This is a genomic window from Kribbella sp. NPDC059898 (assembly GCF_042730855.1).
In the GTDB taxonomy this organism is placed as follows: domain Bacteria; phylum Actinomycetota; class Actinomycetes; order Propionibacteriales; family Kribbellaceae; genus Kribbella.
In genome coordinates this window covers 1-47,829 of the sequence record NZ_JBHWKR010000031.1, presented here as the reverse complement: position 1 = coordinate 47,829, position 47,829 = coordinate 1, and the positions used below count along the sequence as shown (strand labels likewise).

At 69.5% G+C, this 47,829-nt stretch carries 44 protein-coding genes; 10 read left to right on the top strand and 34 right to left on the bottom strand.

Going from position 1 to position 47,829, the window contains the following annotated elements; genetic code table 11:
- Nucleotides 1–111 precede the first annotated feature (111 nt).
- From ACFV9C_RS44260 to ACFV9C_RS44250, 3 genes are all read right to left on the bottom strand, one after another.
- Nucleotides 112–696, bottom strand: a complete 585-nt coding sequence (locus tag ACFV9C_RS44260; RefSeq protein ID WP_380204072.1) for a hypothetical protein — start codon at nt 694–696, stop codon at nt 112–114.
- 195 nt (nt 697–891) lie between these two features.
- Entirely contained in the window at nt 892–2,964 is a 2,073-nt protein-coding gene (locus ACFV9C_RS44255) for a M64 family metallopeptidase (RefSeq protein ID WP_380204070.1), read from the bottom strand.
- A 77-nt stretch (nt 2,965–3,041) separates the two neighbouring features.
- Entirely contained in the window at nt 3,042–3,512 is a 471-nt protein-coding gene (locus ACFV9C_RS44250; RefSeq protein WP_380204068.1) for a hypothetical protein, read from the bottom strand.
- Nucleotides 3,513–3,532: 20 nt separating this feature from the next.
- Between ACFV9C_RS44250 and ACFV9C_RS44245 the strand changes: the two genes are divergently transcribed.
- A complete protein-coding gene (locus tag ACFV9C_RS44245; protein ID WP_380204066.1) occupies nt 3,533–4,282 on the top strand; it encodes a class I SAM-dependent methyltransferase in 750 nt (249 codons plus the stop codon).
- Here ACFV9C_RS44245 and ACFV9C_RS44240 read toward each other — a convergent pair.
- Genes ACFV9C_RS44240 through ACFV9C_RS44230 form a run of 3 tightly spaced genes read right to left on the bottom strand, consistent with a single transcriptional unit; the run spans nt 4,254 to nt 5,890 of the window.
- Complete coding sequence (locus ACFV9C_RS44240) at nt 4,254–4,607, bottom strand: GntR family transcriptional regulator (RefSeq protein ID WP_380204064.1); 354 nt, start codon at nt 4,605–4,607, stop codon at nt 4,254–4,256. The genes ACFV9C_RS44245 and ACFV9C_RS44240 overlap by 29 nt on opposite strands.
- A 12-nt stretch (nt 4,608–4,619) precedes the next feature.
- The gene (locus ACFV9C_RS44235) at nt 4,620–5,012 is read right to left on the bottom strand and encodes a GntR family transcriptional regulator (RefSeq protein ID WP_380204062.1); all 393 of its coding nucleotides are present in this window, start codon (nt 5,010–5,012) and stop codon (nt 4,620–4,622) included.
- Nucleotides 5,009–5,890 (bottom strand): hypothetical protein, encoded by an 882-nt coding sequence (locus ACFV9C_RS44230; protein ID WP_380204060.1) that lies wholly within the window; start codon nt 5,888–5,890, stop codon nt 5,009–5,011. The genes ACFV9C_RS44235 and ACFV9C_RS44230 overlap by 4 nt, the downstream gene beginning before the upstream one ends.
- Nucleotides 5,891–6,031: 141 nt before the next feature.
- On the opposite strand from ACFV9C_RS44230, the gene ACFV9C_RS44225 reads away from it, so the two are divergent.
- Nucleotides 6,032–6,697 carry a class I SAM-dependent methyltransferase gene (locus ACFV9C_RS44225; RefSeq protein WP_380204058.1) on the top strand — a complete coding sequence of 222 codons (666 nt, stop codon included), beginning with the start codon at nt 6,032–6,034 and terminating at the stop codon, nt 6,695–6,697.
- On the opposite strand, the gene ACFV9C_RS44220 is transcribed toward ACFV9C_RS44225, so the two are convergent.
- Nucleotides 6,690–7,256, bottom strand: coding sequence for a TetR/AcrR family transcriptional regulator (locus tag ACFV9C_RS44220; RefSeq protein ID WP_380204056.1), 567 nt, complete (start codon nt 7,254–7,256; stop codon nt 6,690–6,692). The two genes, ACFV9C_RS44225 and ACFV9C_RS44220, sit on opposite strands and share 8 nt — an antisense overlap.
- Nucleotides 7,257–7,295: 39 nt before the next feature.
- Between ACFV9C_RS44220 and ACFV9C_RS44215 the strand changes: the two genes are divergently transcribed.
- The gene (locus ACFV9C_RS44215; protein WP_380204054.1) at nt 7,296–7,685 is read left to right on the top strand and encodes a nuclear transport factor 2 family protein; all 390 of its coding nucleotides are present in this window, start codon (nt 7,296–7,298) and stop codon (nt 7,683–7,685) included.
- Here ACFV9C_RS44215 and ACFV9C_RS44210 read toward each other — a convergent pair.
- The 4 genes from ACFV9C_RS44210 to ACFV9C_RS44195 form a co-directional block, all read right to left on the bottom strand.
- On the bottom strand, nt 7,682–8,620 hold the full coding sequence (locus ACFV9C_RS44210; RefSeq protein ID WP_380204052.1) for a glycoside hydrolase family 19 protein: 939 nt from the start codon (nt 8,618–8,620) through the stop codon (nt 7,682–7,684). The two genes, ACFV9C_RS44215 and ACFV9C_RS44210, sit on opposite strands and share 4 nt — an antisense overlap.
- A 93-nt stretch (nt 8,621–8,713) precedes the next feature.
- On the bottom strand, nt 8,714–10,483 hold the full coding sequence (gene aspS / locus ACFV9C_RS44205; protein ID WP_380204049.1) for an aspartate--tRNA ligase: 1,770 nt from the start codon (nt 10,481–10,483) through the stop codon (nt 8,714–8,716).
- Nucleotides 10,480–11,808 carry a histidine--tRNA ligase gene (gene hisS / locus ACFV9C_RS44200; RefSeq protein WP_380204047.1) on the bottom strand — a complete coding sequence of 443 codons (1,329 nt, stop codon included), beginning with the start codon at nt 11,806–11,808 and terminating at the stop codon, nt 10,480–10,482. Before hisS ends, aspS begins: the two co-directional genes overlap by 4 nt.
- Nucleotides 11,805–12,494 carry an MBL fold metallo-hydrolase gene (locus ACFV9C_RS44195; protein WP_380204045.1) on the bottom strand — a complete coding sequence of 230 codons (690 nt, stop codon included), beginning with the start codon at nt 12,492–12,494 and terminating at the stop codon, nt 11,805–11,807. Before ACFV9C_RS44195 ends, hisS begins: the two co-directional genes overlap by 4 nt.
- A 236-nt stretch (nt 12,495–12,730) precedes the next feature.
- On the opposite strand from ACFV9C_RS44195, the gene ACFV9C_RS44190 reads away from it, so the two are divergent.
- Nucleotides 12,731–13,957: a DUF349 domain-containing protein gene (locus ACFV9C_RS44190; RefSeq protein WP_380204043.1), complete on the top strand. Its 1,227-nt coding sequence runs from the start codon at nt 12,731–12,733 to the stop codon at nt 13,955–13,957.
- Between the two features lie 40 nt (nt 13,958–13,997).
- On the opposite strand, the gene ACFV9C_RS44185 is transcribed toward ACFV9C_RS44190, so the two are convergent.
- Nucleotides 13,998–17,849 (bottom strand): hypothetical protein, encoded by a 3,852-nt coding sequence (locus ACFV9C_RS44185; RefSeq protein ID WP_380204041.1) that lies wholly within the window; start codon nt 17,847–17,849, stop codon nt 13,998–14,000.
- 128 nt (nt 17,850–17,977) lie between these two features.
- Between ACFV9C_RS44185 and ACFV9C_RS44180 the strand changes: the two genes are divergently transcribed.
- The gene (locus ACFV9C_RS44180; protein WP_380204039.1) at nt 17,978–18,841 is read left to right on the top strand and encodes a hypothetical protein; all 864 of its coding nucleotides are present in this window, start codon (nt 17,978–17,980) and stop codon (nt 18,839–18,841) included.
- Nucleotides 18,842–18,967: 126 nt separating this feature from the next.
- Nucleotides 18,968–20,197 (top strand): IS30 family transposase, encoded by a 1,230-nt coding sequence (locus ACFV9C_RS44175; RefSeq protein ID WP_380204037.1) that lies wholly within the window; start codon nt 18,968–18,970, stop codon nt 20,195–20,197.
- A 52-nt stretch (nt 20,198–20,249) separates the two neighbouring features.
- On the opposite strand, the gene ACFV9C_RS44170 is transcribed toward ACFV9C_RS44175, so the two are convergent.
- The 3 genes from ACFV9C_RS44170 to ACFV9C_RS44160 all read right to left on the bottom strand — a co-directional run bounded on the left by ACFV9C_RS44170 (nt 20,250) and on the right by ACFV9C_RS44160 (nt 22,197).
- The gene (locus tag ACFV9C_RS44170; protein ID WP_380204035.1) at nt 20,250–20,774 is read right to left on the bottom strand and encodes a GrpB family protein; all 525 of its coding nucleotides are present in this window, start codon (nt 20,772–20,774) and stop codon (nt 20,250–20,252) included.
- A 66-nt stretch (nt 20,775–20,840) separates the two neighbouring features.
- Nucleotides 20,841–21,611: a hypothetical protein gene (locus ACFV9C_RS44165; protein WP_380204033.1), complete on the bottom strand. Its 771-nt coding sequence runs from the start codon at nt 21,609–21,611 to the stop codon at nt 20,841–20,843.
- A gap of 1 nt (nt 21,612) precedes the next feature.
- Nucleotides 21,613–22,197, bottom strand: coding sequence for a papain-like cysteine protease family protein (locus tag ACFV9C_RS44160; protein WP_380204031.1), 585 nt, complete (start codon nt 22,195–22,197; stop codon nt 21,613–21,615).
- Nucleotides 22,198–22,373: 176 nt separating this feature from the next.
- Here ACFV9C_RS44160 and ACFV9C_RS44155 point away from each other — a divergent pair, with 176 nt between their 5' ends.
- Complete coding sequence (locus ACFV9C_RS44155; protein WP_380204029.1) at nt 22,374–23,276, top strand: hypothetical protein; 903 nt, start codon at nt 22,374–22,376, stop codon at nt 23,274–23,276.
- Here ACFV9C_RS44155 and ACFV9C_RS44150 read toward each other — a convergent pair.
- From ACFV9C_RS44150 to ACFV9C_RS44095, 12 genes are all read right to left on the bottom strand, one after another.
- On the bottom strand, nt 23,273–24,214 hold the full coding sequence (locus tag ACFV9C_RS44150) for a hypothetical protein (protein ID WP_380204027.1): 942 nt from the start codon (nt 24,212–24,214) through the stop codon (nt 23,273–23,275). The genes ACFV9C_RS44155 and ACFV9C_RS44150 overlap by 4 nt on opposite strands.
- Nucleotides 24,215–24,255: 41 nt before the next feature.
- Entirely contained in the window at nt 24,256–26,619 is a 2,364-nt protein-coding gene (locus ACFV9C_RS44145; RefSeq protein ID WP_380204025.1) for a RelA/SpoT family protein, read from the bottom strand.
- A 144-nt stretch (nt 26,620–26,763) separates the two neighbouring features.
- Nucleotides 26,764–27,303, bottom strand: a complete 540-nt coding sequence (locus ACFV9C_RS44140; RefSeq protein ID WP_380204074.1) for an adenine phosphoribosyltransferase — start codon at nt 27,301–27,303, stop codon at nt 26,764–26,766.
- Nucleotides 27,303–28,490, bottom strand: coding sequence for a protein translocase subunit SecF (gene secF / locus ACFV9C_RS44135; protein ID WP_380204023.1), 1,188 nt, complete (start codon nt 28,488–28,490; stop codon nt 27,303–27,305). Before secF ends, ACFV9C_RS44140 begins: the two co-directional genes overlap by 1 nt.
- Nucleotides 28,490–30,238: a protein translocase subunit SecD gene (gene secD / locus ACFV9C_RS44130; protein ID WP_380204021.1), complete on the bottom strand. Its 1,749-nt coding sequence runs from the start codon at nt 30,236–30,238 to the stop codon at nt 28,490–28,492. The genes secF and secD overlap by 1 nt, the downstream gene beginning before the upstream one ends.
- 95 nt (nt 30,239–30,333) lie before the next feature.
- Entirely contained in the window at nt 30,334–30,786 is a 453-nt protein-coding gene (yajC, locus tag ACFV9C_RS44125; protein ID WP_380204019.1) for a preprotein translocase subunit YajC, read from the bottom strand.
- 227 nt (nt 30,787–31,013) lie between these two features.
- Nucleotides 31,014–32,066: a Holliday junction branch migration DNA helicase RuvB gene (ruvB, locus tag ACFV9C_RS44120; RefSeq protein ID WP_380204017.1), complete on the bottom strand. Its 1,053-nt coding sequence runs from the start codon at nt 32,064–32,066 to the stop codon at nt 31,014–31,016.
- A gap of 3 nt (nt 32,067–32,069) precedes the next feature.
- Nucleotides 32,070–32,672 carry a Holliday junction branch migration protein RuvA gene (ruvA, locus tag ACFV9C_RS44115; protein ID WP_380204015.1) on the bottom strand — a complete coding sequence of 201 codons (603 nt, stop codon included), beginning with the start codon at nt 32,670–32,672 and terminating at the stop codon, nt 32,070–32,072.
- 22 nt (nt 32,673–32,694) lie between these two features.
- The gene (gene ruvC, locus ACFV9C_RS44110) at nt 32,695–33,291 is read right to left on the bottom strand and encodes a crossover junction endodeoxyribonuclease RuvC (RefSeq protein ID WP_380204013.1); all 597 of its coding nucleotides are present in this window, start codon (nt 33,289–33,291) and stop codon (nt 32,695–32,697) included.
- Nucleotides 33,292–33,363: 72 nt separating this feature from the next.
- The gene (eis, locus tag ACFV9C_RS44105) at nt 33,364–34,521 is read right to left on the bottom strand and encodes an enhanced intracellular survival protein Eis (RefSeq protein ID WP_380204011.1); all 1,158 of its coding nucleotides are present in this window, start codon (nt 34,519–34,521) and stop codon (nt 33,364–33,366) included.
- Between the two features lie 10 nt (nt 34,522–34,531).
- Nucleotides 34,532–34,993, bottom strand: a complete 462-nt coding sequence (locus ACFV9C_RS44100) for a hotdog fold domain-containing protein (protein WP_380204009.1) — start codon at nt 34,991–34,993, stop codon at nt 34,532–34,534.
- Nucleotides 34,994–35,002: 9 nt separating this feature from the next.
- Complete coding sequence (locus ACFV9C_RS44095; RefSeq protein ID WP_380204007.1) at nt 35,003–36,025, bottom strand: helix-turn-helix domain-containing protein; 1,023 nt, start codon at nt 36,023–36,025, stop codon at nt 35,003–35,005.
- 148 nt (nt 36,026–36,173) lie between these two features.
- Between ACFV9C_RS44095 and ACFV9C_RS44090 the strand changes: the two genes are divergently transcribed.
- On the top strand, nt 36,174–39,935 hold the full coding sequence (locus ACFV9C_RS44090; protein WP_380204005.1) for a S8 family peptidase: 3,762 nt from the start codon (nt 36,174–36,176) through the stop codon (nt 39,933–39,935).
- Between the two features lie 52 nt (nt 39,936–39,987).
- On the opposite strand, the gene ACFV9C_RS44085 is transcribed toward ACFV9C_RS44090, so the two are convergent.
- Nucleotides 39,988–40,149 carry a hypothetical protein gene (locus ACFV9C_RS44085; RefSeq protein ID WP_380204003.1) on the bottom strand — a complete coding sequence of 54 codons (162 nt, stop codon included), beginning with the start codon at nt 40,147–40,149 and terminating at the stop codon, nt 39,988–39,990.
- Nucleotides 40,150–40,677: 528 nt separating this feature from the next.
- Here ACFV9C_RS44085 and ACFV9C_RS44080 point away from each other — a divergent pair.
- Entirely contained in the window at nt 40,678–41,181 is a 504-nt protein-coding gene (locus ACFV9C_RS44080) for a hypothetical protein (protein ID WP_380204001.1), read from the top strand.
- A gap of 55 nt (nt 41,182–41,236) precedes the next feature.
- On the top strand, nt 41,237–42,016 hold the full coding sequence (locus ACFV9C_RS44075; RefSeq protein WP_380203999.1) for a hypothetical protein: 780 nt from the start codon (nt 41,237–41,239) through the stop codon (nt 42,014–42,016).
- 10 nt (nt 42,017–42,026) lie between these two features.
- Here the strand turns inward: ACFV9C_RS44075 and ACFV9C_RS44070 are convergent, their stop codons facing one another.
- From ACFV9C_RS44070 to ngcE, 6 genes are read right to left on the bottom strand one after another with little or no spacing between them, the layout of a single operon-like run.
- Nucleotides 42,027–42,788 (bottom strand): YebC/PmpR family DNA-binding transcriptional regulator, encoded by a 762-nt coding sequence (locus tag ACFV9C_RS44070; protein ID WP_380203997.1) that lies wholly within the window; start codon nt 42,786–42,788, stop codon nt 42,027–42,029.
- Between the two features lie 32 nt (nt 42,789–42,820).
- On the bottom strand, nt 42,821–43,414 hold the full coding sequence (gene pdxT / locus ACFV9C_RS44065; protein WP_380203995.1) for a pyridoxal 5'-phosphate synthase glutaminase subunit PdxT: 594 nt from the start codon (nt 43,412–43,414) through the stop codon (nt 42,821–42,823).
- The gene (locus ACFV9C_RS44060; protein ID WP_380203993.1) at nt 43,411–43,962 is read right to left on the bottom strand and encodes a DUF6891 domain-containing protein; all 552 of its coding nucleotides are present in this window, start codon (nt 43,960–43,962) and stop codon (nt 43,411–43,413) included. The genes pdxT and ACFV9C_RS44060 overlap by 4 nt, the downstream gene beginning before the upstream one ends.
- A gap of 23 nt (nt 43,963–43,985) precedes the next feature.
- A complete protein-coding gene (locus ACFV9C_RS44055; protein ID WP_380203991.1) occupies nt 43,986–44,867 on the bottom strand; it encodes a carbohydrate ABC transporter permease in 882 nt (293 codons plus the stop codon).
- Nucleotides 44,864–45,856 (bottom strand): carbohydrate ABC transporter permease, encoded by a 993-nt coding sequence (locus tag ACFV9C_RS44050; protein ID WP_380203989.1) that lies wholly within the window; start codon nt 45,854–45,856, stop codon nt 44,864–44,866. The genes ACFV9C_RS44055 and ACFV9C_RS44050 overlap by 4 nt, the downstream gene beginning before the upstream one ends.
- A 2-nt stretch (nt 45,857–45,858) precedes the next feature.
- Nucleotides 45,859–47,274 (bottom strand): N-acetylglucosamine/diacetylchitobiose ABC transporter substrate-binding protein, encoded by a 1,416-nt coding sequence (gene ngcE / locus ACFV9C_RS44045; RefSeq protein WP_380203987.1) that lies wholly within the window; start codon nt 47,272–47,274, stop codon nt 45,859–45,861.
- Between the last annotated feature and the right edge of the window lie 555 nt (nt 47,275–47,829).

The following is a 47,829-nucleotide window of genomic DNA, read 5'->3' as shown; positions in this document are numbered from 1 at the left end:
CCCCGGGGGGGTTTCTCTCTGGTCCGTTGGTCTGGTGGCCCGCGGCCCGGCCCCCCGGGGGGGTGCGGGGGCCCCCGGGTGGGCCTGGCGCGCCCCCACCACCGGGTGGTCCTAGTCGCCCTGGCCGGTGCGGGCGCCGCGGGCTTCGATGGACTCGGGGAGGGCGGATTCGGGGAGGCCGACGAGTTCGGCGACCGGGGTCAGGCGGCCTTCGAACTGGGCGGCCAGCGGGGCGGCCCCGACGTGCGTCGTGGTGGTCGGTTCGTCGATCCGGTGCAGGCGGACGTGGATGCCCGCGCGGGTGTCCGGGGTGATGTCGGACGCGGGAACGCGGGCGGTGAACTCGTAGATCTCCCGTGGCGTGACGTGGTGGCCCTCGGGGCCGTCGGGGAGCGGGAACGAGCGTTGCGTGTTCGGGTCCGCGACCGTGCCGGCGTGCAGCAGCCGGTCCTGGTACGTGACCTCGTACGCGTCCGCGCCGTGGAACGTCGTCGACTGGGCCAGCGGGCCGTCGACGAGGTGGCTGTCGACGACCGTGAGGCGATCGCCGCGGACCCGGATCCGGAGCCGGACGTACTGCTCGGCCGGAGCGCCGGTACGGCGGGTGCGCGCGGCCTGCTGGTCCGGGTACCCGCCCGCCGGCTGCTGCTCCGCCGACTCGCGGCTCGCCGCCTCCCGGTTGAACGCGGGCTTCACCGAACGACTCACATCCGGGCCGCCGCTGCTGCCCGCGGCCGGCTGTTTCGGATCCGGCTTCGTGGGTCCGGCGTGTGGTGGTACCGCGGCGTGCCTCCGCCGGGTTTCGCCGGCCGGAGTCTTCGTGGGCCGGCGGTCGCGCGTTGCCGGCCGTTCCGTCTGTGTGCCTTTGGCGTGTTTCATCGTCGGCCTCCCTTACCAGTTCCGGCCGTGGCGGTAGTTGTGGATCCAGCGGTAGTAGATGCGGTCGAGGACGATCCCGCGGCGCCCGTTGATGACGCCGAACCAGTCGGTGTTGTGGACGTACAGCTGCGGCTTTCCGCTGCGCCCGGTCATCCGGGCCGGTTCGAACCGGTCGACCGCGCCGAGGTTCCACTCCCCCACCCAGTCGCCGACATAGTCGGTCTTCAGGTCGGCCCCCGAGCTGAGCATCCGGCCGAGGTACTCCGTGGCCCAGTCCTGGTCGTTCCACACCCACAGGTCGCAGCGTCCCGTTCCGTCGATGTCGGCCGCGAAGAACTGGTCGTGCCGCCCGAGCCCGTCCCAGCCCGGTACGTCGCCGTCGTAGCGGTGCACGTAGGCGAGCCCGGACCCGGTGGACCGGAACATGCCGAGGTACGCCATCGACCAGTCGAGGCCGTTGAACACGAACACGTCGCACTTGCCGTCGCCGTCGAAGTCGCCGAGGACCAGCTGGTCGTGCTGCGCGAGTCCGCCCCAGCCCGGGATGTCGCCGTCGTACCGGTGGATCATCGAGTACCCGGAGGCGCTCGCGGAGAACAGGCCGACGTACGCCATCGACCAGTCGTCGCCGTTGAAGATCACCAGGTCGTCGCTGCCGTTGCCGGTCAGGTCGCCGACGAAGAACTCGTCGTGCCGGGCCAGCCCGCCCCAGCCGGGGATGTCGCCGTCATAGCGCTGGCTGACCCAGAACCCGTTGCCGTTCGAGCGCAGCAGGCCGACGTACGGCATCGACCAGTCGTCGGTGTTCACCACGACGAGGTCGTCGCGGCCGTCGCCGTTCAGGTCGGCGACCAGGAACCGGTCATGTGCGGCGAAGCCGCCCCAGCCGCGGATGTCGCCGTCGTACCGCGCGACCAGCCGGAGGCCGCCGGCGCCGTCGGACTTGAGCAGGCCGAGGTACGGCATCACCCAGTCGACGCCGTTGAAGATCGCCACCTCGTCGGTGCCGTCGCCGTCGAAGTCGCCGACGTACACCTGGTCGTGCGGCATGAACTGCCACGACCCCGGGACCCGTTCGACGGCGCTGAAGCTGTGCTCGAGCGCCGTACCGTCGGCGCGGAACAGCTGGATCGACGTGCCGTGGTGCAGCAGCAGGTCGCTGCGGCCGGTGCCGTAGAAGCGGCCGGCGTACGCGTTCCGGAACGTGTGCTCGGTCTCGTGGTCGCGGGCGGTCTTGATCGACGTGTAGCAGACCGGGCAGTACGGCGGCGTGTTCGTGTTCATCCGGCAGTTCTCGACCGGGCGGTAGATGCCGGTGTTCTTGGTGCCGCCGCCCTCGAACAGGCCGACGTCGGTGTTGCTGTTCCAGTCGGCCGGGCGCGGGCCGTTGTTGTAGTTCGCGGCGGACCCGGTGCCGGTCGGCAGCGGGGTGCTCGGCGCGATCAGGTTCGCCCACTTGGTGGTCGCCCGGTCGGTGATCGTGGTCAGGTTGATCCAGCCCTGCTCCGGGCCGGTGTACGCGCCGCCGGCCGAGTACTCGTCCGCGAAGCCGCCGATCCCGTGGCCGAACTCGTGCGCGATGACGGTCCAGTTCACGCCCATCGGTACGTGCGCCCGGCCGCCGCCTCCGCAGCCGCCGTAGTTCGGGTTGTTCAGTACGACGAGCAGCTCGTTCCAGTCCGGCACCCACTTGTTCAGCGCGGCCTGGATCCGCGCCTCGGTGTCCGTCCCGTACTCGAGCCAGCAGTGCGCCCACGACCCGCTGAAGATCATCCCGAGCGCGGTGTCGCGGATCGTCTGCGCGGCGATCGTGTCGTCCGACGGATCGGTCGGCGTCCCGTGCTCGTCGTACGTCCGGGTGCTGACGCCGGAGTCGACGGACTCCAGGTTCACCCGGTAGATGTTGTACGCCGACGCGTCCTCGCTGTAGTAGTCGTGCCCGAAGACGCCGTCGATGAGCGTCGTCTGCACCCAGCTGTTGTACGCGACCTGGTCCACCGCGGTGAACCCGTCCCCCAGCACCGCGATGTTCCGCTTCACCCCAGGCGGCCCTGCCTTCCGCAGCACAGTCATGCTGTCAGCCATCACTCCCCCTAACCCAGCGGCGCCCCCAACGAACACCCCCTACTTGGCCGGAGTGTTCGTCGAGGGCCGCTGATACGTCAGGGTTTGCGCCGGGGGAAGCGGGAGCGGAACGTACCGTCGTACTCGAGGTGCATGTAGCCGGACGAGTGCACCCCGACGGCGAAGAACCCGGCCAGCACGAAGACGATCCCGGCGATCGTCGAGATATGCCAGAACGCGGCGGCGATCCCGACGAACGCCGCGGCCTGCGCGACCGCCTTCGCGAACGAGACGAGCCGCGAGCTGGTCACCCGGTGGCGGTACTCCTCCTGCAGGTTCAGCACCAGCAGGGCGGCGAGCAGCGGGATCGCGACGGCGAACGCGACCACGCAGATCGTGGCGGTCAGGTCGAGCGGTTTCGCGGTCAGGAACGGCTGCACCACCACGAGCCCGGCGGCGCCGAGACCGCCGTACGTCAGGTTGGACTGCCGGATCCACTCCTGCTGCGCGGCCGGATCCGAGGTCGCGTCCACGACCTCGGCCTTAATCCGCTCGATCTCGTCGTCCATGGCGAGCAATAGTAGGGCCGGTGAGGTATTACTACGCCGAGCATCAGACCGCCTACCGACAGCTCCTGCAGGACGGGCTCACACAGTGGAACGACCTGTTCGGGGAGAGCTGGACGTTCGAGGAGTTCCCCAACCGCGCGTTCCTGGAGCGGGTGCTCGGTCGGCTGGTGCCGGGTGGCGACGTGCTGGAGTACGGGTGCGGGACCGGGCCGGCGGCCTGTTTTCTGGCGGGGCGAGGCTTTCGGGTGGATGCGGTCGACCTCATCCCGGAGGCGATCGTGGTGGCGCGGCGGCTCGCGGCGGAGCGGGGCGTGGAGGTGAACTTCGGCGTACGGGACATGTGCGCGATGCCGCCCGGAAGCAAGCGGTACGACGTGGTCCTCGACAGCTACTGCCTTCAGTCGATCGTCACGGACGCCGACCGCTCGAACGTCCTGCGGGCGGTCCGCGAACGCCTGAAGCCCAACGGGTACTACGTGTTGTCGACGGCGATGTACGACCCGGCCCGGGTCTACGACGGCGAGTTCCGGTACGACGCTCGTACCGGCATCTGCTACCAGGAGACGCCGGAGCAGTCGCCGGACGCGATCCAGCTCGACGGGACCTGGTACCTCCCGCACCGGCGCCACCTGCGCGCCGACGCCCTCCGCCGGGAACTGGAGAACGCCGGCCTGTCCGTCGTCGAGCAGGACGGCGGCAACGTCATCGCAACAGGATCCCGCTCGGTGGGCTGCGCGTCAGCTACCAGGCGCGCTGAAGGATCTCGGTAGCCTCCGCGAGCGACATGCCCGCCTCGTGGGCGGCGGCAGCCAGCTGGGCGGCCGCGGTGTGTGTGGCGGCGTCGTCGATCCGGCTGCGGAACGCCAGTACGAACGTGCCGTTGCGCCCCCGCGTCTCCACCAGCTCGTCGGCCTCCAGCTCCTTGTACGCCCGGGCAATCGTGTTCACAGCGAGTCCGAGGTCCAGCGACAGCTGGCGTACCGTCGGCAGCCGGGTCCCGCGAGCGAGCTCCCCGGCGCGGATCAGCGCCTCGAGCTGCGAGCGCACCTGCTCGTACGGCGGCGTCAGTCCGACCGGGTCGACCGTGATCTCCATCGGACCAGCATCTCAGCCGAACTCCTGCGTACGCGGTGCACGGTCCCCACTTCCCCAGGTCCGTTGCAGCAGCTCGGTCGCCTGGGCGAAGTTCAGCCCGGCCCGGCGGGAGGCTCGGGCGAACATCGTGGCGGCCGCGCGAGCCTCCTCGTCGTCGACCCGGATCCGCGTCGCCAGCACGAACGTGCCGTTCCGGCCGCGGGTCTCCACGAGGCGCTCGGCCTCCAGCTCCTTGTACGCCCGCGCGACCGTGTTCGCCGCGAGCCCGAGGTCGCCGGCGAGCTGCCGTACGGTCGGCAGCCGGGTGCCCTGGACCAGCTCGCCCGCCCGGATCAGCCCGTCGATCCGTTCCTTCACCTGCTCGTACGGCGGTTTCGCCGAGCCGGGGTCGACCGTGATGATCATCCGGCGATCCGCTGCACCCGGCCGAGCCCACGACGGCTGGCGGCCACCACCCCACGCGCAAACAGCATCGCCGCGGCCACCAGGAACAGCACCGGGGCGAGGCGCTGGACGAAGTGCGGCGCGTCCGGCGGCCAGTCGAACGACATCGGGAACGCCGCGCCGAGCAGCCAGCAGATCGTCAGCACCGACGCCCCTAGGTCCCGCAACGTCGACGCACGCAACGCCTCCTGCCAGAGCAGTTCGGCCTTGTCCCCCGCCGGCTGGTTCACCTGTAAGGCCCGGCGCTGCAGCAGCAACCCGAGAGCCCAGGACGGTACGGCGACGAGCCCGCTGACGACGAGGATCCAGCCGCGCGCCGGGTGCTCCGCCGTACCGAGGACCACGACGCCCATCCCGATCCCAACCAGCGGCAGCACCAGACAGCTGTACTGGATCGCGATCTCCAGCGGGCTCAGGTAATCCGCGAGCCGACGCGGCCGGAGCGCCGCCGCCCGCTGCCCGCCGCCGGCCGAGCGCACGATGCGGTAGTTGTAGGCCAGCGTCGCGAGACCACCCGCCCCGGCCACGGCCGCCGCCGCGAACAGCCAGCTGAGCAGCCGCTTGTCGAAGACGTCGCCGCTCGCGAACCCGAAGTGCAGCCCGTTGTGCACCAGCAGAACCACGCCGCCCGCCACCAGCGTCCCGGCCAGCATCCCGGTCAGCAGGATTGTCTGCCGCCGCCGTTGCCATTTCACCGCGGCCTCGACCAGCCGCGACTCAGCGGGCAGCCCGGCCCGCTCGATCAGCCGCTCCACCTCGAGCCGCGCCGACCTGTCCCGCAGCATCAACAGCACGACCTCGACGGCGACCATCACTCCGACCGTCCACAACAGCTCCATCTGAACCACGCCCCGTTCGCCTATTTGTACCAAATGTATTGATACAAACCAGCAGAGTCAAGCGATCGTTTGCACCCTGTGCACTTTCGGCCCGTGCCGAAAGACTGGCGGCGGCGTGGGCGCGATCGGACCGTGGCGCGTATGAGAGTCGGACAGGGCGGTACCGGGCCGGGCGCGCACACGCGGGACGGCAGTGCGGTCGAGCTGTACGAGGTCACGCCGGCGCACGGCGAGGACGAGCTGATCGACGGCGCGATCGCGCCGCACAGCAGTATTCTCGAGCTGGGGTGCGGGACCGGGCGGATCACCCGTCCGCTGCTCGCCCGCGGCCATCAGGTGGTCGCGGTGGACGAGTCGCCGGAGATGATCGCGCGCGTCACCGGGACCGAGACGATCCGCTCCACGATCGACGAACTGCGCCTGGACCGGCGGTTCGACGTGGTGCTGATGATGTCGTTCCTGATCAACGTCGCCGACGACGCCGAACGCCTCCGCCTGCTGCGGACGTGCGCGCACCACGTCCGCCCCGGCGGGTCGGTCGTCCTGCAGCAGGAGATCGCCCGGCACGCCCCCGCCGTACTCGAGAACGAACGCCGCAAGCTGGTGATCGCCGACGTCGAGGAACTCCCCGGCGGCGCGCAGGCCGCGACACTCACCCACATCGTCAACGGCCGCTCCTGGTCGCAGCGGATCGTCACCAAGTACCTGTCCGAGGACGAACTGTCCGCCCAGCTGGCCGAGGTCGGCCTGCAACTCAGCGGCTACCTCACGCCTGATCGCATGTGGGTCAGAGCAGAACTCAGCTGAGGCACAGCCGCACCACGGACTCCTCGAACGCGGCGCCGGCCGCAGCCGCGGTCATCCGGCCGGCCGCCAGCTCGCCGGCCGCGGCATGACCGATCGCGAGTACCGCCGTGACGAGCCAGTCGACGGATGCCGCCGGCGCGAGCAGCTGGGCGTCGGCGGCGCGTTGCAGCACCTGCCGGAGTCCGCCGGTGATCGGCTCGTGTGCGGCCGGGTCCGCGCCGCCGTCCCGATGCGCGAACAGCGCCGGGTTCAGCAGCGCGGGATTCGCCTCGATCACCCGCCACGACCTGGCCGCCCATTCGGCGATTCCCGCCCGCGGCTCGTCCGGTAGCGGCGTACCGCTCAGGTGTGACGCCACCTCGTGCGTCATGCGCTCGACGATGTGGTCGAACAGGTCGCTTCGGCGGTCGAAGTGCGCGTACAACGTCTGCCGACTGACCCCGGCGCGCGCGGCGATGTCGGCCAGCGAAGGGTCCTGGCCGGCGGCCAGCAACTCCTCCGCCGCGCGGACGATGCCCGCAGCGTTCGCCTGAGCGTCCTCGCGCTTTTTCCTCGACATGCTTGTCAAGGTTAGCGGATCGGGATTACCTTGACACACATGTCAAAGATAATCCCGATCCGTACCGAGGCCGATCTCGTCGGCTACCTGACCAGGTATCCCGTCGAGGTGGCCTTCGGTGCCGAACCGCCCGAGGACGTGTTCGACCGCTACCACTGCGCGGACTTCCTGATGGTCAACGACGGGGTCTCGCTCGACCGGCAGCGCTTGATCGCCCACGTACGCCCGGCCCGCAAGCGCGCGACGGCCGTCGAGGTCGACGTTCACGACGCGGTCGTCGGCGAGGGCGTCGCGGCGGCGCGCTACACGCTCACCGCGACCATGCGCAAGGGCGGCCCGATCGTGACCGAGATCCGCGCCTTCAGCACCCTCGCCGACGACGGTCGACTGCTGCGCACCGAGCAGTTCACGGACATCGGTGAGCGCTAACCCAGCCCGCCGCCTTGCTTGGCGAGGGAGTCGAACTGGGTCCGGCTGAGCTTGCTGGTGTCACCCTTCAGCGCGGCCGGGCGGGTGCAGATGACGCCGGACGGGACCGAGCCGGTCAGGTACCGGAGCGCGTTCTTGAACGAGTCGCAGCGCCGCTGGTCCTCGGCGCCGGCCGGATACCCGATCGCGGCGTTCACCCGGCCCATGTCCAGGTTGTCGGCGTACGGATTGATGCTGCGGGCAACGGTCCAGTACCAGCGCGCGATCGGCGCGCTCCACTGCAGCGACAGCGCGAGGTCCGGGTTGCCGAGCAGATCGATGCCGAGGTACTGGCCGGCCGGGCCGTAGTTGAAGTCGCCGGTCAGCTGGATGTATCCGCGGCCGCCGTACAGCCGGGTGTCGCCGATCTCGCGGATGTTGTACTCCAGCCGCGACTCGTGCACCAGCGTCGCCAGGAAAGCGGCCTTCCGGTACGGCGTGTTGATCTGCGCGTCCTTCATCGCCTGATTGAGCGACGGCAGACCGGTCTCGACGATCGACGGGTTCGCGATCCGGGTGCCGAACATCGCCTGCACGTCGGCGAGCGTGATGTCGTCACCGGTCGGCGGCTCCGAGGTGCCGCACTCGGGGACACCGGGCAACTTGTCCTCCGGGACCGCGATGTACACGACCGTGACGTACCCGCCGAGCGCGGGTACGTGGGCCCACCACTCGCTGGTCCCGTCGGAGTTGCTGACCCGGTCGCCGTGCTTCTGGCAGTCGACGTCGATCGACGTCGGGCCACCGAGCGTGCGGACCACGGCGGAGGACAGATAGGCGTCGGCACGGACGTTGACGCCGCTGCCGTACGTCTGGAAACCGGTCGCGTGCGCCGGGACGACCGCGGCGACGCTGAGACCGAGACCTGCAAGGAGAGAAACAAGAAGACGACGCATGAGCACTCCTGGGGCGAGGAGGGGGCGGACGTCGTGAAAACCTAACTAAGCGTCTTCACGACACCGCCAGTTTCCTCCCAAACCCCGGATTGCTCAACCCTTGTCGGGTTTCGCGTCCACCCCCGCTTCCTTGCGCTGCTCCGGCGTGATCGGGGCCGGGGCCGCGGTCAGCGGGTCGAAACCGCCGCCGGACTTCGGGAACGCGATCACGTCCCGGATCGACTCGGTCCCGGCCAGCAGGGCGGTGATCCGGTCCCAGCCGAACGCGATCCCGCCGTGCGGCGGCGCGCCGAACTTGAACGCGTCGAGCAGGAACCCGAACTTCTCCGAGGCCTCCTCGTCGGTCAGGCCCATCACCTTGAACACCCGCTTCTGCACGTCCTCGCGATGGATACGGATCGAGCCGCCGCCGATTTCGTTGCCGTTGCAGACGATGTCGTACGCGTACGCCAGCGCCGAGCCCGGGTCGGTGTCGAACGTCTCCAGCGAGTCCGGCTTCGGCGACGTGAACGCGTGGTGGACGGCGGTCCAGGCGCCGGACCCGACCGCGACGTCACCGGCGGCGGTCGCCTCGTCGGCCGGCTCGAACAGCGGCGCGTCGACGACCCACACGAACGACCAGGCCGACTCGTCGATCAGACCGCCGCGGCGGCCGATCTCCAGCCGGGCCGCGCCGAGCAGCGCCCGCGACGACTTCACCGGACCCGCGGCGAAGAAGATGCAGTCGCCCGGCTTCGCGCCGACGTGGTCGGCGATCCCCGCGCGCTCCTCGTCGGACAGGTTCTTCGCGACCGGACCGGCCAGCTCGCCGTCCTGACCGACCAGCACGTACGCGAGACCCTTGGCGCCGCGCTGCTTGGCCCACTCCTGCCACGCGTCCAGCTGCTTGCGCGGCTGGTCGGCGCCACCTGGCATCACGACGGCACCGACGTACGGCGCCTGGAACACCCGGAACGGCGTGTTCTTGAAGTACTCCGTGCACTCGACGAGCTCGAGGCCCATCCGCAGATCCGGCTTGTCGGAGCCGAACCGCGCCATCGCCTCGCCGTACGTCATCCGCGGGATCGGCGTCTGCACGTCGTACCCGACCAGCTTCCAGAGCGCGGCCAGGATCTCCTCGGCGAGCGCGATGACGTCGTCCTGGTCGACGAAGCTCATCTCGATGTCGAGCTGGGTGAACTCGGGCTGCCGGTCGGCGCGGAAGTCCTCGTCGCGGTAGCAGCGGGCGATCTGGTAGTACCGCTCCATCCCGGCCACCATCAGGAGCTGCTTGAACAGCTGCGGCGACTGCGGCAGCGCGTACCACGAACCCGGCTGCAGGCGGGCCGGCACCAGGAAGTCGCGCGCACCTTCGGGCGTCGACTTGGTCAGCGTCGGCGTCTCGATCTCGACGAAGTCATGGTCGGCCAGCACGGCGCGGGCGGCCTGGTTCACCTTGCTGCGCAGGCGGATCGCCGTACCGGGGCCCTGGCGGCGCAGGTCGAGGTACCGGTACTTGAGCCGGATCTCCTCGTTCACCGGGGTCGCGTGGTGCTCCTCGACCGGGAACGGCAGCGGGGCCGCCTCGTTCAGCACCTCGACCTCGGTGGCGATCACCTCGATCTCGCCGGTCGGCAGGTTCGGGTTCGCGTTGCCCTCGGGCCGCGGCGACACCTCGCCGACGATCTTCAGGCAGTACTCAGACCGCAGGCCGTGCGCGGCCTCCTCGTCCCGGATGACGACCTGGACCGTGCCGGACGAGTCGCGCAGGTCGATGAACGCCACGCCGCCGTGATCGCGCCGCCGCGCCACCCAGCCCGCGAGAATCACGGTCTCGCCGGCGTCGGCTGCGCGCAGCGAACCTGCGGAACGGTTACGGATCACGACTTCTCCTCTTCGATGATGCTTGGACGTAGATCTTCGACCGGCGGGGCCCAGGCGGCGGCATCGGCCGGCACCTGCTCGCCGCTCCGGATGTCCTTCACTTCGGGCCCGTTCTCGGTACTGAACCAGACGAACGGAATCCCCCGCCGATCCGCGAACTTGATCTGCTTCCCGAACTTGGCCGCGGCCGGCGCCACCTCAACAGCAATCCCCCTGGCGCGCAGCGCGATGGCCGTCCGCATAGCCTCCGCCCTGTCTTCTTCAGAGTTCAGGGCAATCAGCACAGCAGTCGGAGTACGCCGATTCGCACTCAGCAGGCCCTTGGAGATCAACCGGTGCACCAACCGCGACACCCCGATCGAGATACCGACCCCGGGGTACGTCGTCTTCCCGTCCGACGCGAGCGAGTCGTACCGCCCGCCGGAGCAGATCGACCCGTACCCCTCGTCCCCGATCAGCTGCGTCTCGTACACGGTCCCCGTGTAGTAGTCGAGCCCACGCGCGATCTTCAGGTCCGCCACCAGCAACCCAGGGGCGTGCTCGTTCGCCGCGGTCATGATCTGCGACAGCCGCTCGAGCCCCTCGTCCAGGATCTCGTGTTGCACCCCGAGCGCCCGCACCTGATCCGCGAACGACGCGTCGGTGCTGGAGATCTCCGCCAGCCGGAGCACCTGCTTCGCGGTCTCGGGCGACAGGCCCGCGGCGGTCAGCAGCTCGGTCACCTTGTCCGGACCGATCTTGTCCAGCTTGTCGACGATCCGGAGCGTGCCGACGATGTCCTCGATCCCGAGGCCGCGGTAGAAGCCCTCGGGGATCTGCCGGGTGTTCACCTGGATCCGGAACGGCGGGATCGGCAGCTTGCGGAACGCGTCCGCGATCACCAGCGGCAGCTCGACCTCGTAGTGGAACGGCAGCTCGCCGCTGTCGATGATGTCGATGTCGGCCTGGGTGAACTCGCGGTACCGGCCCTCCTGCGGGCGCTCGCCGCGCCACACCTTCTGGATCTGGTAGCGCCGGAACGGGAACACCAGCTTGCCGCTGTGCTCCAGCACGTACCGCGCGAACGGCACGGTCAGGTCGAAGTGCAGCCCGAGCGCCGCGTCCTCGTCGGCGTTCGCCGCCAGCCGCCGTACGCCGTAGATCTCCTTGTCGGCGTCCTCGCCCTGGTTGGACAGCCGCTCGACCGGCTCCACCGCACGGGTCTCGATCGACGCGAAACCGTGCAGCTCGAACGTCTCCCGGATGGTGTCGAGGAACCGCAGCTCGACGATCCGGTCCGACGGCAGAAATTCGGGGAACCCGCTGAGTGGGGTCACCTTGCTCATAAGTTCGGTATCTCCAGGTCCTGCAAGTAGGGGTTGGTCGCCTTCTCCCGGCCGATCGTGGTCTGGCCACCATGACCCGGCAGGACGACGATCTCGTCGCGCATCGGCAGGATCTTGGTGGCCAAGGTATGCAGCATCGCCGGATGGTCGCCGCCTGGCAGATCCGTCCGGCCGATCGACCCGGCGAACAACACGTCACCGGAGAACAGCACCGCGGGCACCTCTTCGGGCCCGTCGTACGGCGTCGTGAACGTGACCGAACCGCGGGTGTGCCCCGGGGTGTGGTCGACGGTGAAGTTCAGGCCGGCGAGCTCCAGCGACTGACCGTCCTTCAGCTCGGCCACGTCGTCGGGCTCGGCGAACTCGTGCGCGCCGCCCAGCAGCATCCGGGCGGTCTCCGGGCTGACACCGGCCATCGGGTCGGCGAGCAGGTGCCGGTCGTCCGGGTGGATCCAGGCGGTCGCGTCGTACGTGCCGCAGACCGGGAGCACCGAGAACATGTGGTCGATGTGACCGTGCGTGAGCAGCACCGCGACCGGCTTCAGCCTGTTCTCCCGGACCACCTGCTCGACTCCCGCGGCGGCGTCCATGCCGGGGTCGACGACGATGCATTCCGCGCCCTGGCCGGTGGCGACGACGTAGCAGTTCGTACCCCACGCACCCGCGGGGAACCCGGCGATGAGCACGACAGACCTTCCTGGAACGGGGTTCGGGACCCACCAAGGCTACCGGTCGGGACGTACCGAGATCGAACCGGATTGTGATCCAACCCCGTTGCGCCTGAGCTGGGAGTTTGTGATTGTTCAGGGATAGCGTCGAGAAGGCACCTCGACGCGCCCGGGCAGGGCCTGGTGACGCGGTTGGACCGGGGACTGGCCAGAATGGGCACGAGCGCAGTGCATACCGCCGGAAGGGGCGAGTTGTGGCCGGAGAGAACTGGGGCCGGGTAGCCGAGGACGGAACGGTCTTCGTACGGACGAAGGACGGGGAACGGGCGGTCGGCCAGTGGCCGGACGCGAACCCGGAGGAGGCGCTCGCCTTCTACACCCGACGGTACGACGCGCTGGCCTTCGAGGTCGAGCTGCTGGAGCAGCGGGTCCAGGCCGGCACCGTCTCACCGGACGACGCGCGCGCCGCGGTCAAGAAGGTGGTCAGCGCGCTCGAGGACGCGCAGGCGGTCGGCGACCTGGACGGACTGCGGGCCCGGCTCGACGCGCTCACCCCGCTCGTCGCCCAGCAGCGCGAACGCCGCAAGGCCGAGCGCGCGGCGAAGGTCGAGGAGGCGCGGTCCGCGAAGACCAAGATCGCCACCGAGGCCGAGACGATCGCGGCCGGCACCGACTGGCGGCACGGCGTCACCCGGCTCCGCGAGCTGCTCGACGAGTGGAAGGCCCTCCCCCGGCTGGACAAGTCGTCCGACGACGAGCTGTGGCACCGGTTCTCCTCGGCGCGGACGACGTACACCCGGCACCGCAAGCAGCACTTCGCCGAGCTGTCCTCCAAGCGGGACGAGGCCGCGCAGGTGAAGGAGCGGCTGGCCGCGGAGGCCGAGTCGCTCGCGTCGTCCGCCGAGTGGGGCCCGACGTCCGGCCGGTTCCGGGACCTCATGCGGCAGTGGAAGGCCGCCGGCCCGGCGCCGCGCGAGGTCGACGACAAGCTCTGGGCGCGCTTCCGGGCCGCGCAGGACCTGTTCTTCGGCGCGCGGGACGCCGTCCAGGCCGAGGAGAACGCCGAGCAGGTGGAGAACCTCAAGGCCAAGGAAGCACTGCTGGTCGAGATCGAGGGCATCCTGCCGGTCGAGGACGCGCGGACCGCCCGCGAGCAGCTCCGCGACTACCTGGACCGCTGGGACCAGCTCGGCAAGGTCCCGCGGGACTCGATGCGCGCGATCGACAGCCGGCTGCGCGCGGTCGAGCAGGCCGTGAAGTCCGCCGAGGACGAGGTCTGGAACCGCAGCAACCCGGAGGCCCGGGCCCGCGCCGAGGCGACCGTCAAGCAGCTCCAGTCGCTGATCGCCGACCTGGAGAAGCAGGCCGCCAAGTTCGAGTCGCAGGGCAACACCCGCAAGGCCACCGAGGCCCGGGAGGCCATCGCGGCCCGCCGCGAATGGCTCACCCAGGCCCAGAACGCGATGAACGAGTTCAGCTGACGGGCGCGGGCCTCGCGGTCCCGCACCCGCCAGCTGGTCGTCACGGCCCGAAGAAGGCCATCGTCCGGCCGATCAGGTCGGCCTTGGCCGCGGCGTCGCCGTACGCCTCCAGCGGGAACGCCAGGAACACGACCTTGTACGTGCCCGAGTAGGACAGCGCGTCGGCGTTCGTCGCGTCGTCGGTGAAGGCCGGCTGGGCGCCGCCGTTCGGGGTGATCTCGTCCTCGAACGTCGCGTTCAGCACCGAGTGATCCAGTGGCACCGCGCCGATCCCGTCCGTCACCGGATTGCCGGGTACGCCGTGCACCGCCGCCGTCGCCTTGTCGTTCTGGTTCTCCGTGCCGTCCCAGGTGATGTGCAGGTAGTCGTGGACGAACGCCGTCGTACCGGCCGCCTGGTCCAGGATGTCCTGCCCGGACATCAGCAGCCGCCCACCGCCGTCGAGGAACGACTTCAGCTTGGACTCGTACGGCGTGACCGGCGCCGGGTAGCTGTTGCCCGTGAACCACACGACGTTCTTGTGCGCGTTCAGGTACCCCTGCGGCAGGTCGCTGTCGGTATTGAGATCCCAGGTGTCGAACGTGACGCCCTTCGCGGTCAGCGCCGCCGCATAGGCAGGCTGCACGTCCGGTACGTTGTTGTCGTCGTCCACCAGCAGAGTGTCGTTGGTGACCGCGAGCGTCTTCACCGTCGCGGACCCCGACGCACTCGTACTGCCGACCGAGGTCGCCACCAGTGTCGCCGTGTTGGCCCCGGTCGCCCCAGCCGGCACCGAGACCTTGACGCAGACACCGGTCGTCGCACCCGGCGCGATCGCCGGAGTCGTGGTGAGCGGCGTCGTACAGCTCGCGTCGAGGAACGCCACCGGATCGGTCCCACCGGTGCTCGACATCGTGAAGCTGTCGGTGGTGTACCCGAGGTTCTTCACCGTCACCGGGTAGGTGACGCTCGACCCCGGACGCGCCCCGTCGGTCTGCGTGGCCGGCGTGACACCGGCGGCGTACGCCGGTGCGATCGGCGTCGTCACCGGCGAACCGGTGGTGAACGGGCCTTGCGCGGAGGTCACCCGGACGCCGTCGTCCACGATCGAGCTGAGCTTCTTCGCGTTCGCGATCCGTACGCCGAGGTGCACGGTCACGCTCTTGCCCGTCGGGATCGTCAGGTTCGACCAGGTCGCGACCCCGTCGACGTTCGTACCGCCGTTGTCAGCGTCGAGGAACGACGTGTTCGCCGGGATCGGATCGGTGATCTGTACGCCGGTCGCGTCGGTGTTGCCGGTGTTCTGCACGGTCAGCGTGTAGTCGAGCCGGCTCCCCGGTCCGACCGGTACGCCGGCGTCCGTCTGGCTCAGGCGCAACGCCGGAACGGCCGTCGTGTCGAACGTCCGGAACGCGCCGCGCCCGTGGGTCCCGGCCGCGAGGACGCGATGCGACGCGTCGAGGTTCAGCTGCCAGATCGAGACGTCCGGCATCCCGGAGCCCAGCGGCGCCCAGTGCACGCCGCCGTCGTGCGTCACGAACGCGCCGACGTCGGTTCCGGCGTACAGGGTGTTCGCGTACGCCGGGTCGGCGATGATCGAGTTGACCGGGCTGTCGGGCAGGTCGGAGCTGACGTCCTTCCAGGTCGCGCCGCCGTCCGTGGTCTTGTACACGTGGCCCGGCCGGGACGGGGTCGCCCGGTTGAAGCCGGCGTACGCGAGATAGGCGATCCGGTAGTTGCTCGGGTCGACCGCGATCTGCGTGATCGGCCGCTTCGGCAACGCGCCCCGGTCGACGCGGGTCCACGACGGCGTGTCCGACACCTGTGCGTTGGTGCTCAGGTACACGAGCCCTTCCTCGGAGCCGGTGTAGACCGCGTCGCCGCCGCCGACGCCGATCGCCGAGATGTAGCAACCACGCCCGCCGTTCGGCGCCGCGCCCGTACAGCCGCTGGTCAGGTCCGGGCTGATCGGCTTCCAGCGCACGTCACCCGCGGACGGCGCCTTCGCGTTGTCGGTGCGGTACAGCCGGTACGTGCCGAGGAACAGCTGGTCGGTCTTCCGCTGGTTCTGCACCCACGGCACGTAGAACTCGGCCCGGTCCTTCGGGTCGATACCGGTCGCGATGGTCTGGTTCGAGAAGAACTGCGCGCCGCCGTCGGTGTAGCGGAACGGCGAGATCCCGAAGTACGAACCGAAGACGTAGTTGGGATCGTTCGGGTCGACCAGGACCTGGCCGCCGTCGCCGCTGGCCACGTCGAACCAGGTGTTCGACGCCGTCGACTTGCGCTCGGTGCCGTTGTCCTGCAGACCGCCCCAGACCCGCGCCGGTACGGTCGGCACGTTCGCGATCGAGGTGAACTGGCCGAGCTGCAGACCGGTGCGGTGCGTGACCGCCGCGGTGTTCGGATCCACGCCACCGTTGAGGTTCTGCCACGTCACCGCGTTCAGCGGATCGGTGGCGTTCGGCCGGCCGCCGCGGTCCGCGCTGTACCAGACGCCGCCGTCGTTGCCGATCAGCACGTGCGCCGGGTTCGCCGGGTCGAGCGCGACCGCGTGGAAGTCCGGGTGCAGGTCCCAGCCGAGGTTCTTCCAGGTCTGCCCGCCGTCGTCGGAGCGGAACACGCCGCCGGAGCCGATCGCGTAGTTGAACTGCCCGGCCACGTAGACGATGTTCGGGTTCGCCGGATCGGCGACCACCACATTGTCGTACGTGCACTGCTCGGCGCAGTAGTCCTCGACGTTGTCGGCCCCGGAACCGGCCGGCAACATCGTCCAACCAGCGCCTTCGTTCGTGGACTTGAAGATCCTGGACGGCTGGTCGTTCCAGTTGAAGCCCGCATACAGTACGGCGCCCTGCCCGGCCGGATGCGACAGGCCGAGCGCGAACCGCGTCTGCGTGCCCGCGTAGTCGGCGGCCGGCAAACCGGTCATGATCGGCGCCCAGTGCGCGCCGGCGTCGGTGCTCTTGTAGATCGCGTCGCCCCAGAACGAGCTGTAGAGCACGTTCGGGTTCTGCGGGTCGATCTTCAGGTCGGTGGCGCCGTTCAGCTCGGACTTCGCGCCCTTGAGCAGCGTCCACGTCGTACCGCCGTCCTTCGACTCCCAGACGCCGTACGCCGAATGCGCGGGCGGCGTCGTACGACGGGCACCTCCGCGGCCGCGGAGGATCGCGGCGTACAGGTGGTTGGCGTTGGTCGGGTCAACGGCCAGCGCCGACGTGGACACGCCCGCGAAGAAGTCGCCCGAGACCTGCGCCCAGTGCTGGCCGCCGTCGGTGGACTTCAGGATGCCGTTGCCGAAGTAGCTGTCGCCGGACAGCGCGCCCTCACCGGTCCCGGCGTACACGATCGCATCGTTCGTCGGGGCGACCGCGAGCGCGCCGATCGCCAACGACGGCAGGCCGTCCGTCTTCGGCGACCACGTGCCGGACGCCGGGTCGTACAGCCAGATGCCGCCCTGCGCGCCGCCGAGGATGAACTGCCCGGTGTTCGGCCGGATCGCGAGCGCGCCGATCCGCCCGGACATCGCGGTGAAGATCGGCGTACTGCGGGTCACCTGGACGATCGGGTCCGGACCGACACCGGTCCACGGCCCGGTGAACGTCGCGGGGCCTGGGCTCGGCGTACCGTTCTTCCGCAGGTCCGCCGCCGCATGCGCCGCGGCCGCGCGCAACGCACCGGCCTGCTGGTTGTCGAGCTGCTGGTCGCCCGCCGTACGGCGACTCATGAAATACAGGTCCCGCTGCAGCAGAACCTGCTCGTTCTCCTCGCTGAGCCGCGGCGGCGACGTACCCGCCTTCAGCGTCGGAGTGTCGTCCGCGACCGCACCACCGGCCGCTCCCGACGGCGCCATCACCAGCGCCGCAATCAGTACCGCCGACCCGATCCCCGCTACCGAACGCCGACCGCTCATCCCGTACGCCCCTTAGTCCCCCGAGCGCGACTTGTTGGCTCCTGCAACTACTCCACTCGCCGCCCCCACTGTCAACCCCCTGTGGACAACTCCGAACCCCCGCAAGGGATTTCAGTCATCCTGGACCGATGCTCCCCGCCGACCTCCCCTACTACTGGAACGGCCTCCCCTTCCGAGCCCACCAGGTAGGCCGCAAACTCCAATGGCTACTGGGACTCGGTGAAATCCGACCGGTGCTGAAGGACGTGTACGTCGACGTCCGCGTTCCAGACTCGCCGCAGCTGCGAGCCGACGCGCTGCGTCTGCTGACGCCACCCGACGCGGTGGTGTGCGGCGCAGCCGCCGCGTGGCTGCACGGGCTCGACACGACCGCGCTCGGGCCCGCGGAGCTGGTGGAAGCGCAGTGGACGCGCAACGCGCGCGACGAGGTCGAGCTGTTCGGCGTGCGCGTCACCAACCCGATCGCGACAGCCGTCGAGCTCGCCATGCGACTCCATCGCCCGTTCGCACTGTCCGCCGTGGATGCGCTGCTGAGGACCGGCAAAGCCGACTTGTTCGCCCTCCGGGCGGCGTCAGCCGCGTACGAACAGCATCCCGGCTACCGCCAGGGCCAGGACATCCTCCGCTGGGCCGACCGCCGCGCAGCGTCCCCAGCCGAGTCCTGGCTCCGCCTCCGACTCATCGACGCCGGCTTCGGCCGCCCCGAACCGCAGGTTCGCGTCGAGGGATACGGCCGCACCTACTGGCTCGATCTCGGCTACCCCGACCGGCCGGTCGACGGCCGCCGCCTCGGCCTGGAGTACGACAGCGACGCGTGGCACTCCTCCACCAAACAGCAACTGAAAGACGAAACCCGCCGCACCGAACTCGACGCCCTCGGCTGGCACATCATCCCCATCCGCCGCCCCGACCTCTGGGGCCGCTACCCAGCCCTCGAACTAGCCGTAGGCAGCTTCCTCTGCCAACAACCCCGCCTACCCCGCCGCTGGTAGCGCCCAGCACGACCGCCGAGTCGTGCCGTTTGGCTGCCACGCCGTTCGCCGAGTCGTGGGAAATGGCCGCAATATCTCGCTTGGGTTCAGGGGGTGGTTGCAACACCTGGACTTGGAGGTGTTGTGATGGCTGAGGCTGGTCGTCCGTTGTTGCCGCGTGAGTTGCAGCGTGCGTTTTGGTTGCGGGTGCGGTCGGGGTTGAGTTACGAGGATGCGGGCCGGGTGGTGGGTGTGGCGCCCAGGACCGTGGTGCGGTGGGTGCGCCAGGGTGGCGGTATGCCGGTGGTTGAGCTGGGTGTTGTGTCGGGGCGGTACTTGAGTCTGGCCGAGCGGGAGGAGATCGCGATCGGGCTGGCCGAGCGCTGCAGTATCCGGGAGATCGCGCGGCGGTTGGGCCGGTCGGCGTCGACGGTCAGCCGCGAGATCAAACGCAACAGCGCGACCCGGTTGTACCGGTCCCGTCCCGATCGTGACGGTCGTGCGGTGCCGTTGTATCGGGCGAGTTTGGCGCAGTCGAACGCCGACAAGGCCGCGCGACGGCCCAAGCCTGCCAGACTGGCGCTGCAGGACCGGTTGCGGTGGCGGGTGCAGGCCGGGCTGCGGCTGCGCTGGAGCCCGGAGCAGATCGCCCGCCGGCTGCGCCAGGACTTCCCCGACACACCGGAGATGTGGGTGTCACACGAAACGATCTACCAGTCCCTGTACGTGCAGGGACGCGGCGCGCTGCGCCGCGAGCTGACCCGCTGCCTGCGCACCGGCCGCGCGGTCCGGGTCCCGCAACGACGCCCCGACCAGCGCCAGTCACGGATCCCCGGCATGGTGACGATCTCCGAACGCCCCGCCGAAGCCACCGACCGCGCGGTGCCCGGGCACTGGGAAGGCGATCTCATCCTTGGCACCGGCAACCGCTCCGCGATCGGCACCCTGGTCGAACGCAGCACCCGCTACGTCCTGCTCCTCCATCTCCCAGGCCAGCACACCGCCGACCAGATCCAAGCCGCCATGCTCGCCACGATCACCACCCTGCCCCAGCACCTGTGGCGCTCACTGACCTGGGACCAGGGCCTCGAGATGGCCCGCCACAGCGAGATCACCCTCGCCACCGGCCTGCCGATCTACTTCTGCGACCCCCACAGCCCCTGGCAACGCGGCACGAACGAGAACACCAACGGCCTGCTGCGCCAGTACTTCCCCAAAGGCACCGACCTGTCCACCCACACCGCCGAACACCTCACCCACGTCGCCATCCAACTCAACGGCCGACCCCGCAAAACACTCAACTGGCAAACCCCCGCCGAAGCCCTCAACCAGCTACTCTCGACCCCATACCCAACCCGTGTTGCAACGACCCCTTGAAATCGCCTCGATCAAGCCAGCCATCTTTCACGACTCGGCGGCACGCTGAGGCTCACGCGGGGCTCGGGTAGGTGGGGGCTTTGATTTGGCCGTAGTGGGCTAGGTCGGGGACTGATTGGGCGAGGCGTTGTTTGAAGGTGCCCCAGGCTTCTCGGGCTTCTCGGTCGGCGCGGAGGTAGTCGCGGAAGAGGAGGGCGAAGCGGGTGTTGGGGGTGTGGGGGCGGCGGAGGTGGATGTTGGTGGGGCGGTCGCCGATGGGTGGGGCGAAGACGAGTTTGTCGCAGGTTTCGCCGAAGGAGACCTCGGTGCGGTTCCAGGGCTCGGGGCGGCAGCGGAAGCCGGCGGATTCCATCAGGTCGATCAGGTCCGGTGCGAGGTCCGCGACCCGGACCTGGGCGTCGATGCAGTTCTTCGCGGGGAGGCCGGGGACGGAGGTCGAGCCGATGTGGTCGATCGTGAGGGCCCGGGGGCCGAGCGCAGCCTCAATGCGCTCTGCGAGGGTGGTGAACTCCCCCGGCCACGCCGGGTCGTAGGCGACGACGGTGACGCCGGCGCCCAGCTCGTCCGGGAAAGGCATTCCGTCATCGTCGCAGCCGCCCGGTTCACCGCGTCGAGGGGCCTGATGCGGTGAACCGGGCGGAGATCAGCGGACCTTCGGTGAACGACGGCGTACGACGAGCAGCACCCCACCCGCCAGCACGCCGCCCGCCAGCACTCCGCCGCCCAGCGCGATCGGGATGACCGGGCTGTGGCCGTCCGCGGCCACGGAGTCCTGGTAACCGGCGTCGTAGCCACCAGCGACGCCCTGGTCGTTGTACTTCGACCCTGGCAGCTTGTCGGAGTACCGGTGCGAGACCAGGTCGTTGTACGCCGCGATCCCGATCGGCTTCGAGCCGATCGACTTCACCGCGGACGAGTTCAACGGCCGTACCTCGGTCGCCGTCAACGCGTACCACGCGCCGAGTTGCGGCTCGGTGAAGACCGTCGCGCCGTGTGCGGCGGCCACCATCCTGGACTCGGTGTTGCCAGAAGCAACGTTCACTGCCTGCCACGTGCCGTGATCGTCCGGCGTCGTGTAAACCGTTGCCGGACGACCACCCGCGGACGCGCTCGTCGCCGCGTACCAGAACGTGGCCACCGGCGCCGACGCGTCCCGCACGAAGGCAGGATTCAGCGCGTAGATCGGATGCGTGTCCTGGGCAACCGTCGCCCCCGCTTTCGCCGTACCACCGGCCTTTCCGAGCAGACTCAGCGCGGTCGCGGACCGCGCCGCACTAGTTGCCTTGGACAACTCACCGGGCGCCACCGGCTGCGGACCGGCCGCCCCGGCCAGGCCTGCCGAGGCGAAGGCCAGACCGAGACCGGCGGCGAGTACGGCGGCGCAGCGGAGCAGGGCGTTCTTCGGGCGGCGCATGTCAGGCTCCGATCCGGTACAGGGAGTGGGTCCAGGTGAACTGCGAGTTGGACCTGTACCAGCTGTACGTCGAGGAGTTGTAGCGCTGGTCGTCCGGCCACGGGTCGTAGTACTCGATCGTCGAGTTCGAGGAGTCGTAGCCGATGATGTCCATCATGTGGCCGCCGCCCGAGGTCCAGCCGATCCGGGTCATCACCGGGCGGCCGGCCGCGATCTCGGACACCAGCGTGCTGAACCCGAGGGTCCCGGAGACGTAGCTGCCGGTGCTGATCCCGATCGACCGGAACGCGTTCTGGTCGTTGCCGAGGGTGGCCTGGTTGTTCGGGCAGGTGCCGTTCATCGAGTAGCCGAACGCGAGGTTGCAGAACTGGTTCTGGCTGTAGGTGTAGCCGTAGAACGTGGCGATGCTGTTACCGCTCGCAGCCCAGCACCAGTTCGACTTCTGCTGGGACTGGCCGGTGACGTTCAGGTAGTAGCTGGACGGGGCGGCGGCGGTGGCCGGCGGTGCGGACGGTGCCAGCACGGCCAGCCCGAGGATCGTGGCCAGAAGCAACGACCAGGAGCGGCTGGGGCGGAGCCTGCGCATGGTTCCTCCTTCGCGAGGGACTGGGGCGGAGTCCATCGTCAGGAGGCGGCCGCGGTGCGGCAAGCGTTCGGCGAACGCCCGTACGGCGGTGTGAACGGCACCCTCGCGTGAACGGTGGGTGACCGCCCAGTGCCGGACGGTGGTGTGAACGTTTACACTTCCGGCAGGGAGGGCCCATGGTGACATCCGTCCAAGCATCGGTCCCTGCAGTGACACCGGAGGCGTCGTTCGCGGACGCGCTCCGGCAGGCGATCGCCCGCCGCGGCCTGGCCCTGAACCGGATCCGCACGCATCTCGCGGACCGCGGTCTGCAGGTCGGCGTGGCCACGCTCAGCACCTGGCAGAGCGGGCGCCGCGTCCCGCGGGAGGACTCGCTGGCGACCGTGACGGCGCTGGAGGAGCTCCTGGAGGTCCCGCCGGGCTGGCTGACCGTACGCATCCCGCCGCCCCGCACCGAGCCGGACACCCAGCCGTACGCCGTCGTGGACTACGCGGAGACGCTGACCCGGCTGCTCGACCGCCTCCGCCGGGACGCCCACGGCCGCTCCCGGAACGTCACGGTGCTCGAAGAGGTCCACGTCGACGCGGAGCGGAGCGCCCGGACCCGGCGGGTGTGCCAGAGCGTGGTCGCCGTACAGCCGGTGGATCGGCTGATCATCGCGCACCAGGGCGAGCCCGGATGCGACGCCGAACGGCTCGCACTCCGCGCGCTGAGCGGGTGCCGCACCGGCCGGATCGCCCGCTCCGCCGAGGCGGGGGCGCTGCTCGGCGAACTGCTGCTCGACCGGGTGCTCGCGGTCGGCGAGACCGCCGTCGTACGGTACGAGGTCGAGGACCGCAACAGGCTGCCGTCGACGGACTACCAGCGGTTCAGCGAATGGGGCGGGACGCACTACGTGCTCGAGGTGCAGTTCGACCGGGCCGCGCTGCCGGTCCGCGTGTACGAGATCCGCCGCGGGCACACGCTCGGGCCCAACCTCGTTCACCGCGAGCTGATGCTCACCCCCGACGGCCGCGTCCACACGATCGAACCGTCCGCGGCACCAGGCACCGTCGGCATTGCCTGGGAGTGGGACTAACTGCTGAAGCCGGCGTGGACGTGGTCGTGGTGCGTGTTGTCGGAGAAGAACGCCGCACCCGACAGTTGGTAGGGGCCGCCAACGTTGTACGAGCCGAGAGATTCGGCGGCCCGCATGTACGACGTGACGAGTGCGCGCGGCGTCGACGGTGAAACGACCGCCCGGCCGTCGATCTGCCAGGTGTCGAAGGCGCGACCCTTCGGGTGGTCGCTCGGCCGGGTGGTGCCGAACACGTCGATCGGGTGCCCGGAGCGGATCACGCTGATGCCGATCCGGTACGTCGTCGCCAGCTCGAGCATCGTCGTCAGCACGCTGTCGTGCACCTGCCCGGACCGGATGTCCGCGGCCGATGCGGGCGGCAACGTGATCTGCCCGCTCGTCAGCACCTTGCGCGCGGCCGCCGACAGGTTGCTCACGGGCGCGCCAGGCTGGGCGGGATGGGTCGCGGTCACCCGCCACGTTCCCTGGGACGACTTGGTCAGTCGTACGTCGACCGTCGTACCGCCGGTGATCAGCCGGTTCGCGCGGATCGAGTACACCCGGCACGGCACCAGCACGCTGGCGGAGTCGCTCAGGATCCCGCCGTACTGCGCGTCGATCACGTCCACCACTGCCTGCGTCTCGGTCGGCTGCAGCAGCTTCACCACCGCCGCGACAGCAAGCCGTTTGACCTCGGGATCGATCTCACCCGGCCCCGGCACCCACGACCGGACCGCCGGCAGCGCAACCGTCGGGGAGGCGGAGGCGGAGGCGGTCGGGGTCGTAGCCGCGGGCGGAGTGGTCGACGGCGGAGTGGTGGACGGCGGAGTGGTGGACGGCGGAGTGGTAGACGGCGGGGCGCTGGACGAGGGCGACGGGCTCGGCTGGTTCTGCGTCGACGACGCGCTACAACCAGCCAGCAGCCCGGCACCCGCGATCAGAAACACCCGACGCCTCATAACCGCAGTGTCCCCGCCCCCACAAACACGGCAGGCAGCAACTACTGCGTCACGCGGTAGACGTCGAACACACCCTCGACCGACCGCACGGCCTTCAACACGTGCCCAAGGTGCGTCGGATCACCCATCTCGAACGTGAACCGCGACTTCGCGATCCGGTCCCGCGTCGTCGTCAACGCCGCCGACAAGATGTTCACGTGGTAGTCCGACAGCACCCGAGTGATGTCCGACAGCAACCGGGCCCGGTCCAACGCCTCGACCTGGATCGCGACCAGGAACACCGACTGCGCCGTCGGCGCCCACTCGACCTCGACGATCCGCTCGGGCTGGGTCTTCAGGTTCTCCACGTTCGCGCAGTCGGAGCGGTGCACCGAGACGCCGGCGCCGCGGGTGATCCAGCCGATGATCTCGTCGCCCGGGACCGGCGTACAGCACCGTGCCAGCTTGGACAGCACGTCGGTCGCGCCCTTGACGATCACACCAGCGTCGCCACGGGCCGTCCGCTTGCGCCGCTCGCGGCTCGCGGGCAGCCGGACGCCCTCGGACAGGTCCTCGGCCGCGCCTTCCTCCCCGCCGTACGTCTCGATCAGACGCCGTACGACGGCCTGTGCGCTCACGTGCTGCTCGCCGACGGCGGCATACAGCCCGGTGACGTCCGGATACCGCAGCGAGTTGGCGACCGCGGTCAGGGTCTCGTGGGACAGCAGGCGCTGCAGCGGCAGGCCTTCCTTGCGGAGCTGCTTCGCGATCGCGTCCTTGCCCTGCTCGATCGCCTCGTCGCGGCGCTCCTTGGAGAACCAGTGCTTGATCTTGTTCCGCGCACGCGGGCTCTTGACGAACGTCAGCCAGTCGCGCGACGGCCCGGCGCCCTGTGCCTTCGAGGTGAAGACCTCGACGACGTCGCCGTTCTCGAGCGTGCTCTCCAGCGGCACCAGCCGGCCGTTGACCCGGGCACCGATACAGCGGTGCCCGACCTCGGTGTGCACGGCGTACGCGAAGTCGACCGGCGACGACCCGACCGGCAGCGACATCACGTCACCGCGCGGCGTGAACACGTAGACCTCGGCGTTGTTGATCTCGAACCGCAGCGAGTCCAGGAACTCCGACGGGTCCGACGTCTCGCGCTGCCAGTCGACGAGCTGCCGCACCCAGGGCATGTCGTTCGGGCCGCCGATCTCGGCGCTCGGCGTGGCCGGCACCGCGGAGCTCGGGTCCTCCTTGTACTTCCAGTGCGCGGCGATGCCGTACTCCGCGCGCCGGTGCATCGAGAACGACCGGATCTGCAGCTCCACCGGCTTGCCCTGCGGGCCGATCACCGTGGTGTGCAGCGACTGGTACATGTTGAACTTCGGCATCGCGATGTAGTCCTTGAACCGGCCGGGGACCGGGTTCCAGCGCGCGTGCATGATGCCGAGGGCGGCGTAGCAGTCCCGGACCGAGTCGACCAGGACCCGGATGCCGACCAGGTCGTAGATGTCGCCGAACTCGCGGCCGCGGACGATCATCTTCTGGTAGATCGAGTAGTAGTGCTTCGGCCGGCCGGTGACGGTGGCCTTCACCTTGGCCGAGCGCAGGTCCTCGTGCACCTGGTCGATCACGGTCGCCAGATACTCGTCGCGGGACGGCGCGCGCTCGGCGACGAGCCGGACGATCTCGTCGTACACCTTCGGGTGCAGGGTCGAGAACGCCAGGTCCTCGAGCTCCCACTTGATCGTGTTCATACCGAGCCGGTGCGCCAGTGGGGCGTAGATCTCCAGCGTCTCGCGGGCGATCCGCTCCTGCTTCTCCTGGCGCAGCGAGCCGAGCGTGCGCATGTTGTGCAGCCGGTCGGACAGCTTGATCACCAGCACCCGGATGTCCTTGGACATCGCGACGACCATCTTGCGGATCGTCTCGGCCTGCGCGGACTCGCCGTACCGCACCTTGTCGAGCTTGGTGACGCCGTCGACGAGCATCGCGATCTCTTCGCCGAAGTCCCGGGTCAGATCCTCGACCGTGTACGGCGTGTCCTCGACGGTGTCGTGCAGCAGCGCGGCGCAGAGCGTGGTCGCGGTCATACCGAGCTCGGCGAGGATGGTCGCGACCGCGAGCGGATGCGTGATGTACGCGTCGCCGGACTTCCGCATCTGGCCGGTGTGGTACTTCTCCGCGGTCCGGTAGGCGCGCTCGATCATCGCGAGGTCGGCCTTCGGGTGGGTCGCGCGGACCACCCGGAACAGCGGCTCGAGCATCGGCGCCCGGTTCGGGTGCCGGGTCCCGCCGAGGCGGGCGAGCCGGGCACGCACCCGGGCGGGCGCGATCCGCGGCGGCTGGGTGGCAGGCGGCGGTGACGCCGGAGCCGGACGCACCGGTGACGGCGCGCGCGGAGGCTCCTGCGGTACGGCGTTCGGTACCGCAGATGTCATCGCCGGGTCTTCGCCCACGTTTGTGTCCCTCCGCTGACAGGCCACCAGTCTAGAGGCCTTCGTCCAGCCAGGCAGAACCGCCTGTGGACAACACGCCGGGTCACCCGACGGCTGCGGAGAGTGTATCGGTTCCTACACCGTCACCTATACCGTCAGCAGTGCGCTGACCTGCTCGCCCTCGAGCCGCTTGCGGCCCGGCAGGAACGACAGCTCCAGCAGTACGGCAGTACCGACGACCTCCGCGCCGCAACGGCGGATCAGCCGCAGGCACGCCTCGACGGTCCCGCCGGTCGCCAGGACGTCGTCGATGACCAGCACCCGGTCCCCCGGCGCGAACGCGTCCTGATGCACCTCGATGGTCGCCTCGCCGTACTCCAGCGCGTACGACTCCTCGTACGTCGCGGCCGGCAGCTTGCCCTTCTTCCGGACCGGGACGAACCCGGCGCCGAGGGCGAGCGCGACCGGGGCGGCGAGGATGAACCCGCGCGCCTCGATCCCGACCACCTTGTCGACCACCGGGTTGCCGTCGTCGTCGGTGCCGGCCGCGGCCAGCGCCTCCACCACCTGGCCGAAACCGGTGTGGTCGGCCAGCAGCGGGGTGATGTCCTTGAACACCACCCCCGGCTGCGGGTAGTCCGGGATGTCGCGGATCCCGTCCGCGAGCACCTGCTCCAGTGAGCGCATCACTTACCGCGCTTCGAGCGCGGCTTGCGGGTCGGCTGCGGGCGCCCGGCGGCCGCCGCCTTCATCGGCCGCGTCGACGCCGCCGGTGCCGAACCGGTCGCCCGGTCCGCCTTCCGCGGCGTGTCCTGGACGACCGAACGCGCCGCCGACTCCGCCGGCGCACCGGCGGTGGCCGGCTCGGCCGGAGCGGCCCCAGCCTTGGCGACCTGCGCCTTCTTCGCCGCGACCCGCTTGTTCAGCGCCTGCATCGCGGGCTCGCGCTCCTTGAAGACCGCAAGCAGCGACGGGGCAATGAAGATCGACGAGTACGCACCGACCGCGATACCGACGAACAGCGCCAGCGACAGGTCCTTCAGCGGTCCGGTGCCGAGCACCACGGTGCCGACGACCAGGATCGCGCCGACCGGCAGCAGTGCGGTGACCGTGGTGTTGATCGACCGGACCACGGTCTGGTTGACCGCCAGGTTGGTCGCGTCCGAGTAGGTGAGCCGGTTCGACCCGGTGATGCCCCGGGTGTTCTCGCGGATCTTGTCGTACACGACGACCGTGTCGTACAGCGAGTAACCGAGGATCGTCAGGACGCCGATCACCGTCGCCGGCGTGACGTCGAAGCCGATCAGCGCGTACAGCCCGACCGTGATCGTGACATCGTGCACCAGCGCGATGATTGCCGCCATCGACGCCTTCGCCTCGCGGAAGTACAGCCAGATCACCGCGAACACCAGGACCAGGAACACGACCAGCGCCAGGATCGCCTTGTCGGCGATCTGCTGGCCCCAGGACGCACCGATCTGCTGGGACGTCACCTGGTCGGCCGGAACCGCCGCCTGCTTGGCGATCGCCTCCCGGACCCGGCCGATGTCGGCCTGCTCCAGCGGCTTGGTCTGGACCCGGACCTTGGCATTGTTGATCGTGGTGACCACCGGGTCGCCGAGCCCCTTGGCGTTGGTCGCCTTCACGGCGTCGCCGAAGTCCTGCACGGTGCTGCTGGTGACCTTGACCTTGGCCTCGTACTCGACGCCGCCGCGGAACTCGATGCCGAGCGCCAGGCCGCGGGCGAACAGGCCGCCCAGCGAGATCAGCACCAGCACGGCCGACAGGGTGAACCAGAACTTGCGATGCCCGATGAAGTCGTAGGAGACCTCACCGCGGTGCAGCTTGGCACCGATCTGTCCGAGCTTCGACATCAGACCTCCCCTCCGACCGGCTTGCGCGTCGACGGCGTCCGGCGCGGCCGGGCCGACGGTTTCGTCTGTCCGGGCAGGCGTTCGACGCCGAGATGCTCCGGATCCAGGCCGGACAGCTTGTGGCCGTGGCCGAAGAAGTCGGTCCGGGCCAGCAGCGTGACGAGCGGCTTCGTGAACATGAAGACGACGACCAGGTCGATCAGCGTGGTCAGGCCGAGCGTGAAGGCGAAGCCGCGGACGCTGCCGATCGCGAGGACGTACAGCACGATCGCGGCCAGCAGCGAGATCGAGTCGGCGGCGATGATCGTGTGCTTGGCCCGTGCCCAGCCGGTCTCCACCGACGAGCGCAGACTTCGGCCCTCACGCACTTCGTCGCGTAGTCGTTCGAAGTAGATGATGAACGAGTCCGCGGTGATACCGACCGCGACGATCAGACCCGCGATCCCGGCGAGGCTCAGGGTGAACCCGATCGCCTTGCCGAGCAGGATCACCAGTGTTCCGGTGAGTACGCCGGCCGCGACCAGCGAGAAGACCACGACCAGACCGAGGCCGCGGTAGTACAGGAAGCAGAACACGACCACCAGCGCGAGACCGGCGATACCGGCCCAGATACCGGCCGAGAGTTGGTCACCACCAAGCTGCGGCGAGACCGTGTCCACCGAGGAGATCTCGAACTTGACCGGCAGCGAGCCGTACTTCAGCACGTTCGCCAGGTCGCGGGCGTCGGCCTCGGTGAAGGTACCGGTGATCTGCGCCTGACCGCCCGGGATCGGGTTGTCGACGCTCGGGGTGGAGATGGTGACGCCGTCCAGCACGATCGCGAACAGGTTGTTGCCCTGGCCGCGCTGCGAGATCGCCGTGGTGGCCTTGAGGAACTTGTCGCCGCCCGAGCCGGTGAACTTCAGGTTGACCTGCCACTGCAGACCGTTCTGCGGGATGCCGGCGGAGGCGTCCGACAGGTCGGTGCCGGCCATGATCGCCGGGCCAAGCAGGTACTTGTTCTGGTTGGTCTTGTCGCAGGAGAACAGCGGCTGCTTCGGGTCGTTCGTCTGGCTGTCGCCGCACTTGAACGTCGCGAACTTCGCCTGCGTCGCGGCGTCCGGCTGGTACTTCAGCGGGTCACTGCTCGCGGCCGGGGTCGACGGCGTCGCGGACGGCGTACTGCTCGCTTTCGGCGTACTGCTCGCCTTCGGAGTCGGGGTCGGGGTCGGGGTGGCCTGACCCAGGGCGCTCGACCAGGCGCGGCCCTTCGGCGTACTCGTCGGCTTGATCGTCGCGCTGGGCGTCACCTTGGTGCTCGGCTTCGGCGTCGCGCTCGGCGTGGTGCCCGGCTTCGGCGTCGTCGTCGGAGTCGGCGTGGGCACCGGCGCAAGGGACTGCGCGTTGTACACGATCCGGAAGTACAGCAGGGCGGTCTGGCCGACCTGCGACACCAGCGATTCCTTCGTGGCACCGGGTACGGCGACGTTGATGATGTTGGACCCGGAGGTGGTGATGTCAGCCTCGGCGACACCGGCGCCGTTGACCCGCTGGCTGATGATGTTCTTCGCCTCGTTCAGCTGGTCGGCGGCGACCTTGCCGCTGCCGTCCAGGGTGCTGGCGGTCAGCGTGATCGTGGTGCCGCCGCGCAGGTCCAGACCGAGTTTGGGCTTCCAGGTCTTGGTCAGCGCCATGATCCCGAACAACAGAACCACGATCACCAGCAAGGCGATCAGGCTCCGCCCGGGGCGGGAAGTCGAAGTTGCCACGTCAGATTCAACCTTTGTGCTTCCGGGCGCGCCGTACCGTCACTGGATGTTTCACAGGACGCCGCACGACGCGCCGCAGGCCGTTGGGACGGAAATCAGTTCTCGGTGTGCGTCGGCGGCAGCTTCGGCGCGTCCTGCACCTTGCCGTCGGCCTTCTCACCACCGGCGTCCGGTACGTCGACCTTCTCCGGGGTGGTCGCCTCGTCCGTCGCGTCGGTGTCGTCGTCCGCGGCAGCGGCCGGCTCGTCGGCGGCGTCCTCCGGGATCACCCGGCCGACCGCGGCCTTCACGACCTGCACCAGCACGCCCTCGGAGATCTCCAGCGTGACGTAGTCGTCATCGGTCTCCTCGACGATGCCGACGAGGCCGCTGGTGGTGATCACCTTCGTGCCGGGCTGCAGCTGGGCGACGGTGTCGGCCTGACGCTGGCGCTGCTTCTTCTGCGTGCGGCTCATGAACCAGATCATTCCGACGATCAGGATCAGCGGCAGCAGCAGCGTGAGGCCACCGCCCCCGGAGGAGGCCATCGGTACGGCGAGGAGTTGCATCGGGTCTCAGAATCCTTCGTCGGTCGGGGTGTACGGGCGTCCGGCACGCTCTGCAGGAGCGCGCAGGCCGCAGCGGAACGGCCTGGAGGTCAGGCCACCGGGGAGTCTAACCCTGAGCGTCAACAACCGCCGCATGACGCCGGGTCACGTTTGAGTTACTCACTACGGAGTGTCTACGTTCCGGCGCCGTCGGTGGTTCCCGGCTGTTCAGTTGGAGGCCGAACTCCTCAGTCCTCGTCGGTGTCGAAGAGCGTGTCCGCGAAGGTCGCGCCCTTCGGGACCTTCAGCCCGAGGTGCCGCCAGGCGGCGGGCGTCGCGACGCGGCCGCGCGGCGTCCGGGCCAGGTAGCCCGATCGGACCAGGAAAGGTTCCGCTACTTCCTCCACGGTCTCACGTTCTTCGCCGACCGCAACCGCCAGCGTGGAAAGACCGACCGGTCCGCCCCCGAACCGGCGGCAGAGCGCGTCCAGCACGGAGCGGTCGAGCCGGTCCAGCCCCATCTTGTCGACCTCGTACAGGTCGAGCGCGGCCTTCGACAGCGCGAGCGTGACGATCCCGTCCGCGCGGACCTCGGCGTAGTCGCGGACCCGGCGGAGCAGCCGGTTCGCGATCCGCGGCGTACCGCGGGACCTGGACGCGATCTCGGTGGCGCCTTCCGGGGTGATGTCGACCTCGAGCAGGTCGGCCGAGCGGTTCACGATCTTCTCCAGCTCGGCGGCCTCGTAGAACTCCAGGTGGCCGGTGAAGCCGAACCGGTCCCGCAGCGGCCCGGGCAGCAGGCCGGCCCGGGTGGTGGCGCCGACCAGCGTGAACGGCGGGATCTCCAGCGGGATCGCGGTCGCGCCCGGTCCCTTGCCGACGATCACGTCGACCCGGAAGTCCTCCATCGCCATGTACAGCAGCTCTTCCGCGGGCCGCGACATCCGGTGGATCTCGTCCAGGAACAGGACTTCGCCCTCGCCCAGCCCGGACAGGATCGCGGCCAGGTCGCCCGCATGCTGGATCGCCGGGCCGCTGGTGACGCGCAGCGGCGCGGACATCTCGCTGGCGATGATCATCGCCAGCGTGGTCTTTCCCAGCCCTGGCGGGCCGGACAGCAGCACGTGGTCAGGCGTGCGATTGCGCCCGCGGGCCGCGTGCAGCACGAGCTCGAGCTGCTCGCTGACCCGCCGCTGACCGCCGAACTCGGCCAGCGACCGCGGCCGGAGCGCCGACTCGATCTTGCGTTCCTCCAGGTCCACCGCGTCCGCGGAGACCAATGGGCGCACGTTGTCGTCCATCGGCTACGCCTTCGACAGCACGCGCAGCGCGGCACGCAGCAGGTCGGGAACCGACGGGTTCGGATTGTCGGCGGCGAGCGGCGACACCGCGGTGACGGCGTCCTCGGCGTCGCGGGCGGACCAGCCGAGGCCGACCAGACCGGCCTGCACCTGCTCGCGCCACGCCTCGCGCACCTGCAGCGGCCGGCCCGTCACGGTCCTCGACGGCGCACCGATCTTGTCCTTCAGCTCCAGCACGATCCGCTGCGCGCCCTTCTTGCCGATCCCCGGGACCTTCACCAGTACGGCGAGGTCCTCGGTCGCGACGGCCTGCCGCAGCTGGTCCGGGCTCAGCACCGCGAGCGCGGCCTGGGCGAGCCTCGGGCCGACGCCCGACGCGGTCTGGAGCAGCTCGAACAGGTTCTTCGCGTCGTCGTCGGCGAACCCGTACAGCGTCAGCGAGTCCTCGCGTACGACCATCGAGGTCGCGATCCGGGCCTCCTGCCCCGGCCGCAGCCCCGCCAGCGTGCCGGGGTCGCAGTACACCTGCAGGCCCACGCCGCCGACCTCGACCACGGCGCTGTCGATCCCGACAGCCGCCACCGGTCCACGTACAAAGGCGATCATCGCCAACCTCCCGTTTCCGTGCTCACCGCTTGCCCTGCTGGGCCGCCACCGCGGCCCGCAACCGCGCCATCTGCAGCCGGGACTGCGCCTGCGCGGCCGCTTCGAGGTTCGCCCGGCTGGTGGCCGCCTGCTGCAGCTTGCTCGCCACCCCGCCGCGCCAGACCTGACAGATCGCCAGCGCCAGCGCGTCGGCGGCGTCGGCCGGCGTCGGACGCTCGCTGAGCTTGAGGATCCGGGTCACCATCGTGGTCACCTGCTCCTTGTCCGCGCGCCCGGATCCGGTGACCGCGGCCTTCACCTCGCTCGGCGTGTGCAGCGCGACCGGCAGCCCGCGCCGGGCGGCCACCACCATCGCGATCCCGGAAGCCTGCGCGGTGCCCATCACGGTCCGCACGTTGTGCTGCGCGAACACTCGCTCGACCGCGACCGCGTCCGGCTGGTACCGCCCGATCCACTCGTCCAGCTCGGCCTCGATCCGGACCAGCCGCTTGGCCACGTCCAGGTCGGCAGGGGTCCGGATCACCCCGACGGCGACCATCGACGGAGGCTTCCCCGGCGTACCCTCGACGACGCCTAGGCCGCACCGGGTCAGTCCCGGGTCGACGCCGAGCACCCGCATGGACCACCTCCGAACGTTTGTTCGACAACCCTAGTCGGAGGCGTCCGGACTCCCGAAATCGACGCGCCGGTCTTAGAAGTAGTCGAGCATGTACGGCGCCTGCCCGCCGAAAGCCAGGTCGAGCGCCGGGTCGAGCCCCGCTCCCTCGGTCACCAGGCCCGCTCCACGCAGCGTCGCGACCGGAGTACCGGCGTACAAGGCGGCCAGTCCGCGCGGGCCGAGGTGGAGTGCGTCCGGCGACGGCTCGGCCGGCTTCAGTTCGGCCACGCCGTCGGCGATCGAGAGGTGCCAGTCGCCGGTGTTCACCGGCAGCTCCGGGTCGTCGATCCGCAGGTCCGCCTCGAGTACGGCGCCCTCGACGTACCCACGTCCCGCCAGCGCGGCGGGTGCGTCGATCAGCCGGAGCATCCAGCGGTTGATCTTGGTGTCGCCCTCGGCCTCGTGCTCCGCGAGCAGGTGGATCGGGTCGTACGGCGGGCAGTAGGCGTGCACGGTCGTCGCGATCGAGGACCCCGAGCCGACCGTGGCCCACAACGCCCGCGCGGTCTCCTCCGAACCCGCGATCAGCTCGTCGACGGAGAGTGCGCCGTCGGACCAGTTGTAGACGACGAAGCCGTCGTCGGCGACGTACGCGAACATGTCCTCGTCCGCGAGCCAGGACTCGATCTCGGACCGCGGCCAGATCAGCGGACCGTTCGAACGCCGATCCGCGTGGGCCTTCGACGCCAGCTCCAGGAACCGGTCCGCGTCGGCGACCCCGGCCCGGCGGACCGCCGTACCGCGGCCGCCCAGGGTGCGCAGATCGGCCGCCTGGAAGGAGAACTTGTACCGGCTGCCCGCGAACTCGTAGCCCAGGTGCCGGTAGAGAACGGTCGTCGCCGGATACAGCCCGGTCAGCGGATAGCCCTTCTCCGCGCAGCGCCGCAGCACCCCGCGCATCAGCAGACTGCCGACCCCGCGGCCGCGGTACTCCGGAGCGACAACCACGCCGGCCACGCCGCCCATCGGGACCCGGCGGCCGCCCCACCACTGCTCGAACGGCCAGATCCGCGCCGCCGCGACCAGTTCGTCGCCGTCGACGACACCGAGCAGTCGCCCGTCCTCCATGAACGCCCGCGCGTTCTGCTGCCACTTCTCCCGGTCACCACCCGGGCCGAACGACCGGATCCGTACCTGCCACACCGAGTCCAGCTGTTCCTCGGCGACGTCCACCACCCGCAGCTCAGTCACGCGGGAGACCCTACGTCTTCTTGTCCGTCACCCACAGGTGAATTGTGCCCTCGACGACCACCGTTCCGTCGGCCCGTGTCGCTTTCACCGTCACCGGTACGTCAGGCCCGGACGTCCAAGTGTCCGGGTCGGTCTCGGCCGAACAGGTCAGGTCCGACGTCGACTTGGCGAGGTACGCGACCTCCATCCCCTTCGGCAGCCAGCGTTTCCCGGCCGGTACGGTCGCCTCCGCGAGCGCGCCCATCGCCGCCTCGAGACCGTTGCACACGGCAATCGCATGGACTGTCCCGATGTGGTTCAGCACCGCCCGCCGCTTCGGCAGCGTGAGCGCCGCGTAGTTGGGACTCACCTGCACGAACCGCGGCCGCACCGACCAGAAGTACGGCGCCTTCCAGGCGAACCCCCAGGAGAACAGCCGCTCCCCACCGGGCACCCCACGCAACCGCTCCCACAACCCCAAGACCTGGCTCATGCCAGCATGTTACTCACGAGTCACATTCGCTGTGAAGCGCCGCGTGACCCATCCCCGCTCGGAGGCCTCCCAGCCGAGCTGCATCCGCGAGGTCGAGCCGGTCAGATCCATCAGCACCCGCAGCCGTCGTTGCACGGTGCGGCCGCTCATCCCCAACTGCTTGCCGACGGCGTCGTCGGTGAGGCCGGTCAGCATCAGCGCGAGTACGGCGAGGTCCGCGTCGTCCGGGCCCGCCGCCGTCTCCTCGATCGGCCCGCCGGGTCCGAGGCCGATGGGTACGGCGGACGACCAGATCGACTCGAACAGCGCGACCAGCGACCGCACCAGACCGGCGGCCCGGATCACCAGCGCGGCCGTCTGGTAGCCACGAACCGCCAGCGGGACCAGCGCCACCGTCCCGTCCGCGACGACCAACTTGGTCGGCACCCGGTCCACCGTCCGGACCTGCGCGTGCGACTCGATCGCCTCGACCGCGTCGTTCACCGTCCCCGGCGCCTCGAACGCCGACCGTTCGATCACCACCCGGAACCGCACGCCCCGGCCGAGCGCCTCCCCCTCGGCCTCGTTGTCCTGCCCCGACAGCGCCACCGGCCGGGCGTCCACGAACGCACACACCTCGTGCCGCGCGGCCCGCTGGATCTGCAGGAACCGCGACCGTACGGCGGTCGCCCCGAGCACCACCTCGACGAGATCGCCGATCGCGGCCTGCCCGAGATCGCTGCGGAAGATCGCCGCCAACCGAGCGACCGACGTCTCCGCGACCGACAGCTCGTGCCGCCGCGAGTTGAGCAGCCCGCGCAACGCCACGTCCGGCGGCGCCGCGAACCACCGCGGCTCGCCGTCGTCGGACGGCACCGCCTCGGCCAGCCCGAGCTTGGCCAGCGCGTCCAGCACCTCGCGCGCCTCGGCAGCGGTCGACCCGACCCGTGAGCTGAGCGCCTCCGCGGCCGCACCGCCGTCGATCACCAGCGAGCGATAGTGCGCTTCCTCCGCCTGGTTCAGGCCGAGTGCGGTCAACTCGATGCCATTCATCCGCAGCGCGGCCTTCCTGTCGAAAACACGTCACGTCGATTCTCCGCCGTCGCGATTCGTTCCTCCAGAGGTGACCGCGCTGACACCCTCTGTGCCAACCCCGTCCGCTTCTCCGGGCCCAGCGCCCGGAATACCCTGGAGGTCCCCCATGCGCCCGAGATGGCGTCATCCGGTGGCCGCGGCCGGCGTACTCCTGTGCGCCGCAGCCGTCCTCTCCGCACCCGCGTCGGCGAGCACCGCCGACGACCGCCCGATCGTCGGCTCCACCAAGGCCGCCGCGGCCGGCCCGTCCGCGACCGTGACGCTGATCACCGGCGACCGGGCGCGGCTGACCCGCACCAGCGACGGGCAGCCCGTCGTACAGCTGCTGCCCGGCGCCGACGGCGTCACCCCCGACTACGAGACCTCCCGTACCGGTGACCGGGTGTACGTCTACCCGTCCGCGGCCGCCGGTGCGCTGTCGGCCGGTCTCATCGACCCCGAGTTCTTCGACGTGACCGGGCTGGTCGCGCAGGGGTACGACGACGCGCACCAGCAGACCATCCCGGTGATCGCGCAGTACGGAGCCACCGCGCGTACGGCGCTCGCCGCGACCCCGACCCCGACCGGCGCGACCGAGGCCGCGCAGGCACTGCCCGCGGTCGGCTCCGTGGCGTACCCGGTCAGCAAGGAGCAGGCGCACACCGCCTTCGCCGAGCTCACCGACACGACGTCCCGGTCCGGCCGCGGCATCACGAAGCTCTGGCTGGACCGCGCACTGAAGGCGACGCTCGCGGACTCGACCGCGCAGGTCGGTGCACCGGTCGCCTGGAAGGCCGGGCTCGACGGCACCGGTTCGACGGTCGCGGTCCTGGACACCGGCGTGGACGCCGGACACCCGGACCTGGCCGGGCGGATCGCGCAGAGCAAGGACTTCACCGGGTCGGCGTACGGCACCGACGACACGATGGGCCACGGTACGCACGTCGCCTCGACGATCGCCGGCACCGGCGCGGAGAGCAACGGCAAGGAGCGCGGCGTCGCGCCGGGGACCCGGCTGCTGATCGGCAAGGTGCTCGGCGACGACGGCACCGGGTCCGAGTCGGAGATCATCGCCGGCATGCAGTGGGCGGTCGACAACAAGGCCGACGCGATCTCGATGAGCCTCGGCTCGCCGGTCCCGGCGACCACCTGCGACGACCCGATCGCCCAGGCCGTCACCCGGCTGTCGAACACCAGCAGCAGCCTGTTCGTGATCGCCGCCGGCAACATGGGCGCCGGTCCGGGCACGGTCTCCAGCCCGGGCTGCGCGCCCGAGGCGCTGACCGTCGGCGCGGTCGACGCGAACGACGAGACGGCGTACTTCTCCAGCCGCGGCCCGGTCGCCGGGACGCACGTCGAGAAGCCCGAGCTCGCCGCCCCCGGGGTCGCGATCCTCGCCGCGAACGCCGGCGGCCGCGGCGTCTACGCGTACCAGACCATGTCCGGTACGTCGATGGCCACGCCGCACGTCTCCGGCGCCGCCGCGATCGCCAAGCAGGCGAACCCGTCGCTGACCGGCGCCCAGCTGAAGAACCTGCTGGTGTCGTCGGCCGACCCGAGCGTCCCGGGCGACGTGCAGGAGGTCGGCGCCGGGCGGCTCGACATCGCCAAGCTGCTGACCACCAAGGTCACCGGCCCGTCGTCGGTGTACGGCGGCACGTACGCGTGGCCGCAGGCCGGTACCGCCGACAAGACCGTTGGCCTCACCTACACCAACAGCGGCTCGGCCCCGATCGACCTCCGGCTGTCGGTGGAGCACCTGACCGGGAACGACGGGCGGCCGTTGACCGCCCCGGTCGTCCGGGTCCCGCAGCACATCGTCGTACCGGCGAAGTCGACCGCCACGGTGCCGGTCACCGTCCGCCCCGGGCAGAAGCTCGCCGGGTCGGCGCTCGGTGACGTGACCGCGCGGATCGTTGCCACCAGCAACGGCCAGCGGGTGTCCACGTCGTTCAACCTGTACCTGCAGCCGGAGACGGTGGCGGTCAAGGTCTCGATGATCGACCGCAACGGCAACCCGGCGACCGGTGCGTCGTCGGTCGAGCTCGTCAACACCGACGTCGCGAAGGGCGAACGCCGGTTCAACAACGGGGCCGCCGAGCAGGTCTTCCAGGTACGGCCGGGGCGCTACTACCTCGGCGGATACTCGTTGACACCGCAGACCGGTGCACCGACCAACGCGGCGCCCGCGTCGGTCAGCTACCTCGCCCGTCCGGAGCTGACGATCACCCGCGACACCGCGATCGTGCTCGACGCGCGGCAGGCGCACCCGCTGACGGTCGCGACGCAACGACCCTCGCAGCTGCAGACGACCACGCTGACCTTCGAGCGGCAGTGGCCGGCGTCCTGGCTGCACAGCGGTTCGATGACGACGAACTCGCTCACCAAGGAGGCCTACGCGGACGTCACCGGGACGGTTGCCAAGGGCGACGGCTCGTTCGAGTTCGGCCACTGGACGCACCGGATCGCGCCGATCGTCTCCTCGATGCGGACCACCGACGGTCTCACCTTGACGCCCGCGGCGCCGCAGGCCGGTGTCAGCAACCTGGACGGCAAGGGCAGCGCCGCACTGATCAATGGTGGCGCGGGCAGCGCGGCCGAACTGGCCAACGCGAGCGGCAAGGTCGCACTGGTTCACCTCGCGGCCGGTGCCAGCGACTCGAGCGTTCAGTTGGCGGCGGCCAGGGCCGGCGTCAAGGCGCTGCTGCTCTACCGTGACGACGCCTACAACTGGCTGCCGTCACTCGGCTTCGCGCCGAACCCGCTGCCGGTCTACAGCCTGCCGAACACGCAGGGCGCGGCCCTGGCGGCGAAGCTCGCGGCAGGTACCGTCACGCTGACCTGGTCGGCTTCGGCGAGTACGCCGTACGCCTACACGCTTGGCTTCTTCAACGACAAGCAGGTGACCACGGCGCAGCGGCACAACGTGTCGGACGCGTCGCTCGGCCGGACCACCGCGACGTACAACAGCATGGGTGTGAAGACGAACTTCGGCGGCTTCACGTCCGCGCTGCGGCCAACCGGGGTGGCCTTCGCGGTCGGCAGCCTGGACGCGGTCGCGGTGCCGAGCAGCCAGACCGAGTACTTCACCGCGGACGGCACGTCCTGGATGAAGTCGATCATCTCGAGCATGCCGTGGGGCGAGGTGATGATCGACCGGTACCGCACCTTCACGCCGGGACAAGCGGTGACCGACAGCTGGTACGGCGGCGTGGTCGCCCCGGGTGTCCGGGCCGACAGCAAGGGTGCGCCGCAGCTGATCGCCGAGCGGCAGGGCGAACTGATGGGCGTCGCAACCTCGATGTGGGCGGACAGCGCCGGGCACTGGGCCGACGCGGGCAGCTTCGGCGACCTGGGCAACCTGGAGCTGAAGAAGGACGGTGTATCGCTCGGGTCGACCGGTTGGCCGTCCGGCGTGTTCACGGTGCCTGCTGAGGATGCGTCGTACGAGCTGACGATGAACACGATGAAGGTCGGAGCGCCGGCGAAGGTCTGGACGCGGTCGGTGTCCACGACCACGACCTGGGCGTTCCGTTCACACCAGGAGCCGACCGTCTTCAGCCGGGCGCTGCCGCTGCTGCTGCCGCGGCTGGACCTGCCGGCCGACGGGCTCAAGACCGTCGCCGCCGGCAGCGTGACGATCCCGGCGCGCTTCGACGCCAACCCGGGGTACGGCGCGGGCGCACTGACGGCGGCGAAGGTCTGGACGTCCGTCGACGACGGCACCACCTGGACCGAGGGCAGCACCAGTCTCACCAAGACCGGCGCCAATCTGGTCGTGAACCACTCCGGTGACACCGGCAAGCAGGTCTCCCTGCGCGTCGAGCTCACCGACTCGCACGGAGCGAAGGTCACGCAGACCGTCCTCCACGCGTACGACGTTCGCTGAGGCCAGCTGAATCGGCTGGAGTCTGGCGCGGTGGGCCCGTCTGCCCGACGCGTCAGGCGAACGTCAGCGTGATCGCGCCCGTCCGCCGCAACAGCTGCGGACGGGCCGTCAGCACCACCCGGGTGACCTGGTCGCCCCAGATGTGCGCCAGCTTCGGGTCCGTGAGCGGGAGCGGCTCGAGTACGGCGGTCAGGTTGTCGTCGTACCGAATCATTGGTCAACCCAACGAGCCGGGCGCCAGTCCCGCACCTTCAGGAACGGCGCGAGCACCCGCCGGTCCACCTCGACCGCGATCCGCCGCCGGGGTCGCCCCGAGCAGCTGGTCCACTCGCGCGCGCAACCCACCCCCGCCTCCGCCTCTTCGGCCTCTGCTCAAGTGGCGCAATGACGCGGCCGGTCAGTCCGGTCTCGCCTTGCCGGACGGCGACAGCGAGCTCGTGCTCACGGAGCGGCTCGGCTACGAACCCAACTGGCTGGTCGATGACGTCCCGGCCGCCGTCCGCGCCTTCACCACGGCGGGCGGGAGCGTCGTCGGTCCGCCGGCGGACCTCCCGGTCAGGCGGGTTGCCGCTGTACGGGATCCGTTCGGCAACCTACTGGTGCTCGTCGACCTCCAAGGGGCTGTACGGCGTGGACGTCACGCCGCCGGTCAGTGGTTGATCTTGACGACTCAATTGCGGTCAGACTGCGGAAGACCGTTCTCGGTGCGGCTGTACTTCGTCGCCGGGCCGAGAACGTGCGGATGGTGCACACGTTCGTGTACGACCGGGACGGGCAGAAGGACTGTGTCGCGGGGCTCGGCGTGCGGTTCTCGGTGCCGATGCGCGATCCGGCGTACGACCGGCACGTGCGGTTCGTCGGCGAGGGGCATGCATGGTGGCCGAGGCGCAGAGGCCATCATCGGGCTTTGGCGCGACCCGGGTGCCGCCGTCCGGTCCGCGCAGATCGCCGGGACGAAGCTGCCGGATCCGGCGACCAGGACAAGCTGGCCTCCGGGCTCGGGTACGTCGGTCGCGTGAGTGGCGGATTCGCCTTTGGACCAAGGGATTTCTGGCAACGGCGCCCGACCCAACTGGACGTCCGGAACGCCGCAAGCGACGACGCCGAGTGCACCGTGTGGCTCTGGGCACTGGCGGCGACGTCGACCAAGGCTGCCAAGTGGGTCTCGACCAACACAACGGCGCTGTACGGGCTCGCGGCCACTCAAACCCTTGCTTTGGGCGGAGAACAAATCGTGAATCGGTAACAACTTTTGCGGCGCTTTCAGCATCTTTCTTTTATCTGCAGGAGGGGGAGCAAAGATGCTGATTCGTCGAACTGCTGCCGGCGCGATGGTGGGCGTGCTGGCCGTTCTCGTCGCCGGTTGCCGGGGATCCGCCCCGGCCGCCGACGACGCCCTGGGCACCACACCGCCGCCCACCACGATCTCGACACCAACGGTCGTACCAACCACTCCGAAACCGACACCGACGGCCGACATCTCCACGCTTCCGGCCGCGAAGATCCTGGCGAAGGCTCAGGCCGCCGCCAATGCCGCCAAGAGTGTGCGGATGAAGGGAACAATGGCCGACGGCCGCGACCGGATGACGCTGGACCTCCGGCTGGCGAAGGGCGGCGGTCAGGGCACGATCATGATGGACGGAACCGCGATCACGGTGATGGTGATCGGGAAGACGGCGTACCTGAAGCTGAGCGACGAGTTCTGGCGCAGCCAGACCAAGTCGAAGGCCGAGGCGGACGCGATGGTCGGGCTGATCGCCGGCCGCTGGATCCGGACCACGCTGGACAAGAAGGAGTTCCGCGACTTCGCGATGTTCGGCGACAAGGCGGCGGCCTTCGAGGGCATATTGGACGCGATGGGGAAGGTCCGCAAGACCGCGCCGCGCACGATCGACGGCGTACCCGCGATCGGCCTCCGGGACAGCGAAGGCACGCTCTGGGTCGACCGCGCCACCGGGCGTCCGCTGCGGGTCGAGACCTCCGGGACCGACGTCGTGACGTTCAGCGAGTACGACCGCGTCACAACGCCGAAGGCCCCTCCGGCCGATCAGGTGATCGACGGAGAGGCCCTCGGGATCTGAACTACCGGGGTCAGCCGACCTCGACCATGATCTCGTCGGAGACGTCGAAGTTGGCGTAGACGTTCTGGACGTCGTCGCTGTCCTCGAGGGCGTCGATCAGGCGGAAGATCTTGCCGGCGCCGTCGGCGTCCAGTTCCACCGTCATCGACGGGACGAACTGGACGTCGGCGGACTCGTAGTCGATGCCGGCGTCCTGCAGCGCGGTCCGGGCCGCGACCATGTCGGTGGCCTCGGTGACGACCTCCCAGGACTCGCCGAGGTCGTTCACCTCGTCGGCGCCGGCCTCCAGGACGGCCTCCATCACGTCGTCCTCGGACAGCGACTTGCCCTCCTGCTCCTTGTTCAGGACGATGACGCCCTTGCGGTTGAACAGGTAGGCGACCGAGTTCGGGTCGGCGAGCGAGCCGCCGTTGCGGGACATCGCCGTCCGGACGTCCGCGGCCGCGCGGTTCCGGTTGTCGGTGAGGCACTCGACCAGCATCGCGACGCCGTTCGGGCCGTAGCCCTCGTACATGATCGTCTGGTACTCCGCGCCGCCGGACTCGGCACCGGAGCCGCGCTTGACCGCGCGGTCGATGTTGTCGTTCGGGACCGAGGTCTTCTTCGCCTTCTGGATGGCGTCGTACAGGGTCGGGTTCCCGCCAGGGTCGCCACCGCCCATCCGGGCGGCCACCTCGATGTTCTTGATCAGCTTCGCGAAGAGCTTGCCGCGCTTCGCGTCGATGACGGCCTTCTTGTGCTTCGTGGTGGCCCATTTGGAGTGGCCTGACATGGCGATCCAACCCTTCTTACCGCTGCGAACGTCTAAAGGCCGCGGACCAGCTCGGCGAAGTAGCCGTGCAGCCTGGCGTCCCCGGTCATCTCCGGATGGAACGACGTGGCCAGCAGCCGATCGTGGCGAACCGCGACGATCCTACCTGCGGCGGGGCCCGACCTCACCGTCGAGAGTACCTCTACGTCGTTCCCGACGCGCTCCACCCACGGTGCGCGGATGAACACGGCATGGTACGGCGTGTCGAAATCGGGGAACTCGAGATCCGCCTCGAACGAGTCGACCTGCCGCCCGAACGCGTTCCGCCGGACCGTCACGTCCAGCCCGCCGAGCGTCTCCTGGCCGCTGATCCCGCCGGTGATCTCGTTCGCGAGCATGATCATCCCGGCGCAGGTCCCGAACACCGGCATGCCGTCGGCGATCCGCTTCTGCAGCGGCTCGAACAGCTCGAACGACCGGGCCAGCTTGCACATCGTGGTCGACTCGCCACCGGGCAGCACCATCGCGTCAACCCGTTCGAGCTCCGCGGGCCGGCGTACCGCCAGCGCCTCGACACCGACCTCGGTCAGCATCGCGAGGTGCTCCCGCACGTTGCCTTGCAGCGCGAAGACACCGATGGTCTTCATGGTGTCACTCTCCGCTGCCAGTTGAGGGTGACCTCGATGCGGCCCTCGTCGAAGACCGCGGGGAGGTCGTGCTGGTGCAGGAGTGCGAGCACGTCCTCCAGCAGCGGCTCACCGGGGGCGACGTTGGCGGTGTCGGGGTGCCAGAGCTTGAGCTCGAGCATCCCGAAGTCGACCGCGTGCCAGACGTCGGTGTCGGTGAAGAACACCAGCCCCTGCGGGTCATCCGCCGCCTCCAGCGCCCGCCGGGCCATGTGGTGGTCCGGCGTGTAGCGGACCACCACCAGGCCCTGCGCCGCCAGCTCGCCGAGGACGTCGTCCAGCCGGTCCGGATCGGTGATCGCGGGCCAGCCGACGGCCTCCTGGTTCAGATCCATCACAGCCTCGCCGAGCAGCAGCGGCACCAGCGCGGCGGCGTCCATCGACGGCGCGTCCTCCTGGACCGCCTCGGTCAGCACCGCCGTGATCTCCGCGTGGTCCGCATACCCGGACCGCACCAGGACGCGGGCCAGGCCGCGCAGTTCCCGGGCGGTCCGCTCGTCGACGTGCATACCGCCAAGCGTAGTGCAGGGGCCTACTTCACTCCGCCGGCGGTGGCGGAGGCTTGCAGTTGGCGCTGGAAGATGATGTAGACGACCAGTACGGGCGCCACGGTGATCACTACGGCGGCGAACAACGCGCCGAAGTCGACCGCGTACCCGGCCTGCGACGCGAACGACGCCATGCCCTGCGAGAGCACGTAGTTGTTCGAGTCGGTGTTCAGCGCGACCGGCAGCAGGAACTGGTTCCACAACCCGAGGAAGTTGAAGATGGCAACCGAGGCCATGCCCGGCCGCGCCATCGGCAACATCACCGAGAAGAACGAGCGCCACTCCCCCGCGCCGTCGATCTGCGCCGCCTCGTACACCTCGCCCGGCAGCTGCTTGAAGAACGAGTGCAGGAAGAACACGGTGAACGGCAGCGCGAACGCGACGTACGTGATGATCAACCCTGGCAGGGTGTTCAGCAGCGACAGGTTCTTGAGCACGAAGAACAGCGGCACGATCGCCAGGAAGACCGGGAAGGTCAGGCCGGCCAGCATCGCGTAGTAGATCAGCCGGTTGCCCGGGAACGTGAACCTGGCCAGCACGTACGCGCACATGGCGCCGAGGACCATCACCAGTACCAGTGCGCACCCGACGACGACCACCGTGTTCAGGAAGTACCGGCCGATACCGGCCGTCGTCCAGGCGTTCGCGTAGTTGCTGAACCGCAGCTTGCCCGGCAGCGACAGCGGGTTGCCGAGCACCTCCTGCGTCGACTTGAACGAGGAGATCAGCGTCCACACCAGCGGCAGGACCACCAGCAGTGACCAGATGATCAACGCGACGTGGGCGGTGGCGGCGACGCCCCGGCCCTCGCGGGCCCCGTGCACCTGAGGGCGGGAGGCGGTGACCGGTTCGGCGGTCGTAGTCATCGGCGTACCTTTCGCTCACGTCCGCCGGTCAGGGCGTTCACCAGGAAGACGATGAACGAGAACAGCAGCGTCACGGCGGCGAGGACCACGCCCATCGCCGTCGAGTAGCCGAACTGTCCCTTGGTGAAGGCGGTGGTGAACAGTTGCTGGGGCATGACCAGGGTCGAGTTCTGCGGGCCGCCGCCGGGGTTCAGCGCCTGCATGTAGACGAACGCGTCCAGCGCGGCGATCCCGAGGTAGATGTACGCCGTCTGCACGTTGTCGCGGATCAGCGGCAGCGTGATGCCCACCGCGGTCCGGAACCGGCCGGCGCCGTCGATCCGGGCGGCCTCGAAGACCTCCGGGTCGATACCGCGGATGGCCGCGATGAACAGCACCATGTAGAAGCCGACGCCGCCCCAGATCATCACGAACATCGAGACCGGCATCGCGGTCCGCGCGTCGCCGAGCCAGGCGTAGTTCGCCATCTGGTGCAGGCCGATCTTCGACAGTACGGCGTCCAGGATGCCGGAGCCCGGCGTGAACACCTGCGCCCAGATCAGGCCGATCACGATCGCCGGGATGACGTAGGGGAAGAACGAGACGATCCGGTAGAAGCTCGAGTTCTTCAGCCCACGGACCGTCCCGGTACCCGAGCCGCCGGTCGTCACCAGCGTGGCCAGTGTCAGCGCCAGCACGATCGTGACGATCGGCACCACGATCGCGAGTTCGACGTTGTTCCGGACGGCCTTCAGGAAGATGTCGTCGTGGAACAGCTTCACGTAGTTGTCGAAGCCGACGAAGTTCATCCCCGAACTGAACCCGGACCAGTCGGTCAGCGAGTAGTACAGCGCCTGCACGAACGGGGAGACCACGAAAACGACGAAGATCACCAGCGGCAGGCCGAGGAACACGACCATGAAGCTGACCCGGTCGAAGGTCAGCGGCCGGCGCCGCCGGGTGACGGATCGCTTGGATCCGGCACCCGGCACCACATCGTGTTGCGTCACGGTCACTTCGTGACCGGAATCTTCTTGACGGAGGGGTCGTTGCGGACCTTGTCCATGATCTGCTGCAGGCCCTTCGTCAGGCCGGCCGCGTCCAGCTGGCCGGACAGGAACGAGTTCCAGACCACCAGCTGGTCGGTGTTCATGCCGTACAGGCCGAACACCTGGTAGTCGAAGACGTTCGTGCCGGCGGCGTCCAGCATCTGGGTCTGCGACTGCAGCGCGGTGGACCCGAAGCCGTCGGCGGGGACCAGGCCCTTGACGATGGTCGGCGCCAGCCGCGTCTTGGCGAAGTTGGTCGCCGCGTCCTTGGACAGCATGGCGCGGAGGAGCTCCTTGCCGCCGGCCACGTTCTTGCCCTTCGACGGGACGATGTACGGCTCACCGGCCGCACTGCGCAGCGACGCGTACGGCAGCTTCGGGTTGTCGGTGAGCGTCGGCTCCGGGACGCCCTTCATGTCGAAGCCCGACTTGGTGGCCTTCTTCATCTCGTTCTCGATCCACGAGCCCGAGGGGTAGAGGATGGCCTGCTGGTCGTTGCTCCACTTCGCCTGCGCGGCGGTGAACTGGGTACCGGCGCCACCGGGGACGAAGTACCCGTTCTTGACCATGGTCTCCAGGGCCTTGAAGATGCCCTGGAACTGCGGCATCGACCAAGCGTTCGGCTTCAGGTTCTCCAGCGCCAGCCGGACCTCGTCGCCACCCTCCTTGATCGCGCCGTCGACAGCCATCGTGTGGTAATACGTCGCGGCTTCCTTGCCCCAGACGAACAGGTACTTGCCCTTCGCCTTGGCCTTGGCGCCGAGGTCGAGAAGCTCGGGGTACGTCTTCGGCGGGGTCCAGCCGTTCTCCTTGAACAGGCTGTCGGAGTACCAGATGCCGTACAGGGTGAGGACGTAGTTCATCGCGACGAACTTGCCGTCGAACGTACCGGGGTTCTTGGCGCCCGGGTACAGGGTGTCGGCAATCTTCGTGCCCTCGTAGTTGTTGGCCTCGAAGAGGTCGTCGAGGGTCTCCAGCTGGTCCAGGATCGTGTTGAACCCGATCTGGCCGGCACCGGAGTTGTCGATCAGGTCCGGCGGGTTGCCGCCGACGAAGCGCGGCTGCAGCTGCTGGGCGATCTGCGTGGACGGCGCGACCTTGAACGTCGAGCCCGCCTGCTTCTTCTGCGCGATGTCGGCCGCGAACTGCACGTAGTCGTAGCCGTACCCGCCGTTGAAGATGACCGCGTCCACGGTCGACTTGGCCGCCATCCCGAACGGGTTGTCGGCGCTCTTCGTCCCGGTCGAGCCGGAGTTGTTGCTGCCGGAGTTGCCGCTGCTCGCGCAGCTGGCGAGCGCGCCGCCGAGGGGAAGCACCGCGGCCGCCGCCAGGCTCCCTCGTAGGAGACTCCGGCGTCCGATCTTGCTGGTCTCGCTCATGTGGTCCTGCCTCTTCTCACTAGATTCCCGACGGTGCTGTTGGCACCTGCCCCTTGTGCTGAGCGTCCCCCGGTCCGTAGGCGGCCAGCGCTCGGCGCGGCTGGTTGCTCAGCTTCCAGCCACACGGTCGGCAGCGGTACGCACTCGAACGCGCACTGCCGCTCAAGTAGTTTCGCATTGTCTTTGCCAAAGTCGCTCGGCGTCAAGCCTTCGAACGGCGAGTCCCGGATCCGGCCGGCAGCGGGCGTCGATCCCCGAACCCCTTGCAAATACACGCCCCCACGCTTGCCCTCCTGCCCCCGGTCCGCGACCGACGCGCCGAATCCGATCCCATTTCGTGACCTCATGGCACGTGGAGAGCTGCTCGAAAACGCAGAAACCCGATCATCGGCGTGCAGCCGGTGATCGGGTTTCTGGCTATGTACTGACTTATGCGCCGACTATGTACTGATCTACTTCTACTAGTGTCCTGAGTCAGGAATTCGTGTTTTAAGTTGTAGGGTTGCTGGATGGCGAGGACGGGTCGGCCGAAGGCTGTGCTGGTGGTGACCGATG

Excerpts from the sequence above, each read along its gene's own strand:
- ACFV9C_RS44230 (WP_380204060.1), bottom strand. The coding sequence starts at position 5,890 with ATGGAGCTGTTGTGGACGGTCGGAGTGATGGTCGCCGTCGAGGTCGTG.
- ACFV9C_RS44150 (WP_380204027.1), bottom strand. The coding sequence starts at position 24,214 with ATGAGGCGTCGGGTGTTTCTGATCGCGGGTGCCGGGCTGCTGGCTGGT.
- ACFV9C_RS44070 (WP_380203997.1), bottom strand. The coding sequence starts at position 42,788 with ATGTCAGGCCACTCCAAATGGGCCACCACGAAGCACAAGAAGGCCGTC.
- ACFV9C_RS44085 (WP_380204003.1), bottom strand. The coding sequence starts at position 40,149 with ATGATTCGGTACGACGACAACCTGACCGCCGTACTCGAGCCGCTCCCG.
- ACFV9C_RS44225 (WP_380204058.1), top strand. The coding sequence starts at position 6,032 with ATGAGAGTCGGACAGGGCGGTACCGGGCCGGGCGCGCACACGCGGGAC.
- ACFV9C_RS44095 (WP_380204007.1), bottom strand. The coding sequence starts at position 36,025 with ATGAATGGCATCGAGTTGACCGCACTCGGCCTGAACCAGGCGGAGGAA.
- ACFV9C_RS44180 (WP_380204039.1), top strand. The coding sequence starts at position 17,978 with ATGCTCCCCGCCGACCTCCCCTACTACTGGAACGGCCTCCCCTTCCGA.
- ACFV9C_RS44210 (WP_380204052.1), bottom strand. The coding sequence starts at position 8,620 with ATGCGTCGTCTTCTTGTTTCTCTCCTTGCAGGTCTCGGTCTCAGCGTC.
- ACFV9C_RS44185 (WP_380204041.1), bottom strand. The coding sequence starts at position 17,849 with ATGAGCGGTCGGCGTTCGGTAGCGGGGATCGGGTCGGCGGTACTGATT.
- ACFV9C_RS44175 (WP_380204037.1), top strand. The coding sequence starts at position 18,968 with ATGGCTGAGGCTGGTCGTCCGTTGTTGCCGCGTGAGTTGCAGCGTGCG.
- ruvA (WP_380204015.1), bottom strand. The coding sequence starts at position 32,672 with ATGATCGCCTTTGTACGTGGACCGGTGGCGGCTGTCGGGATCGACAGC.
- ruvB (WP_380204017.1), bottom strand. The coding sequence starts at position 32,066 with ATGGACGACAACGTGCGCCCATTGGTCTCCGCGGACGCGGTGGACCTG.
- ACFV9C_RS44155 (WP_380204029.1), top strand. The coding sequence starts at position 22,374 with ATGGTGACATCCGTCCAAGCATCGGTCCCTGCAGTGACACCGGAGGCG.
- ACFV9C_RS44215 (WP_380204054.1), top strand. The coding sequence starts at position 7,296 with ATGTCAAAGATAATCCCGATCCGTACCGAGGCCGATCTCGTCGGCTAC.
- ACFV9C_RS44220 (WP_380204056.1), bottom strand. The coding sequence starts at position 7,256 with ATGTCGAGGAAAAAGCGCGAGGACGCTCAGGCGAACGCTGCGGGCATC.
- ACFV9C_RS44240 (WP_380204064.1), bottom strand. The coding sequence starts at position 4,607 with ATGGAGATCACGGTCGACCCGGTCGGACTGACGCCGCCGTACGAGCAG.
- ACFV9C_RS44165 (WP_380204033.1), bottom strand. The coding sequence starts at position 21,611 with ATGCGCCGCCCGAAGAACGCCCTGCTCCGCTGCGCCGCCGTACTCGCC.
- ACFV9C_RS44075 (WP_380203999.1), top strand. The coding sequence starts at position 41,237 with ATGCTGATTCGTCGAACTGCTGCCGGCGCGATGGTGGGCGTGCTGGCC.
- hisS (WP_380204047.1), bottom strand. The coding sequence starts at position 11,808 with ATGAGCAAGGTGACCCCACTCAGCGGGTTCCCCGAATTTCTGCCGTCG.
- ACFV9C_RS44160 (WP_380204031.1), bottom strand. The coding sequence starts at position 22,197 with ATGCGCAGGCTCCGCCCCAGCCGCTCCTGGTCGTTGCTTCTGGCCACG.
- ngcE (WP_380203987.1), bottom strand. The coding sequence starts at position 47,274 with ATGAGCGAGACCAGCAAGATCGGACGCCGGAGTCTCCTACGAGGGAGC.
- ACFV9C_RS44080 (WP_380204001.1), top strand. The coding sequence starts at position 40,678 with ATGGTGCACACGTTCGTGTACGACCGGGACGGGCAGAAGGACTGTGTC.
- ACFV9C_RS44060 (WP_380203993.1), bottom strand. The coding sequence starts at position 43,962 with ATGCACGTCGACGAGCGGACCGCCCGGGAACTGCGCGGCCTGGCCCGC.
- pdxT (WP_380203995.1), bottom strand. The coding sequence starts at position 43,414 with ATGAAGACCATCGGTGTCTTCGCGCTGCAAGGCAACGTGCGGGAGCAC.
- ACFV9C_RS44250 (WP_380204068.1), bottom strand. The coding sequence starts at position 3,512 with ATGGACGACGAGATCGAGCGGATTAAGGCCGAGGTCGTGGACGCGACC.
- ACFV9C_RS44145 (WP_380204025.1), bottom strand. The coding sequence starts at position 26,619 with ATGACATCTGCGGTACCGAACGCCGTACCGCAGGAGCCTCCGCGCGCG.
- ACFV9C_RS44055 (WP_380203991.1), bottom strand. The coding sequence starts at position 44,867 with ATGACTACGACCGCCGAACCGGTCACCGCCTCCCGCCCTCAGGTGCAC.
- ACFV9C_RS44255 (WP_380204070.1), bottom strand. The coding sequence starts at position 2,964 with ATGGCTGACAGCATGACTGTGCTGCGGAAGGCAGGGCCGCCTGGGGTG.
- ruvC (WP_380204013.1), bottom strand. The coding sequence starts at position 33,291 with ATGCGGGTGCTCGGCGTCGACCCGGGACTGACCCGGTGCGGCCTAGGC.
- ACFV9C_RS44100 (WP_380204009.1), bottom strand. The coding sequence starts at position 34,993 with ATGAGCCAGGTCTTGGGGTTGTGGGAGCGGTTGCGTGGGGTGCCCGGT.
- secF (WP_380204023.1), bottom strand. The coding sequence starts at position 28,490 with ATGTCGAAGCTCGGACAGATCGGTGCCAAGCTGCACCGCGGTGAGGTC.
- ACFV9C_RS44090 (WP_380204005.1), top strand. The coding sequence starts at position 36,174 with ATGCGCCCGAGATGGCGTCATCCGGTGGCCGCGGCCGGCGTACTCCTG.
- yajC (WP_380204019.1), bottom strand. The coding sequence starts at position 30,786 with ATGCAACTCCTCGCCGTACCGATGGCCTCCTCCGGGGGCGGTGGCCTC.
- ACFV9C_RS44170 (WP_380204035.1), bottom strand. The coding sequence starts at position 20,774 with ATGCCTTTCCCGGACGAGCTGGGCGCCGGCGTCACCGTCGTCGCCTAC.
- ACFV9C_RS44140 (WP_380204074.1), bottom strand. The coding sequence starts at position 27,303 with ATGCGCTCACTGGAGCAGGTGCTCGCGGACGGGATCCGCGACATCCCG.
- ACFV9C_RS44235 (WP_380204062.1), bottom strand. The coding sequence starts at position 5,012 with ATGATCATCACGGTCGACCCCGGCTCGGCGAAACCGCCGTACGAGCAG.